At 64.3% G+C, this 57,671-nt stretch carries 43 protein-coding genes (1 of these 43 only partly in view); 23 read left to right on the top strand and 20 right to left on the bottom strand.

The window, feature by feature from the left end:
• On the bottom strand, positions 1–180 hold the 5' end (the start) of the coding sequence (locus V7P99_RS04625; protein WP_333793611.1) for a MaoC family dehydratase. 255 nt of this gene lie to the left of the window's left edge; the window shows 180 of its 435 coding nt (coding positions 1–180); the start codon lies at positions 178–180; its stop codon lies beyond the left edge, outside the window.
• A gap of 355 nt (positions 181–535) precedes the next feature.
• Here V7P99_RS04625 and V7P99_RS04630 point away from each other — a divergent pair, with 355 nt between their 5' ends.
• Positions 536–1,360, top strand: a complete 825-nt coding sequence (locus V7P99_RS04630; protein WP_333793612.1) for a DUF1013 domain-containing protein — start codon at positions 536–538, stop codon at positions 1,358–1,360.
• A gap of 159 nt (positions 1,361–1,519) precedes the next feature.
• Here the strand turns inward: V7P99_RS04630 and ubiA are convergent, their stop codons facing one another.
• Positions 1,520–2,518: a 4-hydroxybenzoate octaprenyltransferase gene (gene ubiA / locus V7P99_RS04635; protein ID WP_442909868.1), complete on the bottom strand. Its 999-nt coding sequence runs from the start codon at positions 2,516–2,518 to the stop codon at positions 1,520–1,522.
• A 109-nt stretch (positions 2,519–2,627) separates the two neighbouring features.
• On the opposite strand from ubiA, the gene V7P99_RS04640 reads away from it, so the two are divergent.
• The 8 genes from V7P99_RS04640 (at position 2,628) to V7P99_RS04675 (ending at position 12,716) form a co-directional block, all read left to right on the top strand.
• A complete protein-coding gene (locus V7P99_RS04640) occupies positions 2,628–3,368 on the top strand; it encodes a 16S rRNA (uracil(1498)-N(3))-methyltransferase (protein WP_333793613.1) in 741 nt (246 codons plus the stop codon).
• A gap of 35 nt (positions 3,369–3,403) precedes the next feature.
• A complete protein-coding gene (locus V7P99_RS04645; RefSeq protein ID WP_333793614.1) occupies positions 3,404–4,009 on the top strand; it encodes a glutathione S-transferase family protein in 606 nt (201 codons plus the stop codon).
• 134 nt (positions 4,010–4,143) lie between these two features.
• Positions 4,144–7,152 carry an isoleucine--tRNA ligase gene (gene ileS / locus V7P99_RS04650; protein ID WP_333793615.1) on the top strand — a complete coding sequence of 1,003 codons (3,009 nt, stop codon included), beginning with the start codon at positions 4,144–4,146 and terminating at the stop codon, positions 7,150–7,152.
• Entirely contained in the window at positions 7,149–7,679 is a 531-nt protein-coding gene (gene lspA / locus V7P99_RS04655; protein ID WP_333793616.1) for a signal peptidase II, read from the top strand. Before ileS ends, lspA begins: the two co-directional genes overlap by 4 nt.
• 51 nt (positions 7,680–7,730) lie before the next feature.
• Positions 7,731–8,207: a hypothetical protein gene (locus V7P99_RS04660; RefSeq protein WP_333793617.1), complete on the top strand. Its 477-nt coding sequence runs from the start codon at positions 7,731–7,733 to the stop codon at positions 8,205–8,207.
• A gap of 202 nt (positions 8,208–8,409) precedes the next feature.
• Positions 8,410–9,807, top strand: a complete 1,398-nt coding sequence (locus tag V7P99_RS04665) for a M16 family metallopeptidase (RefSeq protein ID WP_333793618.1) — start codon at positions 8,410–8,412, stop codon at positions 9,805–9,807.
• A gap of 79 nt (positions 9,808–9,886) precedes the next feature.
• Complete coding sequence (locus tag V7P99_RS04670) at positions 9,887–11,254, top strand: M16 family metallopeptidase (RefSeq protein WP_333793619.1); 1,368 nt, start codon at positions 9,887–9,889, stop codon at positions 11,252–11,254.
• Between the two features lie 91 nt (positions 11,255–11,345).
• Positions 11,346–12,716: a glucose-6-phosphate isomerase gene (locus V7P99_RS04675; protein ID WP_333793620.1), complete on the top strand. Its 1,371-nt coding sequence runs from the start codon at positions 11,346–11,348 to the stop codon at positions 12,714–12,716.
• Positions 12,717–12,893: 177 nt separating this feature from the next.
• Here the strand turns inward: V7P99_RS04675 and V7P99_RS04680 are convergent, their stop codons facing one another.
• The 3 genes from V7P99_RS04680 to V7P99_RS04690 all read right to left on the bottom strand — a co-directional run bounded on the left by V7P99_RS04680 (position 12,894) and on the right by V7P99_RS04690 (position 15,893).
• Positions 12,894–13,511 (bottom strand): response regulator transcription factor, encoded by a 618-nt coding sequence (locus tag V7P99_RS04680; protein ID WP_333793621.1) that lies wholly within the window; start codon positions 13,509–13,511, stop codon positions 12,894–12,896.
• Positions 13,512–13,706: 195 nt separating this feature from the next.
• A complete protein-coding gene (locus tag V7P99_RS04685) occupies positions 13,707–14,324 on the bottom strand; it encodes a response regulator transcription factor (RefSeq protein WP_333793622.1) in 618 nt (205 codons plus the stop codon).
• 162 nt (positions 14,325–14,486) lie between these two features.
• Positions 14,487–15,893 carry a HAMP domain-containing sensor histidine kinase gene (locus tag V7P99_RS04690; RefSeq protein ID WP_333793623.1) on the bottom strand — a complete coding sequence of 469 codons (1,407 nt, stop codon included), beginning with the start codon at positions 15,891–15,893 and terminating at the stop codon, positions 14,487–14,489.
• 907 nt (positions 15,894–16,800) lie between these two features.
• Between V7P99_RS04690 and proS the strand changes: the two genes are divergently transcribed.
• From proS to V7P99_RS04710, 4 genes are all read left to right on the top strand, one after another.
• Positions 16,801–18,147 (top strand): proline--tRNA ligase, encoded by a 1,347-nt coding sequence (gene proS / locus V7P99_RS04695; RefSeq protein ID WP_333793624.1) that lies wholly within the window; start codon positions 16,801–16,803, stop codon positions 18,145–18,147.
• A 26-nt stretch (positions 18,148–18,173) separates the two neighbouring features.
• Entirely contained in the window at positions 18,174–19,445 is a 1,272-nt protein-coding gene (locus V7P99_RS04700; protein WP_333793625.1) for a lipoprotein-releasing ABC transporter permease subunit, read from the top strand.
• 211 nt (positions 19,446–19,656) lie between these two features.
• The gene (locus V7P99_RS04705) at positions 19,657–20,361 is read left to right on the top strand and encodes an ABC transporter ATP-binding protein (RefSeq protein WP_333793662.1); all 705 of its coding nucleotides are present in this window, start codon (positions 19,657–19,659) and stop codon (positions 20,359–20,361) included.
• A gap of 163 nt (positions 20,362–20,524) precedes the next feature.
• The gene (locus V7P99_RS04710; protein WP_333793626.1) at positions 20,525–21,217 is read left to right on the top strand and encodes a DUF2147 domain-containing protein; all 693 of its coding nucleotides are present in this window, start codon (positions 20,525–20,527) and stop codon (positions 21,215–21,217) included.
• 171 nt (positions 21,218–21,388) lie between these two features.
• On the opposite strand, the gene ubiB is transcribed toward V7P99_RS04710, so the two are convergent.
• Positions 21,389–22,987 (bottom strand): 2-polyprenylphenol 6-hydroxylase, encoded by a 1,599-nt coding sequence (ubiB, locus tag V7P99_RS04715; protein WP_333793627.1) that lies wholly within the window; start codon positions 22,985–22,987, stop codon positions 21,389–21,391.
• Positions 22,988–23,296: 309 nt separating this feature from the next.
• On the opposite strand from ubiB, the gene dnaE reads away from it, so the two are divergent.
• The 4 genes from dnaE (at position 23,297) to V7P99_RS04735 (ending at position 28,966) form a co-directional block, all read left to right on the top strand.
• Positions 23,297–26,875 (top strand): DNA polymerase III subunit alpha, encoded by a 3,579-nt coding sequence (dnaE, locus tag V7P99_RS04720; protein WP_333793628.1) that lies wholly within the window; start codon positions 23,297–23,299, stop codon positions 26,873–26,875.
• A gap of 38 nt (positions 26,876–26,913) precedes the next feature.
• Entirely contained in the window at positions 26,914–27,810 is an 897-nt protein-coding gene (locus V7P99_RS04725) for a hypothetical protein (protein WP_333793629.1), read from the top strand.
• Positions 27,747–28,403 carry a rhomboid family intramembrane serine protease gene (locus V7P99_RS04730; RefSeq protein ID WP_333793630.1) on the top strand — a complete coding sequence of 219 codons (657 nt, stop codon included), beginning with the start codon at positions 27,747–27,749 and terminating at the stop codon, positions 28,401–28,403. Before V7P99_RS04725 ends, V7P99_RS04730 begins: the two co-directional genes overlap by 64 nt.
• A 149-nt stretch (positions 28,404–28,552) precedes the next feature.
• Entirely contained in the window at positions 28,553–28,966 is a 414-nt protein-coding gene (locus V7P99_RS04735; RefSeq protein ID WP_333793631.1) for a hypothetical protein, read from the top strand.
• Between the two features lie 92 nt (positions 28,967–29,058).
• On the opposite strand, the gene V7P99_RS04740 is transcribed toward V7P99_RS04735, so the two are convergent.
• From V7P99_RS04740 to V7P99_RS04785, 10 genes are all read right to left on the bottom strand, one after another.
• Entirely contained in the window at positions 29,059–30,894 is a 1,836-nt protein-coding gene (locus V7P99_RS04740; protein ID WP_333793632.1) for a L,D-transpeptidase family protein, read from the bottom strand.
• Positions 30,895–31,442: 548 nt separating this feature from the next.
• Positions 31,443–34,295 carry a phosphoenolpyruvate carboxylase gene (locus tag V7P99_RS04745; protein ID WP_333793633.1) on the bottom strand — a complete coding sequence of 951 codons (2,853 nt, stop codon included), beginning with the start codon at positions 34,293–34,295 and terminating at the stop codon, positions 31,443–31,445.
• A 184-nt stretch (positions 34,296–34,479) separates the two neighbouring features.
• On the bottom strand, positions 34,480–35,376 hold the full coding sequence (sucD, locus tag V7P99_RS04750; protein WP_333793634.1) for a succinate--CoA ligase subunit alpha: 897 nt from the start codon (positions 35,374–35,376) through the stop codon (positions 34,480–34,482).
• An 11-nt stretch (positions 35,377–35,387) separates the two neighbouring features.
• Positions 35,388–36,557: a malate--CoA ligase subunit beta gene (locus V7P99_RS04755; RefSeq protein ID WP_333793635.1), complete on the bottom strand. Its 1,170-nt coding sequence runs from the start codon at positions 36,555–36,557 to the stop codon at positions 35,388–35,390.
• Between the two features lie 136 nt (positions 36,558–36,693).
• Positions 36,694–37,653 (bottom strand): HpcH/HpaI aldolase/citrate lyase family protein, encoded by a 960-nt coding sequence (locus tag V7P99_RS04760; protein WP_333793636.1) that lies wholly within the window; start codon positions 37,651–37,653, stop codon positions 36,694–36,696.
• A 125-nt stretch (positions 37,654–37,778) separates the two neighbouring features.
• Positions 37,779–38,975 carry an aminotransferase class V-fold PLP-dependent enzyme gene (locus tag V7P99_RS04765; RefSeq protein ID WP_442909869.1) on the bottom strand — a complete coding sequence of 399 codons (1,197 nt, stop codon included), beginning with the start codon at positions 38,973–38,975 and terminating at the stop codon, positions 37,779–37,781.
• Positions 38,976–39,352: 377 nt separating this feature from the next.
• On the bottom strand, positions 39,353–39,988 hold the full coding sequence (locus tag V7P99_RS04770; protein WP_333793638.1) for a response regulator transcription factor: 636 nt from the start codon (positions 39,986–39,988) through the stop codon (positions 39,353–39,355).
• A 339-nt stretch (positions 39,989–40,327) separates the two neighbouring features.
• Positions 40,328–41,308: a prolyl aminopeptidase gene (gene pip / locus V7P99_RS04775; RefSeq protein WP_333793639.1), complete on the bottom strand. Its 981-nt coding sequence runs from the start codon at positions 41,306–41,308 to the stop codon at positions 40,328–40,330.
• A gap of 142 nt (positions 41,309–41,450) precedes the next feature.
• On the bottom strand, positions 41,451–43,277 hold the full coding sequence (locus V7P99_RS04780) for a solute symporter family protein (RefSeq protein WP_333793640.1): 1,827 nt from the start codon (positions 43,275–43,277) through the stop codon (positions 41,451–41,453).
• Positions 43,278–43,325: 48 nt separating this feature from the next.
• Entirely contained in the window at positions 43,326–43,586 is a 261-nt protein-coding gene (locus V7P99_RS04785) for a DUF4212 domain-containing protein (protein WP_333793641.1), read from the bottom strand.
• 285 nt (positions 43,587–43,871) lie between these two features.
• On the opposite strand from V7P99_RS04785, the gene mscL reads away from it, so the two are divergent.
• Complete coding sequence (gene mscL, locus V7P99_RS04790; protein ID WP_333793663.1) at positions 43,872–44,261, top strand: large-conductance mechanosensitive channel protein MscL; 390 nt, start codon at positions 43,872–43,874, stop codon at positions 44,259–44,261.
• A gap of 121 nt (positions 44,262–44,382) precedes the next feature.
• Here the strand turns inward: mscL and V7P99_RS04795 are convergent, their stop codons facing one another.
• The gene (locus tag V7P99_RS04795) at positions 44,383–45,468 is read right to left on the bottom strand and encodes a hypothetical protein (protein WP_333793642.1); all 1,086 of its coding nucleotides are present in this window, start codon (positions 45,466–45,468) and stop codon (positions 44,383–44,385) included.
• A gap of 157 nt (positions 45,469–45,625) precedes the next feature.
• Positions 45,626–47,011: a S41 family peptidase gene (locus V7P99_RS04800; protein ID WP_333793643.1), complete on the bottom strand. Its 1,386-nt coding sequence runs from the start codon at positions 47,009–47,011 to the stop codon at positions 45,626–45,628.
• 468 nt (positions 47,012–47,479) lie between these two features.
• Here V7P99_RS04800 and mprF point away from each other — a divergent pair, with 468 nt between their 5' ends.
• From mprF to V7P99_RS04825, 5 genes are all read left to right on the top strand, one after another.
• Positions 47,480–50,158, top strand: coding sequence for a bifunctional lysylphosphatidylglycerol flippase/synthetase MprF (gene mprF, locus V7P99_RS04805; protein ID WP_333793644.1), 2,679 nt, complete (start codon positions 47,480–47,482; stop codon positions 50,156–50,158).
• Positions 50,155–51,555 carry an AcvB/VirJ family lysyl-phosphatidylglycerol hydrolase gene (locus V7P99_RS04810; protein WP_333793645.1) on the top strand — a complete coding sequence of 467 codons (1,401 nt, stop codon included), beginning with the start codon at positions 50,155–50,157 and terminating at the stop codon, positions 51,553–51,555. The genes mprF and V7P99_RS04810 overlap by 4 nt, the downstream gene beginning before the upstream one ends.
• 213 nt (positions 51,556–51,768) lie before the next feature.
• Positions 51,769–52,608 (top strand): sensor histidine kinase, encoded by an 840-nt coding sequence (locus V7P99_RS04815; RefSeq protein WP_333793646.1) that lies wholly within the window; start codon positions 51,769–51,771, stop codon positions 52,606–52,608.
• 15 nt (positions 52,609–52,623) lie between these two features.
• Positions 52,624–54,591: an ATP-binding protein gene (locus tag V7P99_RS04820; RefSeq protein ID WP_333793647.1), complete on the top strand. Its 1,968-nt coding sequence runs from the start codon at positions 52,624–52,626 to the stop codon at positions 54,589–54,591.
• Between the two features lie 99 nt (positions 54,592–54,690).
• Positions 54,691–55,125 (top strand): response regulator, encoded by a 435-nt coding sequence (locus tag V7P99_RS04825; protein ID WP_333793648.1) that lies wholly within the window; start codon positions 54,691–54,693, stop codon positions 55,123–55,125.
• A 27-nt stretch (positions 55,126–55,152) separates the two neighbouring features.
• Here the strand turns inward: V7P99_RS04825 and V7P99_RS04830 are convergent, their stop codons facing one another.
• Both V7P99_RS04830 and proB read right to left on the bottom strand, forming a co-directional pair.
• The gene (locus V7P99_RS04830) at positions 55,153–56,439 is read right to left on the bottom strand and encodes a glutamate-5-semialdehyde dehydrogenase (protein WP_333793649.1); all 1,287 of its coding nucleotides are present in this window, start codon (positions 56,437–56,439) and stop codon (positions 55,153–55,155) included.
• Positions 56,440–56,493: 54 nt separating this feature from the next.
• Positions 56,494–57,654, bottom strand: coding sequence for a glutamate 5-kinase (gene proB / locus V7P99_RS04835; RefSeq protein ID WP_333793650.1), 1,161 nt, complete (start codon positions 57,652–57,654; stop codon positions 56,494–56,496).
• Positions 57,655–57,671: the final 17 nt, after the last annotated feature.

The raw sequence follows: 57,671 nt of genomic DNA on the forward strand, positions 1-57,671 counted from the left end.
ATGGGCGATCCGCTCCTTGAACATTGTGCCGGCCGCATAGGCGGCATCGACATGCACCGGATTGCGGTCTCCTGAGATCTCGGCAAAAGCCATGATGTCACCCTCGCTGACCGCCTTGGAAAGCGAGGCCTCCTGGCCCACCGCGAGATCTTCGAAGTAGGTGATTTTGCTGTTGGTCATGCGGGTCATCCTGACGGTGTTCTGGATCTGGTCCATGGCGGAGCCATGCAACGAAAGATCAGGCGGAGCCATGCAACGAAAGATCGGGCGAAGCTATGCAAGTTAAAGTGCCCGATAAGAAATACGGTCAAACAAAACCTGAAGCCGTCGCGCGACTCCACTTAAGCTGAGGCGAGCCGAGTGACCCGCGCTGCTTAGTTGCTGACATGCAACTCGTGGCCGTTGGCCGCCCGTCTGTCGGCTGCACGCAACTGTTGCAGCCGGGCATCGGATGGCGTTATAAGGCGTAATCCCAAAATTTCTACGACCCACAATGGCTTTTGCGGAGCGCCCGCGGGAGCCCGGAGAAAACCATATGAGCGACCGCAAACCTCTGATGCCGAAGGCCACCGCCGTCTGGCTGGTCGAGAACACGTCGCTGTCCTTCGAGCAGATCGCCGAGTTTTGCGGCTTGCACGTGCTCGAGGTCAAGGGCATCGCCGACGGCGACGTGGCCCAGGGCATCAAGGGGCTCGACCCCGTGACGTCGAGCCAGCTGACGCGCGATGAGATCGAGACGGCAGAGAAGGATGCGAGCCGCAAGCTCCGGCTGGCCGAGCCGAAGGTGGTCATTCCGGAGACCACCACGTCGCGGCGCGGCCCGCGGTATACGCCCGTCTCCCGCCGCCATGACCGCCCGAACGCCGTTCTCTGGCTTCTTCGCAACCATCCCGAGCTCAAGACGAGCCAGATCATGCGCCTCGTCGGCACGACCAAGCCGACGATCACGCAGATCAAGGAGCGGACGCACTGGAATTCGGCGAATCTGGTGCCGCAGGATCCGGTCACACTCGGGCTCTGCTCTCAGACCGAACTCGACAACGAGGTGAAGAAGGCGGCGCGGCGCGTCGAGCGCGAGCAGCGCGAGGCTGAGCGCGAAGCCATCAAAGCCGGCACGCTGCTGCCCACCGAGGAGACGACGGCCCCCGAAGCCGCGACAGCGGACGAGGAAGGCTTCCGGCCGACCGCCGAGATCGTGCATCCTCGCGGTGCCGAGGAGGCGCACGAGGAAACGCCGGCCGAGGAGGAAGCGCGCGTCTTCGCCAAGCTCAAAGAGCTTAAGTCGGATGCTCCCTCAGAGGACGAGGACGACGAGAGAGCGGCCGAGAAGGACGAGGAGACGCCGCGGGGCGACGGCTGACCGTTTCTTCGTGGCAGTTCCGGGCCCGACTTAGAGGCTGTGATCGTTGCGAATGCCCTATAGTGCCGTTCCGGTTTAAGCGGAAACGGAAAACGGCTCTAAGTTTTTGTTTCTTCGTGCTTCTTTCCGGAAAAATGGTTCCATTTTTCCGGAAACATTCTAGCTCAGCCCTGCCCACCAGGAGATGAGCGTATCGGCGACGAGGGCGATGAAAATCGCCGCGCCCACGTCGCGGTTGGCGCGGAAGCGGCGCAAGCAGTTCTGTGCGTCCGATGTGTCGAGCGTCGAGACCTGCCAGGCCATCTGGAGGCCGACCAGCGCCACGCCGAAGAAGAACACGAGATGGGTGCCCGCCAGGAACCCCGCGGCGATCCAGAGCAGGAGCGCGCCCGCATAGAAGCCTCCGATCCAGGTCGCTGTGTTTTCGCCGAAGCTCAGGGCTGTCGATTTGAGGCCCAGCATCAGGTCGTCCTCGGTGTCTTGGTGGGCGTAGATGGTGTCATAGCCGATCGTCCACAGCACGGAGCCGACGTAAAGCAGGAACGCCGGCAGCGCCAGCGAGCCCTTGACGGCGGCCCAGCCCATCAGCGCCCCCCAATTGAAGGCGAGGCCGAGCACGGCCTGGGGCCAATAGGTGAAGCGCTTCATGAAGGGATAGATCGCCACCAGCCCGAGTGACGCCACGCCGAGCAGGATGGTGAACAGGTTGAACCAGATCAGCACCAGGAAGCCGATGCCGGAGAGCACGGCGACGAACAGCAGCGCGGCTTCGGGCGAGACCTGACCCGAGGGGATGGGCCGGCTGGCCGTCCGCTCCACGCGCGCGTCGTACTCGCGGTCCACGTAGTCGTTATAAGCGCAGCCCGCGCCGCGCATGACCACGGCCCCGATGGCGAACAGGGCCAGGAGCTTGAAGTCCGGATGCGGCCGCCCGTTCGATACCTCGGCCAGCGTCACCGCCCACCAGCACGGAAAGAGCAAAAGCCAAGTCCCGATCGGCCGATCCAGGCGTGCGAGCCTGAGATAGGGCCGCCACGGCCTGGGGGCGAAGCGGTCCACCCAGTTCCCGGCCGGCGCGTCCCTGACGGATTCTGATCCGCTTTCGGTCGTTCGGTTCTGATCCGGGTTGGCCGCCTGTGGCATCATCGTGGCTTGCATCCTGCTGTCGTTTTTGGGGCGACGTTATCCGCCGGCGCCTTGCCGGGCAACTCGGCCGAATGCATCTCGCGCACTTCTATGCCGCGCCGGCTTCGGGTATGCACACGCCATGGCCGTTCATGATTTCACGTCCCAGCGTCTCTTCGTCGATCATCCGCTCGCAGCGGGCACGCGTGTGCCGTGCACGCCCGAGCAGGCGAGCTATCTGCGGGGCGTTTTACGCCTTTCGGAAGGCGACGAGATCCTGGTTTTCAACGGCCGCGATGGCGAATGGCGGGCGCGCCTAGCCGAGCAGGGAAAGCGCGGCGCGGCGCTGGAGGCCATGGCTCTCGCGCGCCCCCAGGTAGGCGGGCCGGACCTTCATTATCTCTTCGCACCATTGAAGCGGGCCCGGCTCGACTACATGGTGCAGAAAGCGACCGAAATGGGCGCCTCCCGCCTGGCGCCTGTGCTGACGCGCCATACTGTTGCCGAGCGCGTCAATCTCGGCCGCATGCGGGCCAACGCCATCGAGGCCGCCGAGCAGTGCGGCATTCTGCGCCTGCCGGATGTAGCGGAGCCAGTGGCGCTCCCGGCATTGCTCGAGACGTGGGATGCGTCCCGCGCGTTAATCTTTTGCGACGAGGGGGCCGAGCAGGCAAACCCGCTCGTCGCTCTCGGTGCGCTGCGTCCGGGGCCGCTTGCGGTACTGATCGGGCCCGAGGGCGGATTTTCGCCCGATGAGCGGGAGATGATCCGCGCCCTGCCGCAAGCGACGGCGATCTCGCTGGGGCCACGCATCATGCGTGCCGACACGGCGGCCGTCGCCGCGCTTGCGCTCGTCAATGCCGTCCTTGGCGACTGGCGCTAGACACGAGAAAAACGTAACGCAACGGAGGCTTCCCCGTGCTGACGCTCTATCACAATCCGCATTCGCGCTCCGCCGTGGTCCACTACATGCTGCACGAACTTGGCGAGCCGTTCGAGATCGTGCCGGTCGATTTGCAGAAGGGTGAGCACAAATCGCCCGAGTTTCTCGAGCTCAACCCGATGGGCAAGATCCCCGTGCTCCGCGATGGCAACGTCGTCGTGACGGAGGTTCCGGCCATCCTCACGTATGTCGCCGATAAATATCCGAATGCCGGTTTGGCCCCCGCCATCGATGCACCCGACCGCGGCGCTTATCTTCGCTGGATGTTCTTCTATGGAAGCTGCATCGAGCCGGCGGCGACGGACCACTATCTGAAGCGGGAGTCGCCGTCATCGACAGTGGGCTGGGGAAAGCTGGACGATGTGCTGGGCACGCTCTCGGCGGGCCTCACGCCCGGGCCCTGGCTGCTCGGTGAGCGCTTCTCGGCGGCCGATGTGCTAATCGGATCCGGGCTCGGCTACATGCTTCCGTTCAATCTCCTTCCCGAGCGCCCGGAATACCTTGCTTATGTGGAGCGGCTGGAGGCTCGGCCGGCGCATAAAGCGGCCCGGGCGGCGGATGCCGCGCGCTTGGCGGATTGAGGTGGCTCTCGGTTGCCAAGCGTGCGGTTCTGCATCACGACGCGCGATGATTAATGCCGGGAGGCTTCAATCGAGGGCGGAAAACGTCTAGAACCGCCATCAAATCAGGCCGATACGGAAAGACAGGCAAGGAAATGACGAAGGGCAGCGGCGGGGCGGAGGCAACTATGGCGAGCGGCGCAGGCACGCCCGCCCGCGACTGGAGCGAGACGCTGTTCCTGCCCAAGACCGACTTTCCGATGAAGGCCGGCCTCCCGCAACTCGAACCGAAGATCCTCGAGCGCTGGCAGCAGCGTGGGCTTTATCGCGAGCTGCGCGAAGCGTCCCGCGGCCGTCCGAAGTTCGTACTGCACGACGGCCCGCCCTATGCCAACGGCCACATCCACATCGGGCACGCGCTGAACAAGATCCTGAAGGACCTTGTTGTGAAGAGCCAGCAGATGCTGGGCTTCGATTCCAACTATGTGCCCGGCTGGGATTGCCACGGCCTGCCGATCGAGTGGAAGATCGAGGAACAATACCGCGCCAAGGGCCGCGAGAAGCCGGATTTTACTGATCCCGACGCCATCAACGCGTTCCGCGACGAGTGCCGCAAGTTCGCCGAGACCTGGGTCGACGTGCAGCGCGAGGAATTCAAGCGGCTCGGCGTCGTCGGTGACTGGGAGCACCCGTATCTCACCATGAGCTACGCGGCGGAGGCCACCATCGCGCGCGAGCTGATGAAGTTCGCCGCCAACGGATTGCTCTATCGCGGCTCGAAGCCCGTCATGTGGAGCGTCGTCGAGAAGACGGCGCTGGCCGAAGCGGAGGTCGAGTATCAGGACTATCAGTCCGACATGGTGTGGGTGAAGTTTCCGGTGAAGTCCGGCGGCCTGCCGCACGATGCCAGCGTCGTCATCTGGACGACCACGCCGTGGACGCTCCCCGGCAACCGGGCCATCAGCTTCTCGTCGAAGATCGACTACGGTCTTTACGAGGTGACGGCCGCGCCCGAAGGCAACTGGGCGAAGGTCGGCGACAAATACGTTCTGGCCGACAAGCTGGCGGCAGACGTCATGAAGGCCGCGAAGGTAGAGGCTTTCGAGCGCCGCGCCGCCGTTACAGGCGACGAGCTAAAGGGTGCGCTGGCCGAGCATCCGCTCGCGTCCCTCGGCTACGGCTTCGACGTGCCGCTCCTCGACGGCGATCACGTGACCGACGATGCCGGCACCGGCTTCGTGCATACCGCGCCTGGCCACGGCGCCGACGACTACAACATCTGGATCGCGAGCCAGAAGGCGCTCCGCGACCGCGGCATTGACACCACCATCCCCTTCACCGTCGACGCCGATGGCGTGCTGACCAAGGAAGCGCCGGGCTTCACCGGCAAGCGCGTGCTGAAAGAGAACGGCGACAAGGGCGATGCCAACGACGCCGTCATCAAGGCGCTGGCGGAAGCGGGCAACATCATCGCGCGCGGCCGGCTCAAGCATCAGTATCCCCACTCGTGGCGCTCGAAGAAGCCGGTCATCTTCCGCAACACGCCGCAGTGGTTCATTGCCATGGATAAGGGCTTCGGCACAGACAGCCGCACGCTCCGCGAGGTGGCGCTCGCCGAGATCAAGGCGACGGAATGGGTGCCGGAAGCCGGCGAGAACCGCATCACGGGCATGATCGCCAATCGCCCGGATTGGGTCGTCTCTCGCCAGCGCGCGTGGGGCGTGCCGATTACCGTGTTCGTTGCGAAGCGCGACCACGACGGCGTTAAGGAAGGCGAGATCCTGCGCGATGAGGCGGTGAACGCCGCCATCGCCGAGGCGTTCGCCAAGGAGGGGGCGGACGCATGGTTTGCGGCCGGCGCCGCCGAGCGCTTCCTCGCGCCGAAGTACGATCCTGAGATGTGGGAGCAAGTGCGCGACGTGCTCGACGTGTGGTTCGATTCGGGCTCCACCCACGCTTTCACGCTCGAGGACCCCGCTGAGTTTCCCGGCCTCGCCGGCATTCGCAGCGTGCGGGATGGCGGCCCCGACCGTGTCATGTATCTCGAGGGTTCCGACCAGCATCGCGGCTGGTTTCATTCCTCCTTGCTCGAGAGCTGCGGCACGCGCGGACACGCACCTTATGACGTGGTGCTGACGCACGGCTTCATCCTCGACGAGAAGGGGGATGAGAAGATGTCCAAGTCGAAGGGCAACGTGCTCTCGCCGCAAGACGTGATGAAGACCTCCGGCGCCGATATCCTTCGCCTCTGGGTCGCTTCCGCCGACACCACGAACGACATCCGTTTCGGGCCTGCCATCGTGCAATCGGCGGCTGAGGCTTACCGCAAGCTCAGGAACACGCTGCGCTGGATGCTCGGCGCGCTCCACTATTTCTCGCCGGATCTGCGTGTGCCGCGCGCCGAGCTGCCCGAGCTCGAGCGGCTGATGCTGCATCGCTTGGCCGAGCTCGACGCCGAGATCCGCGAAGCCTATGCCGCCTACGATTATCGGGGCGTGGTGGCGGCGCTGTTGCCGTTCATGAACACCGATCTTTCGGCGTTCTATTTCGACATCCGCAAGGACGCGCTCTACTGCGAGCCCTATTCCAGTCTGAAGCGGCGGGCGTGCCTGACCGTCATCGACCAGATCTTCGGCTGCGTCACCACGTGGCTGGCGCCGATCCTCGCTTTCACCGCCGAGGAAGCGTGGACTCACCGTTACGGCGCCGAACGCAGCGTGCATCTCGAGATGTTCCCCGCGGTTCCGGAAGCCTGGCGCGATGACGAGCTGGCCGAGAAGTGGGAGCGGGTGCGCTCCGTTCGCCGCGTCGTAACCGGCGCGATTGAAATCGAGCGTGCTGCGAAGCGTCTCGGCTCGAGCCTCGAAGCGGCCCCCGAGGTGTTCGTCACCGACGCTGCGCTTCATGAAGCGGTGCAGGCCATAGACCTTGCCGAGATCACGATTACGAGCGCCGCGACGCTCACCTGCAAGGTGCCGCCGGACGCCGCCTTCACGTTGCCGGACGTTCCGGGCGTCGGCGTCGTCGTGCATCGCGCCGAGGGGCGCAAGTGCGCCCGTTCATGGCGCATCACGGCGGACGTCGGCTGTGATCCTGCTTATCCGGACCTCTCGGCCCGCGATGCCGCCGCCGTTCGCGAGCTCGAAGGCAGGGCGCGCGCATGATGCCGGCAGAGGGTCGCCTCTCGCGCTGGCTCTGGGGCCCGCATTCGCAGCTTGTCCTGGGCGTCGCCGCCGTCACGTTCACGCTGGATCAGGCGCACAAGTGGTGGATGCTGCTTGGTTACCGCATCGCGGAGAAAGGGCGCGTGACGGTCACGCCCTTCCTCGATCTCGTGTTCGTCAAGAACACCGGGATCAGCTATTCGCTTCTAGACCAGTCGAGCTATAGCTGGCAGCTCATTCTCGCTTTGTTCTCCGTGGTCGTCTCTGTGGCCCTGTGGGCGTGGCAATCCGCTGCCGGCACGGGCCGGCTGATGGCCTGGGCGCTTGGGCTGATCATTGGTGGCGCGCTCGGCAACGGCGTGGATCGGGTGCTGATCGGCGGCGTTGCGGATTTCTTCTCGTTCCATGCCTTCGGCTTCTACTGGTACGTCTTCAACATCGCCGATGTGGCGATTGTTGCTGGCGTGGCGGCGCTCTTGTATGACTCGCTTGCGGGGAGTCGCAATGGCGCCGCAAAACCGATGTAACCCGTGCCCCTGGGGTGCAGAGCGTTCATCGGCAAGAAGGGGGCGGGCGATTTGACTTTAGCGATCAGATCCAGGAGCCGTCGGCTGGGCGTACGGCTCGCGCCGGCCGCCATGGTCGTGGGCGCGCTCATGCTGTCCGGGTGCTCGGCTGACGATGTCGAGCTCAACGGCAAGATCTTCGATGTCGTGGGGCTCAACTCGGGCTCGACACGCGCCGCTGAGCCGAAGATGGCGGCTCGCGCGCCGCTCGTCATGCCGCCTAACCCGGAACGCGTGCCGGAACCGGGCCTGCCGCCTGAAGGGCAGGCGGCCGATGTCGCAGCTCTTGCCGATCCCGATGTCAGGGTCAAGACCTCGCGCGCGGAACTCGAGCGCCAGCAGGCTGAGTATTGCAAGGTCCACTATGAGCAGGCCAAGGCCCTGGGCGACAACGACGCCGACAGCGCATCAGGCCCGCTCGGCCCCTGCCGCGGCTCGATTTTGTCCGCGGTCAAGAAGTGGACCGCCGGCGAAGAAACTGAAGAATAGCGGCTTTGTCCGCCCGCGCTGCAGGGGGCATCGCTATGGTGTCTGGCAACAAGCTGTCAGCACGGAAACGTATTTTGCGCTCTTCGCCGCTCTCAAAATGACATGAACGCCTTGTCATTTGACAACGGCTGCCCGAATGCCGAGATCTCGTGCAGCGTTTTGCTATCCGCTCCCGATCGATCTCTCGCCACCGAGGATCACGATGATACAGTTGCCGGGCGTTTTCCGCCTCTTCGTTTGGACCGCCACGCTCATGCTCGCAATCGCACCGCTAGAAGCCAAGGCTCAACCCCGCACGAGCGAGTTCATGCTCGCCAACGGGCTTCAGGTCGTGGTCATCCCCGATCACCGCGCCCCGGTCGTCACCCATATGATCTGGTACAAGGTCGGCGCTGCGGACGAGCCTCGGGGCGTCTCCGGCATTGCCCACTTCCTTGAGCACCTGATGTTCAAGTCGACGGACAAGATCCCCCTCGGCGAGTTCTCGAAGATCGTCGCCCGCCTTGGCGGCAACGACAACGCCTTCACGGGGCATGACGTCACGAGCTACTTCCAGCGCATCGCCAAGGAGCGCCTCGCCACCGTGATGGGGATGGAGGCGGACCGGATGGTCAACCTCCGCCTGACCGACACCGAGGTTGCGACCGAGCGCGACGTCATCCTCGAGGAGCGACGCAGCCGCATCGAGAACAATCCTGCCGCCATCATGGACGAGCAGATGAATGCGACGCTTTACTACTCCCATCCTTACGGCATCCCCGTCATCGGCTGGGAGCACGAGATGGAGAAGCTCTCGCGCGAGGACGCGCTGAGCTTCTACAAGCACTTCTATGCGCCGAACAATGCCGTGCTCGTCGTCGCCGGAGATGTCACCGCAGACGAAGTGAAGAAGCTCGCGGAAGAAACCTACGGCAAGATCCCGGCCAACCCCGCCGTCGCCTCGGCGCGCGATCGGCCTGAGGAGCCGCCACAGCGCGCGGCGCGCCGCGTCAGCTACTCCGATCCGCGAGCCGGCAATGCCTCGTTCCACCGCGACTATGTCGTGCCGAGCTACAGCACCGCTCAGCCGGGCGAGGCCGAAGCGCTCGACCTTATGATGAAGATCGTCGGCGAGGGCGCGACAAGCCGCCTCTACAAGCGGCTCGTGGTCGAGGAGAAGCTCGCGTCGTCTGCTGGCGGCACCTATTCAGGCTCCGGCCTCGACAGCGGCTCGATCGCCATCTACGCCGTCGCAGCCGACGGGGCGGAGCTCTTGCCGAAGATCGAAGCGGCGGTCGACAGCGTCCTTGCCGAGGTGCGCGACAACGGCGTCACCGAGGCGGAGCTCAACCGCGCCCGCTCGAGCTACATCGCCGACTACATCTACGAGAACGACGACCAGTCCTCGCTTGCGCGGCGTTACGGCTGGGGCCTGGCCCTCGGCCGCACCGTAAGCCAGATCGAGGGCTGGCCGGATGCGCTCGCCAAGGTGTCGGTCGACGACATCAAGCGTGCCGCTGGAACCTACCTCGATCTGCGCCGCTCGGTGACGGGCTATCTCACGCCATCTCCGCAGGAGGACGCGCACGCCCAGCGGCCATTGCCGAAGAGCCGCTCGTAGCGCGCCCGTCGGCGTGGCCCGTCGCCTCGAACCTGGACATGCGTTTTATCTTGCCGGATGCGCCCAAGGACCGCTCACAATGGATAAGCTCAGCCGTTCTCTCGGCCGCCTCGGCCGTATCGATGGCGCGATCTTTCTCTCTCTCCTCGTGCTCGCCCTCAGTCTCACCCTTGCCAGGCCCGCTCACGCCATGAAAATCCAGGAAATCACCAGCCCAGGCGGCATCAAGGCCTGGCTTGTCGAAGCGCGCGAAAATCCGCTCCTGGCGCTGAGGTTCTCCTTCGAGGGCGGTAGCTCGCAGGACCCGGAAGGGAAGGCTGGCCTGGCCAACTTCCTCTCCGCCATGCTCGACGAGGGCGCAGGCGACATCACCTCCGGCGATTTCCAGGAGCAGATGGAAACGCTCGCCATGCGCATGCGCTACGAGGACGGTAAGGACGCGTTCTACGGCAACTTTCAAACTCTGACTCAGAACCGCGCTGCCTCCGTGAAGCTCCTGAAGCTCGCTCTGACGAAGCCACGCTTTGATCCCGACGCCGTCGAGCGCATCCGCGGGCAGCTTCTCGCCAATCTCGTCTACTCCGACCGTAATCCGGAACGCGTGGCCGCCAAGGAATGGTACGCCGCGGCCTTCGCCGGCCATGTCTACGCTCGGCCGGCGCAAGGCACGGCGGAGACGGTGAAGTCCATCACGCGCGACGATCTCGAGGCCTACCGCAAGCGGAACTTCGCGCGCAGCAATTTGCGCGTCGTGGCGGTGGGCGACATCGGGGCCGCCGAGCTTGGCGCGCTCCTCGATGAGGTGTTTGGCGATCTTCCGGAGACGGCGGATCTGACGCCGGTTCCGATGGCGACGTTTGCCAAGGGGACGGAGAAGTGGACGGCGATGGATGTGCCGCAGTCCGTAGCAGTGTTCGGGCTGCCTGCAATGCCGCGCAAGGATCCGGATTTCATGGCGGCATTCGTCCTGAACCAGCTCATCGGCGGCGGCGGATTTGCGTCGCGCCTGATGGAGGAGGTGCGCGAAAAGCGTGGCCTTGCCTATTCTGTTTACAGCTATCTCCAGCCCTACCGGCACGCATCGATCCTGTTCGGTGGCGTCGCGACGCGGGCGGATGCCATCCAGCAGTCGCTCGATGTCATCCGTACGGAATTGAAGCAGATCGCGGAGGACGGCCCCACGCCGGCGGAATGGGAGAACGCGAAGAAATACCTGATCGGGTCCTACCCGCTGCGCTTCGATACCAACGCCAAAATCGCCAACCAGCTCCTCGGCCTCATGGAGGACGACTTCGGCCCCGATTATATCGAGAACCGCAACAAGATGATCGAGGCGCTGACGCTCGAAGACGCTCGGCGTGTCGCCAAGCGCCTGCTTGTAACCGACGGCCTAGTCATCACCGTCGTCGGCCAGCCTGCGACGGCGTCGGCCGACAGCAAGGGCTGACGCCGGACCCCCGAGGCTCCGCCGGCGAGCGGGTACGAACCGGCAGGCCCTCTCGCGGAACCTACGTCCTTCGCGCCGGTTATGGGGAAGCATGAACAAGCCTGAACCTGCCGTCTCGTCGTCCTCTCCCGCTTACAGACAATCCATCGCGGGGTGTCTTTCCGGCGCCATCGGCGAACATGGCTTGTCGGAGGCGGAGCTTGGCCGCTGGCTCGAGAGACTTGCGCCGGCGCTTCACGATCTCAAGGCCGATTACGCGAGCGGCCGGCTGCCTCTGCTCAGGATTGCCGAAGAGACGGCTGACCTCGACCAAGCCGAAGTGGCCCTCGGCCGGCTTGCCCAAGGCGCTGAGACCATCGTCTTCTTCGGAACCGGCGGCTCGGGGCTCGGCGGCCAAACGCTGGCGCAGGTCGGCGGCTGGGGGCTTCCTGGCGTCTCCCTCCGCGGGGCATCGCCGCGCCGCGCCGTTCTGCGCACGCGTTTTTACGACAATCTGGATCCCGTTACGCTTTCGGCCGGGCTCGATGCGCTCGATCTCGCAAAGGCGCGCTTTGTCGTGACCTCGAAGTCGGGCGGTACGACCGAGACCTTGGCGCAACTCCTGGTCGCCTTGGCCAAAGTCCGTGACGCAGGTCTCGCGGATCGTATCCCCGAACTATTCCTCGGTATCACCGAGCCGGAAAAACCCGGCAAGACAAACGGCTTGCGCGCGCTTCTCGCGAGCCTCGGCGTCCCCATGCTCGATCATCACACGGGGATCGGAGGCCGATTTTCCTGCCTCACCAACGTGGGCCTATTGCCGGCGATGGCTCGAGGGCTCGATGCGCGCAAGATCCGCGCCGGCGCCCGCGAGGTGGTGGATGCTCTCGTCAATGCGTCGTTCCCCGCAGCTTACGCGCCCGCCATCGGCGCCGCGACGGCCGTCGGCCTCTCCAAGGAGCGTGGCATCCGCACGCTGGTGATGATGCCCTACAACGATCGCCTCGGCCGCTTCTCGGATTGGTTCGTGCAGCTCTGGGCGGAGAGCCTCGGCAAGGGCGGTGAGGGCACAACGCCTGTGCCCGCGCTCGGTCCCGTAGACCAGCACAGCCAGCTTCAACTTTTCATGGATGGCCCGCGCGAGATCGCGGTGACGGTCATGCGCGTGGCGAGCGCGGGCGATGGCCCGGTGCTCGATGCGGGACTGGCAGAAATCGCCGGGCAGGGCTTCCTCGGCGGCAAGACGATCGGAGATGTCGTTGCCGCGCAGGCGCACGCCGTTGCCGAGGCTTTGACACAGGCCGGCCGTCCCGTACGCACGTTCGATCTCGCAGCCCTCGATGAGCGCTCCATGGGTGCGCTCCTCATGCATTTCATGATCGAGACCATTCTCGCCGGTCGCCTGCTCGGCCTCGATCCCTTCGATCAGCCCGCCGTCGAGCTTGCCAAGACGCTGACCCGCGAACGCTTGGCGGCGCGTTAAAGTGCTTCCGGAAAAGTGGGAACCGGTTTTTCGATAAGAAGCACGGCAGAAAGAGTGCTTCCGGAAAAGTGGGAACCGGTTTTAGATAAGAAGCACGACAGAAAGAGCGCTTCCGGAAAGTGGGGAGCCGCTCTTCCAACGCCAACCAGCTCCTGTCTCGTCACCTCCCTAGGCGCTCTATCCGATGCGACGTTCGACCGAGAGCCGGATCAGATCGGCGGTGCGCTCCACGCCGAGCTTCTCCTTGAGGCGGCTGCACGAGTTGGCCACCGTCTTGTAGGCGATGCCGAATATAGCGGCGATCTCGGCAAGGCTCTTTCCCTCGCCAAGGAGGCGCAAAATCTCGACCTCGCGGTTCGAAAGCTTATGCAGCGGGTCCTCGGCAAATGTTTGGCTGAACACGAGCTCGCTCGCCGTCGAGCGATCGAGATAGCGATCTCCCGAGGCGATCTTTTGAACAGCCGTCACCAGCTCTGCGGCGTCGGCGCTCTTGCTGACATAGCCCGCCGCCCCGGCTTTGAGCGCGCGCATGGCGTAGCTCGGCTCGGAGTGCATCGTGAACATCACGATGCGGTGCGCGCCGTTATCCGCCTTGAGGCGACGCAGAAGCTCGAGGCCGCTCGAGCCGTCGAGGTTGATATCGAGAACGATCACGGTAGGCGCGATCGTGCGCGAAAGCTCCATGGCGTCCTGCGCGGTCGCCGCCTCATGAATCTCCGCACCGGGAATCGTCGAGAGAAGGCGGCGGATACCCTCCCGCACCACGGCGTGATCGTCGACGACCAGGATTTTCATGCTCTCGAGCCTCCTCGCGGGGCCATGAGGCTAGCACGCAATTTCGGCCTCATACAGTTGCGAACGTTGGAATTTATGCTTCTGCCCCAGAGGAGCCGCAATGCGCCATGATCTGCTCACCCAGTGTGCAAGAAGCTCGGGAAAAGATGGCGATAGCCTCGCCCCGCAGCCGGCGGGCCAAGCGGAGGTCAGATCTCAGTTGCGGCGGTTCTCGATAGAAAAGCGGATGAGATCCGATGTTCGCGGAAGATCCAGTTTCTCCTTGATGCGCCCGCACGAGTTGGCGACGGTCTTGTACGCGATGCCGATCGCCTCTGCGATTCCTTGCAGGCTTTTCCCTTCTCCCAGCATGCGCAGAATCTCGATCTCCCGGTTGGTGAGCTTGCGCAGCGGATCCTCCGCGCGCACGCTGCTCATCACGAGCTCGCCGGCCATGCTGCTATCCAGGTATCGCTGGCCTTCCGCAATCCGCTGCACGGCCGTCAGCAGCTCCTCGCTCGGTGCGCTTTTGCACACATAGCCGTAAGCGCCCGCCTTGAGCGCGCGGCTGGCGTAGATGGTCTCCGAGTGCATGCTGAACATCAGGATGCGCGCCGATGGGGTCTCGATGCGGAGGCGACGGAGAAGCTCGAGCCCGCTTGCCCCTTCGAGATTGATGTCGAGGATGACGACGTCGGGATTTTCCTTGCGCGCAAGCGCCAGGGCCTCGTGGCCCGTCGCCGCCTCGAGCACAGTGGCATTCGGTATCGACGACAGGAGCCGCTGCACGCCCTGGCGTACGACGGGATGATCGTCGACGACGAGAACCTTCATGGCCTCACTCCTGCATTCTGGAGTGCGCGCACTCTCTTTGGCAGTGTGCGTTTGAGCGCGCACCCTGCATCGTTCGATTGAGAGACACGCTTCGATGCGAGCCGGCCGCGCGCATGCGGCATGACCGGGCCGCCCACCGGAGCGAATGTCCCGATCATCGCGCTACGATCCATCGAATGCGGCATAGCTTTCCCGTATTGGCAGCCAGACGTCCACCGAAACACCTGCCTTATCGTCCCGTTCGTTAATTTCGACCGTTCCGCCGAGCGCTGCAACCCGCTCGCGCATGGCGATGAGCCCGAACCCGCTCGCGAGGCTGGCCGGCTTGAGCCCGCCACCGTCGTCGCGCACGAGCACACGCACGTCGTCGTCCTTGTCACGCGTCACGGATACGTCGATTTCGGTCGGAGAGCCGTGCTTGAAGGCGTTGCTGAGCGCTTCGCGGACGATGCCGTGGATGACGGTGTCGAGCTTCTGGCCGCAGCTCCGGTCGGTCACATCGACATCGAACGTCACGTCCGGATTGCGCAGCTGCCATGACGCCACCAGCGCCTCGATCGCGTTCGCCAGTCCGAGCTCCAGATGCGCCGCCGGCCGCAGACGCCCGAGGATCGATCTGACGTGCTTCTTCATATGCACGACCGCCTCGCGTATGGCGTCGGCCCGCACGGAGAGCGCATCCATGTCGACGGTGCCTTTTTCCGTCATGTGCCGGATGCTCGAGACGTCGACGTCCACCGCGAAGAGAAACGGGCTCACCTCGTCGTGCAGATCGCGGGCGAGATCGGCACGCTCTTCTTCCTGCGCCGTTGCAAGCTGCTCGTTGAGCTCGCGGTTGCGTCGCTCCATCTGGCCAAGCCGCGCCGCCATCTCGTTGAAGCCGGTGCAGAGGCTCGCGAGCTCTGTGGGTCCGCTCTCGGGGACGCGGGCCGTGTAATCGCCCCCGCCGAGCCGTTCGAATGCGGTCGATAGCGTAGGCAGTGGCTCGAGCGCGCGCCGCACGGTGATGTAGATGAGCGTCGACACGAGGCCGAAGAAGAGGGAGAGCATCGTCATGCTGCGGACGAAGTCGTCCCATACCTCCTCCACCTCGCCGCGTTGCTCGGCTTCAAGCTCAATGAGGCCGTAGGCTGCAATCGAGTCCGGAAGCGGAATACGGATCACAGCAGGCGGCCGCGCAATGAGCTTATAGAACCACTCGGGCAGTTCCTCGGCCGGTGCCGGCACACTCGATATACGGGCCCCGCTCGGCTCCGGCTCGATGAGCGTAGCTTTGACATGCCGATTGCCATCGAAAACGCGCACGAGCCGCACGAGCTGCAAGCGCGGCTCATCGTCGTTGGCCGCCTCCTGGGCCACCTTGCGCACGGTTTTTTCGGCAAGCGTCAGCGCGGATCCCACCTCCGTCTCGACCTTCGTGGCGGCATGCCAATAGATCAGCAGCGCGCTCAGGACGAGGCTCAGCAGCAGCACCATGGCGATGGCGCGAATGATCGTGGCGCTGAGAGATTCCGATTTGCGGGGCCCGAACGGGCTGGCGAGGCCTTTGGCTTGTGTGGGGTGCGGCATATCCAATCGGCTCACATCTCGACACTATGGCGCGCGGGGATCCCGCGGCCGAGCCAAGGGGGTGCCGAATGATAACGGCGGGGCACGGGGAATGAGCGCACCGTGCATGAACGGCGGGGGGTGCTCCGTCCCGAAACTTCTCTGAACATTTGCCCGTCCCGCGTGTGATCTTCTCGGAAAGTTTCAGTGTAACAGGGTAACACTTCCTATGTTATAAAATGTCATATCGTGCAAGGGCGAGACGCTGCACAAAGGAGAAACCACACAAGGACGTGTGCGTCCTTTTTGGTCTTGAAGGACACTGCGCGTCGCCTGTCACGAAAGCTCGTGTGGGGGGAGTGTGGCGTGGAACACATCATCACCCGAGCGTTCTGGCGCGCTGAACTCGGGGCGGCATTCGAGGCCGATATGCGAGAATGACATCCTGATGACGGATTTTGTCAGTCCTCAAAACGCAAAGAGCAAGGCCGGGGCCTTGCTCTTTGCACTTGGCTCGTGTGGACGACGTTATCGCCGTCATTATCGGCTCGAAGATTTCAGAGCAGAGCCCCGTTCTACGGCCATTTTCTCCCTAGACTTGGGCCCCGAGCCACCTGGATTTCATTGGCTTCGTCCCTATCGCCTCAACGAGCGGACCATACTCGAACGGCGGCGCTATGTCACGGGGGCCTGAGAGAAAAAATCGCAGGTGGCTAACACCCGTGCTTAACGCCCGACTCCAGGCAATCCGCGACCCTTGGCTGGCGGATTTTGCAGGCCGCTGCAGCGTCCTTGCGGATGCTTCGTTGCCCTGGAGAGCAATCCTGGCTATTGACGCCTGCGGAGCTTTTTCAGGCCCCCGGCGCAACCGGTGCGGGCATCCTGCCAGCCCGCGGAAACCTCGCCGCAACACAAGAATATGATCCCCATGCATCTTTCCCGCTTCTTCCTGCCTGTCCTGCGCGAGACACCCAAGGAAGCCGAGATCGTCTCCCACCAGCTGATGCTTCGCGCGGGCATGATTCGACAGTCGTCGGCCGGCATCTACTCCTGGTTGCCGCTCGGGCTGCGCGTCCTGAAGAAGATCGAGGGGATCGTGCGCGAGGAGCAGAACCGCGCCGGCGCCGTCGAGCTTCTCATGCCGACCATCCAGTCGGCCGATCTCTGGCGCGAGAGCGGGCGCTATGAGGCCTACGGCAAGGAGATGCTGCGTATCCAGGATCGGCATGAGCGCGACATGCTGTTCGGCCCGACGGCCGAGGAGGTGGTCACCACCATCGTCCGCGACGGCATCAAGAGCTACAAGGACCTGCCGACGAACCTCTACAACATCCAGTGGAAGTTCCGCGACGAAATCCGGCCCCGATTCGGCGTCATGCGCGGACGCGAGTTCCTGATGAAGGACGCCTATTCCTTCGATCTCAGCAAGGAGGCCGCCCGTGCCGCCTATCGGCGCATGTTCGTCGCCTACCTGCGCACGTTCGCCCGCATGGGCCTTCGCTCGGTGCCGATGCAGGCGGACACAGGCCCCATCGGCGGCGACCTCAGCCACGAGTTCATCATTCTTGCCGAGACGGGCGAGAGCCAAGTCTTCTGCCATAAGGACCTGATCGAAGGCGAGATCCCGGCGGCGCACACCGATTTCTGGGGCGATCTCACGCCGATCTTCGACACCTGGACCTCGCTTTATGCCGCGACCGAGGAGAAGCACGATGCGGCTCGCTTCGAGCGCGAGGTGCCCGCTGAGAAGCGCATCTCCGCCCGCGGCATCGAAGTCGGCCACATTTTCTACTTCGGCACCAAATATTCGGAACCCATGGGATGCAGGGTGCAGGGGCCGGACGGACAGCAGGTGACGCTCGAGATGGGCTCCTATGGCATCGGCGTCTCCCGTCTCGTCGGCGCCATCATCGAAGCGAGCCACGATAAGGCCGGTATCGTCTGGCCTGTTCCCGTGGCGCCTTTCGAGGTTGCCGTGGTCAATCTGAAGGCCGGTGATACGGCGACGGACAAGGCGGCCCTCGAGGTCAAGACCCGGCTCGAGAGCGCCGGCCTCGACGTGCTCCTCGACGATACCGAAGAGCGCGCCGGCGCCAAGTTCGCGACCATGGATCTGATCGGCATTCCCTATCAGGTCATCGTCGGGCCGAAAGGCGTGGCGGCAGACGAAATCGAGATCAAGGATCGCAAGACCGGCGAGCGCGAAACCTTGCCGACCGAGGCGGCGCTCAAACGCATAATTCACCGGGTCATGGATCAGCGCGTGCTGGTCTGAAGCCGGACACAAAGGGGGAAGCGCCGATGGCGGCGACGACGATCGACACCAAGCCGTTTTCGCCCTTCGAGTGGCTGCTCGCCTCCCGGTATCTGCGCGCCCGCCGCAAGGAAGGCTTCGTCTCGGTGATCGCGGCGGTGTCGTTCCTCGGCATCATGCTAGGCGTTGCGACGCTGATCATCGTCATGGCGGTGATGAACGGCTTCCGCAAGGATCTCTTCTCCAAGATCCTGGGGCTCAACGGGCATGTCGTCGTCTACAAGGTCGGCGCTCCGTTCGACGACTATGACAACATCGCCAAGGCCGTCATGCGCGCCGACGGCGTCGTGCGCGCCATTCCGCTGATCGAGGGCCAGGTGATGGTCTCCTCGGCCGTGCAGGCGCTCGGAGCCGCTGTGCGCGGCATCCGCGAGAACGACCTCAAGGGGCTGCCGCTCGTAGCCGACAACATCCGCTATGGCGCCCTCGACGGCTTCGACGAGGGGGGAGGGCTCGCCATCGGCATGCGCCTCGCCAACATGCTGCGCATCAATGTCGGCGACACGCTCACCATCATCTCGCCACGCGGCGCCGCGACCCCGTTCGGCACCGCGCCCCGCTCCAAGACCTATCCCGTCACGACCATCTTCGAGCTCGGCATGGCCGAGTACGACAAGACAATGATCTTCATGCCGCTGGCGGAGGCGCAGCGGTACTTCTCGAAGAATGACGAGGTGGACATTCTGGAGGTCATCGTCACCGATCCGGAGGCGGTGGAGGCTGCGTCTCAGCGCATTCGCGGCGAGGCGGGCCCGACCATCAACGTGACGGACTGGCGCCAGCGCAACGAGACGTTCTTCACCGTGCTCGAAGTGGAACGCAATGTGATGTTCATCATCCTGTCGCTGATCGTGCTGGTGGCCGCGCTGAACATCATCTCGGGCCTCATGATGCTGGTGAAGGACAAGGGACGCGACATCGCCATCCTGCGCACGATGGGGGCAACGAAGGGTTCCGTCATGCGCGTGTTCCTGATCACCGGCGCTTCGATCGGCGTCGTCGGTACCTTGGCGGGGCTCGCCATCGGCATCGTCTTCTGCGCCTATATCGAGGAGATCCGCCAGTTCGTGGCGTGGATGGCGGGCACGACGGTCTTCGATCCGAACGTCTATTATCTCACCCGGCTCCCCGCCGACATCAATCCCGTGGAGACGGGTTCGATCGTGCTGATGGCGCTCGTCCTCTCGGTGCTGGCGACGCTCTATCCGTCCTGGCGCGCTTCGCGGCTCGATCCCGTCGAAGCGCTGCGTTACGAGTGATGACAATGCTCGAAGTCAGCGCCGACGCGCGTCCGAACACAGGGCATTGCGGTTTCCGCAACGTCGCTCCACCCCCCTTGTGGGGGAGGTTAGGTGGGGGGGAACCCCGAACGCCAGCATTGGAAGCCGCCCCGCTCCTGTCCACTCCCCACAAGGGTGAGGAGAATACGGGCGTTGTTTGCTTGGCAGGAGGGATGCGCCCGTGCACGAGATGACCGCACAGCACATTCCGGTCCTGAGCCTTGTCGGTCTGCAGCGCGTATTTCGCCAGGGCACGCGCGAGATCCACGTGCTCGCCGGCGCGTCAGTTGACGTGTGGGCAGGCCAGTGCGTGGCGCTCGTCGGCCCCTCGGGCGCCGGAAAGTCGACGCTCCTTCACATCGCCGGCCTGCTCGAAACGCCGGATTCCGGCCACGTCATCGTTGCCGGGCGCGACTGTTCGGCGCTCGACGACCATGAGCGCACGCGCATCCGCCGCGCCGAGATGGGCTTCATCTACCAGTTCCACCAGCTTCTGCCCGAGTTCTCGGCGCTCGAGAACGTTGCCATCCCGCAGATGATCCTCGGCCGCTCCCGGCGCGAGGGCGAAGAGCGGGCCCGAAAACTGCTTGGCTCGCTCGGGCTTGCCGAGCGTGTCGATCACCGCCCGGCGGAGCTTTCCGGCGGCGAGCAGCAGCGCACGGCGATCTGCCGCGCGCTCGCCAACCGGCCGCGCCTCATTCTCGCCGACGAGCCGACCGGCAACCTCGATCCCCGAACCTCGGAGATGGTTTTCCAGGAGCTGCTTGCCCTCTTCCGCAGCGAGGGCGTGGCCGCGCTGATCGCCACGCACAACCTCGATCTGGCGCGGCGCATGGACCGCGTCGTCGTGCTCGACAGCGGCCTTTTGGTGGAAATATCGCCTCAGGCCGTGTGAACATTGCGTCGCAGCCCGTTGAACCATGTTTCGCGGATAGCATCGCTTTTTGGGCGCAAACATAAAGTCTATCTCCGGCGCCGGCTGGCCGGCCGCGCCCTGTGTCGAATGGGAACGTGGATTGCGTTTCGCCGTTCACATCTGGCCAATCGAGGAGAGAGTCATGCCGTTCGAGAGACATAGTCTTCGCATCGCCGCACTAGCGGCTATGATGCTTGGATGCAGCCCCGCGCTCGCTGGCGACGATCCGACGGGCGTGTGGATGAGCGATACCGGCCGAGGGGCCGTCGAGATCAAGGATTGTGGCGGCAAGCTCTGCGGTGTTGTCGTCTGGGTAAAGGATGCGACGGACGCCGAAGGCTGCGGGCGCCAGATCATCGGCGACCTAGTGAAGGGCGGCGGCAACGCCTGGGGCGGCGACTCCGCCTGGATCTACAGTCCCGAGAAGAAGAAGACCTTTAACGTCGAGGTCACGCCGCTCGCCGATGGCACGCTGAAGGTCAAGGGTTACGCCGGGTTGAGCTTCCTGTCGAAGACCATGATCTGGACCAAGGCGCCGGACGATCTCGTCCGCTGCTCGACGCAGGAGGCAGCCGGCCCATCTGCAGCCCCCGCAGCGCCGGGCGCTAGCGCTGCCAAGGCGTCTCCGGCCACTGCTGCTCCCGGCGCAAAGCAGGCCGCTCCCTCGGCGCCGAGCAGGAATAGCCACGAGACGAACGTGGCAGAGAATGGCGGGAAGCCTGTCGATATCGAAGGCATTCCCGGCGACGTGTTCTCCCGGAAGGACGGCAAGTGCAAGGTCGATACGCCGTGGGTGAAGCTCGACTTCGACTGCAAGGGCAGTGAGCGCGAGTAGCGTGCTTCCGGAAAAGTGGGAACCGGTCATGGCGGAGCCATGCGGGTAAAGAGTCCGATAAGAAGCACGAGATAGAGAGTGCTTCCGGAAAAGTGGGAACCGGTTTTCCGATAAGAAGCACGAGATAAGAGAGTGCTTCCGGGAAAGTGGGAGCCAGGCTCCGGGATGGCCTCAGATCCAGCCGATGTACTTCGCCGCCAGTGCGACGAGGCTGAGGGCGCCGACCCATGTCGCGATGCGCGCAAGCCGGTCGCGTCGTCCCGTTGCCCGCCCGATGCCTTCGATGGTCGCCGGATCGAGCCGCAAGCCGTCGCGCGCCATGTCCGCGAGCCCGACCGATGCCCGCTCGGCCTCGGCGAGCATGGTCGGCACCTCGGCGAGGATGCGAGCCAGCGTTGACGCGCTCTCGCCGGCCTTGCGCACGGCGCCGCGCGCACCGTAGTTCGCTTCGACCCACTCCTTGGCAACAGGCTCGGCCGCCGCCCACATATTGAGCGACGGATCGAGCCCACGCGCCACGCCCTCGACGATGACCATGCTCTTCTGCAGCAGGATCAGCTCCGGCCGCGTCTGCATGTCGAACACTTCGGTATAGGCAAAGAGCTGGCCCAGGAGATCGGCCATCGAGATCTCATCGGCCGTGCGCCCGTGGATCGGCTCGCCGATGGCGCGCAGCGCCTGCGCGAACACCTCGACCGGGTGATGCGGCGGCACGTAGCCGGCCCAGAAGTGCACTTCCGCCGCACGCTGATAGTCACGCGTGATGAGCCCGTGGAGGATCTCGGCGAGAAAGCGGCGCTCCTTGTGGCCGAGCCGGCCCATGATGCCGAAGTCCACGGCCGTCACCCGGCCTTCCCGATCCACGAACAGGTTTCCCTGATGCATGTCGGCATGGAAGAAGCCGTCGCGCATCGCATGCGTGAGGAAGCTTCTAAGCACCGTGAGACCGAGCGCGTTGAGATCGTAGCCCTGCTCTCTCACGCGCGCGTGGTCGGAGAGCGGGATGCCGTCGATCCAGTCGGTCGTCAGCACGCGCTTCGCGGTGCGCCGCCAGTCGACCACGGGAACGCGGAATTTGGGATCGCCGGCGGTATTCTCGGCCATCTCCGAGATGGCGGCACCCTCGAGCCGGAGGTCCATCTCGAGCTCGGTCGTGCGCGCTAGGTTCTCGACGACGGCCACGGGCTTTAAGCGCCGCGACGGCGCATGCACGCGCTCGATCAGGCGTGCTGCAAAAAAGTAGCTGTCGAGATCGCGTTTGAAGCGCTTCTCCACGTCGGGCCGCAGGATCTTGACGGCCACCTCGCGGCGCTGCCCGTCTTTAGCGAGTGTGACGGCCTTGTGAACCTGGGCGATGGAGGCTGCTGCGACCGGCGGGCCGAACTCGGCGAAGTGATCCTCGAGCTTGCCGCCGAGCGCCTCTTCCACGGCACGGCGCGCTTCCGCCATGCTGAAGGGGGGCATCTTGTCCTGCAGGTGGCGGAGATCGCCCGCGAGCTCAGGTCCAATCACGTCGGCGCGCGTCGCCAGGAACTGTCCGAGCTTAATGTACGATGGGCCGAGCGCGGCCAGCGCCGACGAGATGCGCCGCTCTTTCGGCTTGCCGGCATTGAACGGCGCGGCGACGAGGGCGATCGGCAGCGTCGCCAGCCGCGCCAGGCGAAGCGCCGGCGGCACGGGCTGTCCCTTGGGCACGAAGTGCACGCCATGCTGGGCGAGCACGATCCCCGCCCTTGCCAGGCGCCAGATGTTGGTGAATGCGTTTGCCATGCCGGGCAAGCGGTACTTGGCCTCGGCCGATGTTGCAAGCCACGTCCATCGCTAGAGTTGCCGAGTTATCGACTGTGGATCGCGGGGATCATACAACTCTGTGCATCGCATCCGTGCCTTGCTGGCCAAGCACCCTCCAGAATCGGGCTAAATCGATAGCGCGGACCGTAAACTTCTTTGCCGGCATGCGCAGGCCCCAGGCGCCGCCGACCTCTCCTCAAAGGCGAGGCGAAGGTGCGCGCAAGGGTAGAAAGCCCCGGTTCTCTCTCCCCTTTGAGTGAGAGTTCAGAGACGAAGCGAAGGACACGAATGACAGCGACGCCGACACTTCCCAGATATGTCCACCTCAAGGTGCACTCGGCCTACTCGCTGCTCGAGGGGGCGCTGCCGATCGGCAAGCTCGCCAAGCTGGCCGAGGCGGCGGGCATGCCCGCTATCGGCCTCACCGACACCAACAACCTGTTTGGCGCGCTCGAGTTCTCGGAAAAGCTCGCAGGCGCCGGCATCCAGCCCATCGTCGGCGGGGCCTACGACACTGATTTCGCGGACAATGTCGCGTCAGATCTTCCTGGCGTTCCACGTCCCGGCCAGAATACGTCTCAGGCCCGCCCCGCTGGCGCGCTGGCGCTGATTGCCTCGAATGCCGCGGGCTATGCCAATCTGATCAAGCTCGCGAGCCAAGCGTTCCTGCTGCCCGATCCCACCGAGCCGACGCATATCCGCCTCGACGCCCTCGAAGAGCATCGTGACGGCCTGATCGTGTTGACCGGTGGTCCCGACGGGCCCATCTCCCGCGCCCTCGCCGCCGGCCAGGCAGACCTCGCCCGCGAGCGCCTCCAGCGCCTCAACCGCATCTTCGCCGGCAGCCTCTACGTCGAGCTGCAGCGTCACGGCCTCAGGATGGAGGAAGAGATCGAGCCGCAGCTTATCGGCCTCGCCTATGAGCTCGGTATCCCGCTCGTCGCCACCAACGAAGTCTACTTCGCGACCCCCGACGATTACGAAGCCCACGATGCGCTGCTCTGCATCGCCGAGGGCCGCATGGTGACGGAGGACAACCGCCGCCGTGTCTCGCGCGAGCACTACTTCAAATCCGCAGACGACATGGCGGCGCTCTTTTCCGATCTGCCGGAAGCGCTCGAAAGCACCATCGAGATCGCGCAGCGCTGCGCCTACCGGCCGCTGCGACGCAAACCGATCCTGCCCCGCTTCGTGCAAACGACGGGGGCCGCCGAGGAGGAGCAGCTTGCCGCGGAAGCCGCTGAGCTCAACCGCCAGGCGGAGGAAGGCTTGCGCGCGCGCCTCGCTGTGAATGAGCTGGCGCCGGGGTTTACAGAGGAGGACTATCGCAAGCGTCTGGCTTACGAGCTGGACATCATCGCGCGCATGAAGTTCCCGGGCTACTTCCTGATCGTTGCCGACTTCATCAAGTGGTCAAAAGCCAACGGCGTGCCGGTTGGCCCTGGCCGCGGCTCGGGCGCAGGCTCGCTCGTTGCCTGGGTTCTCACCATCACAGACCTCGATCCGCTCCGCTTCGGCCTCCTGTTCGAGCGCTTCCTGAACCCCGAGCGCGTCTCGATGCCGGACTTCGACATCGACTTCTGCCAGGACCGGCGCGATGAGGTGATCCGCTACGTCCAGGAAAAATACGGCCATGACCGCGTGGCCCAGATCATCACCCACGGAAAGCTGCAGGCGCGCGCCGTGCTGCGCGACGTGGGCCGTGTGCTGCAGATGCCCTATGGCCAGGTCGATCGGCTCTGCAAGCTGGTGCCCAACAATCCGGCCAATCCCGTCACGCTTCCCGAAGCCATCGACGGCGAGCCCAAGCTGCAGGAGGAGCGCGACGCCGATCCGCTCGTCGCGCGATTGCTCGAGATCGGCCAGAAGCTCGAGGGGCTTTACCGCCACGCCTCCACGCACGCCGCCGGCATGGTGATCGGCGACCGCTCGCTCGATGAGCTGGTGCCGCTCTATCGCGATCCCAAGTCGAACATGCCCGTCACCCAGTTCAACTGGAAGATGGTCGAGGCGGCGGGTCTCGTGAAGTTCGACTTTCTCGGCCTGAAGACACTGACCGTGCTGACCAAGGCTGTCGAGTTCGTGAAGCGCGGGCGCGGCGTCGACATCGATCTCCTCGCGCTGCCTCTCGACGACAAGCCGTCCTACGAGTTGCTCGCGAAGGCCGACACGGCGGGCGTGTTCCAGCTCGAAAGCACGGGCATGCGCGAGAGCCTGAAGCGTCTCAAGCCCGACCGCTTCGAGGATATCATCGCCATGGTGGCACTCTACCGCCCAGGCCCCATGGACAACATCCCGACCTACATCAACCGCAAGCACGGCGAGGAGCCGGTCGACTGCCTGCACCCGCTTCTCGAAGGCATTCTGAAGGAGACCTACGGCGTCATCATCTACCAGGAGCAGGTGATGCAGATTGCCCAGGTGATGGCCGGCTACTCGCTCGGCGAAGCCGACCTTCTGCGCCGTGCCATGGGCAAGAAGGACAAGGATGAGATGGCGAAGCAGCAGGCGCGCTTCGTCGAGGGAGCCCTGAAGAACGGCGTCAAGAAGGACCAAGCCGTTGAGATTTTCCATCTCGTCGACAAGTTCGCGGGCTACGGGTTCAACAAGTCTCACGCCGCTGCCTATGCGCTGGTGAGCTATCACACGGCTTATATGAAAGCGAACTTCCGCGAGGAGTTCCTGGCCGCGTCGATGACGCTCGATGCTGCCAACACCGACAAGCTCGCCATGTTCGCCGCGGAGGCCCGCAAGAGCGGCATCCAGGTGCTGCCGCCGTGTGTGAACGAGTCGGCCGTAGAATTCCTGGCCGTGCCGCCTGCTAAATTCCCCCGCGTTCCTCGTGAGGGAGAAAAAGCGGACGCCAAAGAAGAACCCCACGGCGCCATCCGCTACGCCCTGGCGGCGCTGAAAAACATAGGCGCGTCAGCTGTCGAGACGATCGTCGAGAGCCGGAACGCACAGGGCCCGTACACGTCGCTCGCCGACTTCGCCGCACGCATCAACACCAAGGCCGTGAACAAGCGCGCCCTCGAGACGCTGGCCGCTGCCGGTGCCTTCGATACGCTCGAGCCGAACCGCGCGCTCGTTCATGCGAACGTCGAAGTCATGATGACCGAGGCCGGCAGGAAGGCCGACGACGAGCAGACCGGCCAGATCAGTCTGCTCGGCGGCATGGAGACCGGCACGGCGGCCGTGGTGCTCAAGCTCAAGCCGGCAGACGCCTGGACGCCGATGGAAAAGCTGCAGGAGGAATTCGACGCCGTCGGCTTCTTCCTCTCCGGCCACCCGCTCGATCAATACGAGCGCGCCCTCGCGAAGCTGAATGTCTATCGCTACGTCGATTTCGAGGCCGCGAGCGCCCGCGGCGTTTCGGCTGGCCGCCTTGCGGGCATCGTCATCTCCGCCCGCGAGCGGCGGTCGCAGAGGGGCAACAAGTTCGCCTTCGCGCTCTTTTCCGATACCAGCGGGCAGTACGAGGCGGTCATTTTTTCCGAGACGCTCGCCAATGCACGCCAGCTTCTGGAAGCCGGCGCCGCCGTTCTTCTCGACATCGAGGCCGAGCGCGATGGAGAGGCCCTCAAGATGCGCGTTCAGAACGTGAAGTCGCTTGACGAGGCGGTCGAGCAGATCCCGCGCACGGTACGGATCGTCGTCGATGGGCACGCGCTCGAGAGCAACCCCAACGGCATTGAAAGATTGAAGGCGCTGCTTCAGCCCGGCAAGGGCGAGGCCGTAATCGAAGTGCGCCTCCGTGATTATGAGCGTGCGATTCCGATCGCACCGCGGAGCCGCTACGATCTTTCTGCGAGAGTTCTGGGTCGCATCACAACCCTGCCCGGCGTGCTCGAGGTGAACGAAACCTGAGGCTTCCGGCCTCAGGCGCGTCCCCGGAACCTTCGCTTATGTACAGCGTTCTGGGGACCATGCTCATTGTTCCGGGTCCGAAAATCCTCAGGTCGCTTTCCGTCGGTGACGACACGTCGATCGATTTCTTGCGCGTCGACGGCGATCCCGACGGGCACATCGTCTGCTTCTTGCCTTGGCGCATGCCGTATCGGCTCGCCCAGGCCTCGCGTCTCGTGCCGCGGAACTTCCTGGCCTGCTACGAGATGCCCCGCGCTATCGTCAGCTCCGAGCCGGAGCTTTGCGTGCGCGCCGTGCATGCGGTGGTGGAGGATGCGCTGGACCTCGTTGCCCGGGCGCGTCTCGATCCAGCGCGCTTGCTCGTCGTCGGCCTCAGCATCGGCAATGCGGTGGCGACGCTGATGGCGAACCGTATGGGCGTACGGCTCTACTCGATCGCCTCGGCCGATCGCGGCGACCTCACCCTATGGGAGAGTCCGGCGTCTCTCCGGGTGAAGGAGCTGGCCGAGACCAAGGGCTATAAGCTCGCCGATTTCACGCAAGCGATGCACGGACTGCACACGGTCGAAAACCTCGGCAATCTCGCGCCCGGCAGCCGCTTCGTGATCAGCGCCATGGACGAGCTGGTGCCACGCGCCCGGCGCGATGGCCTAGTTGCAGCCGTGCGCCGCGACCGTCCGGAAGCCGAGATCACATATGTTGAGCAGGGTCATTTTGGGACCATGATCGAAACGGTGCGTGCGATGTATCCGGCCGACGCCGGCACCGTGGCGATGCGCGAGCCGCTCTTCAATGCGGCGGCGAAACGTGATGCAGTGATTGCGTCACGCATGCCACCGTGCGGCGGAGCTGCCCATAGCGAGGATCGCGCATGTTCCCCATCGGAGACGATAACAGCGCCCGGCGCTCGACCCCCGTCGCCACCTACGCGCTGATTGCCATCAACGTTGCGGTCTTCCTCATCGAGCTTCAGCAGGGCGACCGGTTCATAACGGAATGGGCCTTCATTCCGGCCCGCTTTGCCGACAGCCCCTCCGCCGAAGCCATCACCATTCTCTCCGCCATGTTCATGCATGGCGGCGGGCTGCACCTGGGCGGTAACATGCTTTATCTTTGGATTTTCGGCGACAACGTCGAAGATCGCTTTGGTCTCGTCCGCTATCTTCTGCTGTATCTCGCCGCTGGCCTCGCCGCGACGATGGCGCAATATGCGGTGAACCCAGCATCTGCAATTCCAAACGTGGGCGCATCGGGCGCCATCGCTGGCGTGCTCGGCGCTTATCTCCTGATGTTTCCGCGCGCCCGCGTCGACGTCTTGTTCGGGCGCGCCATCGTCGCCATGCCAGCGTTCATCGTGCTGGGTTTCTGGCTGGTGCTTCAGCTCGTCAGCGGAGTGGGATCAATAGCGGACACCGCGCAGACCGAGACGGGCGGCATCGCCTACATGGCCCATGTCGGCGGCTTCGGCGCCGGACTCGTGCTCGGCGCCCTGTTCGGAGGTCTGCGCGGGCCCGGCCGGACGACGTGAGGGCGCCGGGTTAGAAATTTTCCTTGTTGAGGTCGGGAACTCGTCATAGCGTATCGGGAATTGTAGGAAGGAAGATCTGCGCAGAGATGGAAGCGGCGAGGAAAGACGGTCCACCCGCGCCGTGATCCTGTCCAATTCTGGAGATCGCCATGCCCGACGGCCCAGTCTCCGCTGCTTCCATCTTGAGGAAGCCCGCCTGTCTCCTTGCCGCTCTTGGCGCCGCCCTGGTGGCCCAGGCTGCCCTCGCTGAAGGCGAGGTGCCGGCGGAGGAAGTTCGCGGCTACTTCTGCGACGCCAAGGCCGACCAGATTGCATTCCTGAATTTCAAGGCTCGCGGCGAAACGGAGATCATGGCGGCGAACGCCGTCAACAAGCGTCTCGCCAAAGCATCCTGCGCGCCCTACCTGCCGGCGATTGCCATCCCAGGGAAAGAGCAGACCGTCATGGAGAATGGTCTGGTCTATAAGGTGCAGAGCTTCCTGTTCCTGCCGGAGAAGGTGGAGCGCTGGAGCGGCACGGTATTCGGCTCGCTGCAGTCCGCTAAGCACGATCAGGATATCTGAGACCGCCCGTCTGCCCCTGTCGTATGATCCATAAAGAAACCCGGCCGCTCTTGGAGCGGCCGGGTTTTATCGTGTCAATTGTCTGGCCGGCTCTACCAGAAGAAGGACTTGCTGCTGCCCATGCGCCGCTTTCTTCTGTCCCGATCGCGGTCGCGGCCATAGGAGGACGAGTAGTTGGACGGACCGAAGAAGAAGAAGCCGTCACCCGGATCCTCGACCACGTCCACCGGTGCCGGCCGCGGCGTCGGCTTGGTGATCTTGGCCACCACCTCTGGCATCTGCACGATGAAGTCGGTGCCGGGATACTTCATTTCACTGCGCGATACATCATAGCTCGAGACGATGAGCGAGGAGCCCGGCTTGACCACCTCCGCAATGCGTTTGGCGACATGCTTCGGAATCCGGATGCGGTCGAGCGTGCGTGCGGCCTTGTCAGCGTCCGTCGGCGGCGGCAGCCGGACCGATTTCGCGGACTTCTTCTTTGAGGAGGACCCCACCTCGTCATCGCGGCCGATCGAATTCTCGTTCACTTCGGTCGCTGACCAGAGAAGCTCGGTCTTGCCTTCGTCCTTCCAGTCGAGAGCCGTGAACAGGAAGGTGTCGAGTGGCACTTCGGGGGAGTCGATAACCGCTTGTGCTTCGACGACGAGCTCGAAGCCCTGGCGCACCGAAACCGTTCCCGTATGCGAGCTGACGAAGACGGAGACCGGGAGCGCGCGGTTCTGCTCCTGACGATCGAAAGCTGCGACGGCCTTCTTGGCGGCAGCCTCGGCTGTGGCGGCTTCCTTGCTCTCGGCTTTGGCGGCGGTGAGGGCCGCCTGAGCGTCTGCCACAGCCTTTTCTGCGGCCTTAGCCTCGTCCGCGGCGCGCTTGGCGTCTGCTTCCGCCTGCTCGGCGTCGCGTGTTGCCGCCGCGAGGCGCTCGCGGGCTGCGGCTTCCTGGCTGCGCAGGTCATCCAGCCGATCGGCGCGGACCTTCGACGAATCCTTGGGGATACGGGATTGCGCCCGCTTCAGCGCCCGCTCATGCGGCTGCAGCGCTGCCTTGGCTTTGCTGTAAGCCCGTGCTGCGCGGGTCGAAGCCGTAGCGGCGGCCTTGGCGGCCGTCCGGGCTTCCGCAAGCGCGCCCTGCGCGGTCTTTTCCTGTTCGCCAGCGGTGGTCCGGCGTTCCTCTGCAGCCGAGATCGCCTCGGCGAGGCGCTGGCGTTCCGCTGCCCGCTCCTTCTCAGCGCGTTCCTGCGTGCGCACCCCGTCCGCCTGCGCTTCAAGCTCAGTTGCCGCATGCGCGGTGCTGACGCCCAGCAGCATGTCGGTGACGTCGCCGCTTTCGCTTGTGGGCTTTCCATCTCCCGTCTCGGCGTGCCGAAGGGCGGGCGTGAGTGCGGCCGCAGAAGGCAGCGCGGAGAAGAGGAGGGGATGCTCGAACGCCACAGGCGCCTGAACGTCCGGTGCGATGACGACGCGCTGGTTGATGTCGGTCATGCTGAAGAAACGGCGCGCGAAATCGAAGGGCATGCGCACGCAACCGCCAGAGGCCGCATAGCCGGGTACCACGCCGCCGTGCAGCGCGATCCCGGTCATGGTCAGGCGCTGCATATGGGGCATCTTGGCGTCGAGGTAGATGTTCGACGTGTGATCGACCTTTTTCTCGAGGATGCTGTAAATGCCCTTCGGCGTCTCGTAGCCCGGCCGTCCGGATGAGATGCGCGTCTGCACGACGAAGCCGTTGGCGTCATACACGTACATGCGCTGCTGATTGAGGGAGACGAGCGAGATCAGAGGACCTTGCGCTGTCGCGAGCTGTGCCTGCTCTGTGGAGCGCGCAGCCGGTTTGACGCGGCGCTGCTCGGACTGGGCTTCTGCGGGAACGGAGGCCACTTGTGCAAGCCCGAGTGCCAGCGCGACGCAACCGAGACGCAATGACTTCACCTTCGCCTCTACGCGACTGGACGACGAATTACGCACCGTGCACCCCCTAAATTTTTCCTTGGAAAATTAACGCCAGGAGCATCGGCAGGCCCTCAGCAACGATCGATTCTGGCTCATGGCAAGATGGACTTCAACAGGCTAGCAGGTAGGAGTTATCGAATTGTCTCCCATTCTTCCGATGGTTGCGGGGCTCCTCAGCTCGTTCAAGAGATCAACCGGGACTCCAGCGTGAAGTTCCCAGCCTCGATCCAGAACGGCTTTACGGAAAAAATGGGAAGCTCTCAAGGCCGCTGCAACCCGGAGCCAGACTTAAGGGCAGGCCCGTAGCGTGAGGTAGCGTAAGGGGCGCGCACCACGCCGAAATAGGGCGAGGACGGAGTATTCGCATTGAGCGCAGGTAATCGGGCTCTCATGCGCGTGCTGAGAGTGCATTCATGGATGCGAGGAGGGCGTGCGACGATGAGGCGAACGCGCTGTGAAAGGCGGAAGCGGGCTGCCTCGGGGCATGGATCCAGCCGAGGCAGCGCTCCCGTCCTATCTTCCCGTCCTCAGCCGAACGCGCCCCAATGGTGCGAGATGCCGGTACCAATCTCGCGTACGAGTTCGTAGGCCTGCTCCATCGGCTCCAGGATCTCGGTCTCGATGCGCCCGTAGTCGTCGATGCCCTTGGGCAGATAGGTGGCGGTCTCCTGGAACGCGTCGTCGTCGCTCGGCGCGTCGACCCGGCGCGGGAAGGCTTGGCGGATCACCTGCAGCACCTCGGGAATTTCGAGGCCGAGCGCCTTCCGCACAATTTCCGCATGCGTCACCTCGTTGGTGGGGGTGAAGCGGGGCAACTGTGCGGTGAGGATGAACAGGCGCATGATGAGCGCGGTCCGGATCGCCTGCAGGAGGTCGAGCTCCAGACGGCGGTCATCCGGAATCTTGCCGCCCTCGAGGCCGATTTCCTCGAGAATGCCATGCAACTCTATAGCGTCGAGCCTGAGGTAGTGGGCGAGGCCGTTGATCTTTTGTGCCCGATCGTCGTCGAGCAGATGCTCGGCCAGGAACTTGAATGCGCCGTCGAGATGGGACTCCCTGGCCCATGCCGCGCGCTGCGCCCAGAAGCCCGGATCGAACACGATGGCGTTCGCGCCGACCGCGTTGAGGCTCGAAAGACGCTTGGCCCGTGCGATCATCTCGATCAGCGGCCTGAGACGCTGTGACTGCTTCGCCATCTCGATGAAGCGCTCGCGCTCGCTGCCGACCGCTGCGCCGAGCCCGGCCACCACGTTCGCCATGTAGCCGAACTCCTGCAGGATGGCGTTGTTCGGGATGGCGCGCATGCGGGCTGGATCGCCGCGATCCGAATGGTGGTCGCCCTGGCGCTTCACGGGACGCGAGCCGGTCTTGAACAGCAGGTTGGCGCCGAACGCACCGAGCAGCGCACGATAGCCAGGGTGGGCGAAAAGCTGCTGCTGATAGTCGCGCAGCCGGATCTGGAAATCGAGCGCTAGGTTCGTGTCCAAATAGAACGGATCTTCGCCGTTTCCGGGATCCTTGCCGCTCATGATGATGGTGGCGAGGGAGCGCTGGGCGAAGGCGCGATTGGCAAAGAACAGATAGCCGTCGCCGCCCTGGAAGCTGGTCTCGTGCTTGACCGGCAGCCCGGCGCGGAAAAAGCGCCAGCGCGATTCACCAGGCAGCACATAGCGAAGCCGCCGCTTCAGCGGTCCCGGATGCGCGCCACGGCCCATGCTCTCGCCGTGCGTGGAGAAGATAAGCGTCTCCACGTTCTTGAGGCCGGCGCGCCGCACCACCTCGGCGAGCCCGTGATGCAGGCGCTCGTGTGCAAGCCCTGCCGCGATCTGACCGATGAAGCGGCCGGCGTCCGAATAGCCGGTCTGCACCGCGATGCGCCCGCGCTTCTCGACATAGTCGCGATAGTCCCTCTCCGCGAGCAGGCGCTCGACGAGGCGCGGACCGGTCTCGAGTGCCTCGGGCGTCTCGAACAGCGGCGAGATGTCGACGATCTCGGAGACGCCGAACAGCTTGGCGAAGTAGAGCGCGATCAGGATCGTCGCCGGGCTTTCGCATTCGGCGATGAGGTAGCGGATCGGCGTATCGCCGTCGATGTGCTTGGCGATCTGGGCGGCGAGCGCGAATTGCCGGATGGCCGTCGCGTTCTCGAGATCGAGCGTCTCGAAGTTGACCGTCTCGGGCTCCACCGAGTGGATCATGTCGACGATGCGGGCGAGAGCCTGGCGTTCCGTGAGGTCCCGCGTCCAGCTCTCGTGCACGAAGGCGCGAAACGCGTTGTTGATCTGCACCGCGTTGACGCGCACGTGGATGTGGCTCATGCCGAGCCCGGTGGCGCGCAGCAGCCCCGCGAGAGCGGCGACGGCGATCTTCGCCTTCGTATCGCCGGCGGCTTCGATAACCTGGTCGAGCAGCGTCAGGATGGGCTCGGCGCTGGTGAGGTTGTGTCCGTCCGCCTGCGTGATGACGTTCGCGGCATGTGCGAGCGTGAAGCCGTCCTTGCCGACATTTTCGAGCGCTGCGATATGCGAATCCACGGCCGCGATGGCAAGGTCGAGCTTGCCCGTGAGCTGCCGTACGAGGCGAACCATCTCCGCGTCTTCGCCGAGATCGTCCTTGAGCGCCAGGAATCTTTCCCGGATGTCCGAGAGCGCCGCCTGCTTCTCCTTGAGGCGGACGAGGAACGAGAACGTCCACTTGATGTCCGTCCTGCCGTCGAGATCGTAGCCGACCCAGGATGCAAACGTGGCGAGCTGCGGATCGGCCTTGAAGGCCCGCTCGCCGAAAGCGTTGTGGGCCGTTTCGAAGAAGACCGAAAGAAGATCGGTATAAGCGTCGCGCAGGTTCCTGATCGCGTTCTGCACGCGCCGGTGCTCGTACTCCAGCGTGATGTTCGCGTCCGGCCGATGCGGGAGGCCGATGCGCTCCGCAGGAGCCTTGCCCGCCAGGGCGATGTCCGCGATGCGGCCCGAAAGGGCCTCCGACAGGCCGAACGTGGGGTGCGCCGTAAACACGATGCCGTTGCGCGCCCGCCGGAACCGCGCCGCGAAGGCTTCGAAGGCGGCTTCGTCGCTACCCTTGGCGAGATCGGCGAGAAACTCGGAAAACTCGGCCCGCGTCTGCGCCTCGCTCTCGAGGCCGATTTGCTCTTTGAGCCGCAGGGCGCGATGGACGCACGCGCTATCCATCAGCCGCGTCGCCAGCGCACGCAGCTCCTCGAAGCTGACCTCGCCGGATTCAAGGCGGCGCGACAGATTGAACGCGACGTTGACGATCGGGTTGAGGCCCGGCCGATCCGGTATTTGCGCGCGCAGCGCCTTGAGCTCGGCGCGCAGCGCCGTTTCGTCCAGCTTGACGCTGTCGGGGGGCCGCATTTTTGACATCTTCGTCTCCTCGATCGTCCCCCGTCACAGGGGCGAGCCATCGGCGCGCCTGAGGGCGAGGGAGGGGCCCGGCGGCCGCGAGACCGCCGGGACATCGGACTGGCCCCGTCATCGGGCACGGGGCCCGTCCGAACTGATGACGCCTCCATAGCCGAAGACCGGCCGGAAGCGAATGACGGATTTGCTATGCGGCCTTGCGCGCGGCCAGCACCTTCTGCACCGTGGCGCCCATCTCCGATGGGGTGGGCGCGATGGTCACTCCACAATCCTGTAGAATATCCACCTTCTCCGACGCCGACTCGCCGAAGGCCGACACGATGGCGCCGGCATGGCCCATGCGCCGTCCCTTGGGCGCCGAGAGGCCGGCGACGTAGGCAATGACCGGCTTCTTGAAATGGTCGCGGATGTAATAGCCCGCTTCCGCTTCTTGCGGGCCGCCGATTTCGCCGATCATCATCACGGCGTCCGTCTCCGGATCCTCCGCGAAATGCTCGAGCACGTCTTTGAACGAAGAGCCGTTGATGGGATCGCCGCCGATGCCGACCGAGGTCGAGACGCCGATGCCGAGCTCCTTGAGCTGCGAGGCGGCCTCGTAGCCGAGCGTTCCCGAGCGGCCGACGATGCCGACGCGGCCCGGCGCGTAGATATGGCCTGGCATGATGCCGAGCATGGCCTTGCCGGGCGAAATCGTGCCGGCGCAGTTCGGCCCCGTGAGGATCATGCGGTTCTGCCGCTTGTAACGGCGCATGTAGCGCTTCACCCGGATCATATCCTGCGTGGGAATTCCATCGGTGATGCAGACGCAGTATTTGATGCCCGCATCCGCCGCCTCCATGATCGCGTCGGCCGCGAACGGGGGAGGTACGAACACGATGGACGCCTCGGCTTTGGTCTCGTCGACGGCCCCTTTCACCGTGTTGAACACAGGCCGGCCGAGATGCTTTGTGCCGCCCTTGCCCGGGGTCACGCCGCCGATGACGTTCGTGCCGTAATCGATCATCTCCTGAGCATGGAAGGTGCCGATGCGGCCAGTGAAGCCCTGGACGAGGATTGGCGTGTTCTCGTTGATGAAAATGGCCATGGGTTTCCTCCTTACGCCGCAGTCTTGGCCGCTGCCACGGCCTTGTTCGCCGCGTCTGCCAGCGTCTCGGCGCTTATCATGGTGAGCCCGCTCTGGTCGATGATCCTGCGTCCTTCCTCGACGTTCGTGCCGGCGAGGCGCACCACGATTGGGATCTTAATGTCGAGCTCCTTGATGGCGTCGACGACGCCCTTCGCCACCCAGTCGCAGCGGTTGATCCCTGCGAACACGTTGACGAGGATCGCCTTCACGTTCTTATCGCGGAGCACCGCCTTGAATGACTTGGTGACCCTCTCAGGGCTCGCGCCGCCGCCGATGTCGAGGAAGTTTGCCGGCTCCCCACCCGCCAGTTTGATCATGTCGAGCGTCGCCATGGCGAGGCCGGCGCCGTTCACGATGCAGCCGATGTCCCCGTCGAGGCCGACGTAGGAGAGGCCGCGGTCGCTGGCATAGGTTTCGCGCGGATCTTCCTGGCTCTTGTCGCGCAGCTCCGCGATCTGCGGGCGGCGGAACAGCGCGTTCTCGTCGAAGCTCATCTTGGCGTCGAGCGCCAGCACGGATTTCTGCGCCGTGATAACGAGCGGATTGATCTCGAGCATGGAGGCGTCGAGATCCCGGAAGGCGCGATAGCAGCCGAGAATGGCGCGCTCGAGCTTGCTGACGAGATCCGGATCGACACCGAGTCCGAACGCGACTTCCCGCGCCTGGAACGCCTGCATGCCGACCGCCGGATCGACCTCCACCTTGATGAGGGTGTCCGGCTGGCTATGCGAGATCTCCTCGATGTCCATGCCGCCCGCGGCGGACGAGACGACGACGATGCGCTCCGCCGCGCGGTCCATCACGAAGGAGAGATAGATCTCCCGGTCGATATCGGTTGCTTCCTCGATATAGAGCCGCGAAACGAGCTTGCCCGAGGGACCGGTCTGCACCGTCACCAGCTTCTTGCCGAGCAGCCCCTCGGCTGCTGTCTGGACATCGCTCTCGGAGCTGCACACCTTGATGCCGCCGGCCTTGCCGCGCGCGCCCGAATGAATCTGGGCCTTCACCACCCACTTTTGTCCGCCGAGCTCGTGAGCCCGATAGACGGCTTGCTCGGGGCTGTAGGCCAGACCGCCGCGGGGAACGGGCACGCCGAACTTCGCGAGAAGCTCCTTCGCCTGATACTCGTGAATGTCCATGTCGCTCTCCTTGGGTCTGCTCGCCGGCGCTCGCGTGCTTCCGTAAAAGTGGGCCCCTGTTTTCGACGAGAAGCACGTCGGGGCAAAAGCCTGGAGCCGCTCCTCAATCCCACTTGGACCGGAACGGCTCTAAATCTTATGCCTTGGCGCGCGCAGCCTCGGCGGCCTTGATCGCGGCGGCGGTGGCGATGAGATTCTTGGCCATCTTTTCGGAGGCCGCGTCAATCATCTTGCCGTCGAGCGAAGCGGCGCCCTTGCCCTGCGCCTCGGCCTCCTTGAGGGCCGCCAGGATGCGCTCGGCGCGCTCCACTTCCTGGCCGGTCGGCGAGAAGATCTCGTTGGCGAGCTCGATCTGGGACGGATGGATTGCCCACTTGCCTTCCATGCCGAGTGCGGCCCCGCGGCGGGCAGCCGCCTTGTAGCCTTCGGGATCGTCGATGCCGCCGAACGGGCCGTCAATCGGGCGCAGGCCGAACGCGCGGCATGCAACCGTCATGCGCGACAGCGGGAAGTGCCACTGGTCGCCCGGATAGTCGGGGTTGAGGCCGCCGATGACGACGGTGCGGGCCTTATTGAAGGCGGAGTAGTCGGCGACGCCGAAGTGCATGGATTCGAGGCGGCTGTTGGCCGATGCGATAGCTTCCACATTGGCCATGCCGAGGGGCGTCTCGATCAGCGCCTCCGTGCCGACGCGGTTCGTATAACCCATCGCGACTTCGATCTGGCTCACGATGCATTCGACCGTGTAGACGTCAGCCGGGACGCCCACCTTCGGGATGAGGATCGTGTCGAGCTTCGCGCCGGCCTGCTCCATGATGTCGACGACGTCGCGATACATGTAGTGCGTGTCGAGGCCGTTGATGCGCACCGAAACGCTTTTGCCGACGCCCCTCCAGTCGAGATCTTTCAGCGCTTGAATGATATTCTTTCTCGCCTGCTCTTTCTCGGGCGGCGCCACGGCGTCCTCGCAGTCCAGGAATACGTAGTCTGCGGCGCTCTTGAAGGCGCGATCGATCATCGAGGTGTTGGAGCCGGGAACGGCGAGATAGGAGCGCTGCAGGCGCTGCGTCCGCGACGGGTACAGAGTGAAGCTCATCCGACGGTTTCCTTGTGCTGAAAGGCCTTTCGCGACGCTTCTGCAGGTTCGCGGCGCGGCCGTCGCGAGCCTGTGGGCGTTTTGAGAAATAAAAAGGGGCGGCGCTCCCTGCGCCGCCCGGAAAATCATGCAGCCTTCGAGAGCGCCGGCTTGGTAGCCGTCTTGCTGAAGTATTCGGCGGCAGCGCCCGTGCCCGAGCCGAGCTTGATATCGACGCCGCAATCCTTAAGCGTCATCTCGATGGCGAACAGAGCGCCGCCGATCATGTACTCGTCGAGCGCACCGAGGTGGCCGATGCGGAACACGCGGCCGGCAACCTTGTTGAGGCCCACGCCGAGCGAGGTGTTGTAGCGATAGTAGGCCGTCTTGACGATCGTGTTGCTATCGATGCCCTCTGGGACGAGGACCGCCGAGACCGTGTCGGAATACCACTTGGGCTCCTTGGCGCAGAGCTTGAGGCCCCACGCGTCGACCGCTGCGCGCACGCCGTTGGCTAGCCGCGTGTGCCGCGCAATGACGTTGTCGAGGCCTTCCTCGAAGATCAGGTCGAGAGAGGTGCGCAGGCCGCGCAGCAGCGTCGTCGCCGGCGTGTAGGGGAAGAAGCCCTGATCGTTGTTCTTGATCATGTCTTCCCAGGAAAAGAAGCAGCGGTTCATGCGCCCGTTGAGGCTCTTGTTGGCGTCGAGCGCCTTCTGCGAAACCGCGAGGATGCCGAGGCCCGTCGGCAGCATGAAGCCCTTCTGAGAGCCCGAGACGCAGGCGTCGACGCCCCACTCGGCCATGCGCATGTCGAGGGAGCCGACAGAGGAGACGCCGTCCACGAAGAGCATCGCCGGATGCTTCGCGTCGTCGAGAGCACGACGCACGCCAGCAACGTCCGAGGCGACGCCCGTCGCCGTCTCGTTGTGCGTGACGAACACGGCCTTGATCTCATGGTTCTTGTCGGCGGCAAGAATTTCCGCGTACTTCTCGAGCGGAACGCCGGTGCCCCACTCCTCGTCGCACACCTCGACTGCAAGCCCGAGGCGCTCGGCCATATCCACCCACAGCAACGAGAACTGGCCGAAGCGGCTCATCAGCACCTTGTCGCCGACGGCGAGCGTGTTCTGGATGGCCGACTCCCAGGCGCCGGTGCCCGACGACGGATAGATAAAGACCCGGCCGTCCTTCATCTTGAAGGCCTTCTTGAGGTCTTCGAAGAGCGGCAGGGTAAACTTCGGGAACTCGGGGCTGCGCATGTCCTCCATGGGCAGGTTCATGGCAATGCGGACGGCGTCCGGCACGTTCGTTGGGCCCGGTATGAACAGATGCGGCGTCACCATAGCGGTCATGTGCGTGTCCTCCAGAGAGTGGAACTTCGAGCTTTCTTGCCCCGAACTTACATAAGTGCGCACTGCGCGGCGTCAGCCAAAAGCGGGCGCAGGAAGGCATACCTCCCTGCGTGGCTCAGAGCTCCCTGTCGTCTTGGCTGTTCCCCTGGGGGCACGAGTGGAGGATGCGGATTGAACGTCCTCGACGGTCAACTCCTAACACGTCCGTATGCGTGCGCAACACCCGATGGGGCAACGGCAGAAAATCTCTTGAGTAGGCTTATGGGCGTTGCTGGCAGTGCTGGGAATTGCCCAAGTGGGTAGTTTATGGCCTACCCACCTGCGGCATATTCGGGTCTGCAGAGAAATGCAACTCTGCGTTTGCCGCTTTACCGGTCGCCACGGTTCGATTGCTGGCTGATGAACAAAGCCACGGCCATCGCCCGGTTATTGACATTGAGCTTATCGTAAAGATTTTTAAGGTGATACTTAACCGTGTTGCGCGAAATGCCGATGCGGGCTGCGATTTGAAGGTTCGACCAGCCGTCGGCAAGGGCGGAGAGCAGCTCCCTCTCGCGGACGGTGAGCACGGAGAGCGGATCCGTATTCGCTGTGTCCATATCCACATAGGGAAACGAGACGCGGCCGTGTGAGACCGTCGAAATCGTTTCCATCAGCACCTCGGGCTCGTCGCTCTTCGATATGAAGCCCCATGCGCCGCCCTTGATCGCGCGTCGCACGACGTCGAGCCCTGGCTCGCCCGTGTAGATGACGGTGCGGGTTCTGCTGCGCCGCTTTTTAAGCTCGGCGAGAATATCGCCTCCTGTCAGGTCCGGAAACGACCAGCCGATCACAGCGATGTCGATGTCGTTGTCTTCGGTGAGTGCGAGAAATGCGGTGCCTGTCGCCACGGCAGCCGCCACCTGAAAGCGTCCGTCCCGCGCCACAATGTCGGTGAGCCCCGTGCGGACCATGGGGTTCTTGTCTGCAATGGCGATCTTGCGACGGATCTTCTCGGTTGACATGGGGAGATCAAGCTACCTGGGAAGGTGATGCGTGCGGACGGTTGTCCGCCGGAATATGGAGTTTAGGCATCCCAGGCCCGATCAAGCTAGTCCATAGGCGGCAAGGCAGTGCATCACCACGTGATCGAGGGTATGAAACAGCCTTCTAAAGAAGGGCTTAGAGCTGCGCCTACGCAATGCAGTCCAATTCAGCATACGCGAATGCGGCCTCGTCTAGAGCACGTTCACGCATGATGGCTCGCGTCTTTGCGGCGCGAACGTGATCTAGGTCATTGTTTGAGAGACTGAGTCATGTTCTCGGCTGGGTGCGTGCCCGCGCGCCCCTCAAGCAATCAGGCTCTAGCTCGCCGGCGCGCCGTCTGCGTGCTGGAAATGCGCCGTCGCGCGGACGAGTTCGTGAACGATACCGGGCTCCGTCATGGCATGGCCGGCGTCTGGGACGATGCGCAACTCGGCGGATGGCCATGCTCGCTTGAGATCCCAGGCGCTGCGCAGCGGTGTCACGACATCATAGCGCCCGTGCACGAGGATGCCCGGAATGCCGCTGAGCTTGCCGGCATTGCGGAGCAGCCATCCGTCGGCATCGAAAAAGCCGTGGTTGGCAAAATAGTGGCATTCGATCCTGGCGAAGGCCACGGCATAGGCCGGATTGGCGAACGAGCGCGCCCGCACCGGATCTTCCATCAGCGATAGCGTCGTCCCCTCCCACATGCTCCACGCCTCCGCGGCTGGCGTATGAACCTTTGGGTTCGGATCCGTGAGGCGCTTGTAGTAGGCGGCGATCATATCGCCCCGCTCTTCGACCGGAATGGGGCGCTCGAACGCTTCCCAGGCTTCAGGGAACAGCGCGCTTGCGCCCTGCTGGTAGAACCACTGGAGCTCGCTGCGCCGCAGGAGGAAGATGCCGCGCAGGATCATGGCAGTGACGCGCTCGGGATGCGTGATGGCGTAGGCGAGTGATAGCGTGGAGCCCCACGATCCGCCGAACAGCTGCCAGCGCTCGATGCCGAGGTGCTGCCTCAGGCGCTCCATGTCGGCCACCAGGTGCCAGGTGGTGTTGTTCTCGATCGAGGCATTGGGCATCGAGCGGCCACATCCGCGCTGATCGAGCAGGATGATGCGATAGTGCCTCGGATCGTGGAAGCGCCGCATGGCGGGATTGCAGCCGCCGCCTGGGCCGCCGTGCACGATCAATGCGGGTGCTCCCGCCGGATTGCCGCATTCCGCGAAATGGAGCGAATGATCCTCGCCGGTGTCGAGGAAATCCTCGTGATAGGGCTCGCACGCGGGATAGGCTGTAAGGCGGTCTCGTGACGACATGAAGCTCTCTGGTCCGGAACGGCACGGCCCTCGGCCGTAGCCTTAAAGTGCTTCCGGAAAGTGGAAACCGGTTTTCCGGAAAGAAGCACGAAGAAACAAAAACTTAGGACCGTTCCCCGTTTCCACTTAAACCGGAACGGCTCTAGATCTTTTGCCGCCGCTGATGGCGCATCTCGCGATCGTAGAGGATTTCCCCGCCGGGCACGCGGATGTCCCGCACGAGCTCGAGCAGGCTGCGTGACGGCGCTGGCGTGGCGAGCGCGACGGCAATGGCGGCGACGAACCCGGCCGGAAGCCCGATGGCCGCCGCGAGCGCCCCATCCGTTCCCGTGAGCCCCGCTTCTCCTGCGATGATGGCGAGAACGGTGACGCCGAACCCGGTGGCCAAGCCGGCCGTCGCGCCGAACTCGTTAAGACGTTTCCACCAAATGGAGAGGACGAGCACCGGGAACGTCGATGCCCCCGTGAGCGCGATGGCCCAGAGCATGAGGTGGAGAGGGTCCGTTGGCGCGATGATGGCGATGAGGGCCGCAAGCGCCGCCGCCACGCCGAGCGCCAGCCGGGCAATGATAAGGCGCAAGCTGATCTTTGCCGGCTGCAGCGTAAGGCCATAGACGACATCCTCCGCGAGGACATTCCCGAGCGCGAGCACCACCGCGCCAGCTGTCGCCAGCGCCGCGGCGATCACGCCGCCGGCCGCCAGGTAGCCGATGGCCGCGGGCAGCTCGCCCACCACAGGCAAGCTCAGCAGAACATCGTCGCGGCTCATGCTGAAGCTTGCGAGCGTCGGCCGGCCGCCGTCGGAGGCTACGGCGAGGATGCCTCGCGCCTGCAGCGCTTCGAACCATTCGGGGAAGCGCACCGCTCCGGCCGCCGTTACGATGTCGGTGAGGTAGTCGCGCATGAAGATGGCAATGGAGCCGATGGTGAGCATGGCGATGCCGAACAGGAGCGTTGCCCATCCGAGCGACTTCCGCGCCTCGTAGACCCCGGGGGTTCCGGCGACGCGCGGCAGAAGCCAGGGCGCGCTGGCGATTCCGGCAAGCAGAGACAGCGTGACGATGACGAAGGCCAGCGGCCCCACGCTGCCGAAGGCGTCGGAGTAGCGCTTGGCAAGCTGAGACAGCCCTTCGCCCGGCATGTCGAATGCCAGCGCCGGCGGCAGGATGATAGGCAGTCCCTGCGCCGCTTCCGCGCGCCCTACGGTACGCAGCACCGGCCCCGCCGAGAGCTGAGGCAGCGGCAGGTTGGTTACGATCACCGCGATGATGGCCACCGGCACGATCAATGCGGCGAGCGCGGCGATACTCTGCGCCGCCGACGACCAGGCGAGGGAGCGCATGCCGCCGGCTGCGAGCGTGGCCACCAGAACGGACACCAGCATGACGACGGCGAGCGGCTGCGCCATGGGATAGAACCAGGTGAGCGCGTGCGCGCCGATCCTAAGCTCGGCTGCGAGCATGAGCAGCATCGGCACTGCGAGGACTGCGCCGGCCGTCAGCCTGAGGGGCCGGCTGTTGAAGCGCCGGCCGAGATAGCTCGGCACGGTGAAGGCGCCGAACTTGCGGAAGAACGGCGCCAGCAGAACCGCCATGACGACGAAGCCCGCAAGACCGCCGATGACGAGGCAGAGCGCGTCGAATCCGATCAGGAAGAAAGCCCCGGTGAGCGCGACGAGGCCTGTTGCGCCGAGGGCAGTCTGGGCCAGCACGAGCCCGGTGTAGAAGGCGGGCACCCGCCGCCCCGCCGCGAAATAGTCGATCGGATCGTTCGTGTGCGACACGATACCGATGCCCATGTAGAGCCCGATCGGCCCCGCGAGCATGATGAAGCGCAGCGCGCTGTCGCTGACCCCTAATCCTTCGAGGATCAGCGTCATGAGCGCAATCGCGGCGAACGTGCTCATGAAGATGCCGAAGTAGGTGCCGAGGCGCGGGTTCACGTAACCTGTCCGGCGGGAGAACGACATGCTCAGCGCTCCGTGCGGGCTAGGGCGGCGAGCCGGGGCCGGGCACCCTCAGCTGTCCTCATGCGCACCGTGCCAATGGTCGATGGCGTCTTGCCGGTTGACGAAGCTGGCCACCGTAATGACCGCAATGAGCACCAGCCCGTGCAGGCAGAGGAAATAGCCGAGCGGGAAGCCCATAAAGCGGCTTCGGTTGAGGTCGTCTGCATAGAGCGGCAAGATAAGGATGACGGCCAGGAACGGTACCAAGCTTGCCAGCATCTGCCATTTTGTGTGCCGCCAATAGGGCTTGCGCTCGCGCCGTTCGATCATGCGTGTCGGCCTCCCTGTTGAGCCGGCCTTGAGGTGCGTCCGAGTTGTGGTGCCTTTGAGGCGAGACGAAGGGCCGGCCCGCATTGCGGGTTTGCGAGCGGGCGAGCCTCCCCTAGAGCATTTTCCGTTCGCTTGGGCTCACTGCAAATTCTCTCGTTATCTGTTTGAGCCAGCATCTTCACCCATTCGGGCGATTCCGCCCGAATGGGATCTGCTCTAGCATCCCACCCACGGCTCCAAGCGAGTCGCAATTTAAAGCATGACCGAAAGGGACCTGCGATGTCGATAGTGTCCGAATTCAAAGAATTTGCAATGCGGGGCAACGTGGTTGACCTCGCCGTCGGCGTGATCATCGGTGCCGCTTTTGCGCCTATCGTCTCGACGCTGGTCGAGAACATCATCATGCCGCCGATCGGATATGTGCTGGCTGGGATCGATTTCAGCAGTCTCGCCATCGTTCTTCCCACACCGACTGGAGACGGCGTGGAGATCAAGTACGGGCTTTTCCTCAATGCGGTCTTCAAGTTTCTGGTGACGGCCCTCGCCATCTTCCTTCTGGTTCGGGTCCTCAACAAGCTCCAGAAGCCGGCCCCGGCGGAAGCGCCGGCACCGCCGCCGCCCTCCGAGATCTATCTGCGCGAGATCCGCGACGCTCTCGTCAACAGGCAGGCCTAGAGTGCTTCCGAAAACGTGGGGAATGGCTGCCACATGACGGGATGGGATCGCGAACGTTCCGACGCGCGATCCCATCGCATGTCGAAAAACAAAGTTGTGCTGAAATCTGTTGCAGCCTGCGTCAGGCCACGGGTGGCCATTGCCGCCCTGCCTTGGGTTCCGTGAACATGCTGCGGAAGGCTGTGTAGCTCTGGTCGATACGCCGGGCACGGGCATCGTGCCCGGCGGCATACGCGATCGTCGCTTCCGCAACCCGCTCGATCGCTCCCGCCATATCGGCTGGCCAGGGAGCAAAGCGGATGCCGAAGCGTTCCTCGAGCACCTGCCGCGCGACGCGGGCGTGAGCGCGCGCTTCCGCGAGCGAAAGATGGAATTCCTCCGAGGTAGCCGCCGCCAGGATCACTTGGTCGGCGTCCGGCAGGGACTCCCAGACGGAGCGGCGCACATGGAGGGCGAACGCCGTCCCGTGTGCGTTGAAACCGTTCCCCGTCGCGTGGCGCGCCACAGCCGGAAGACCGAGGGCGAGACTGGTTGCAAGATCTCCAGCCTCGACAGCATCCACCGTGCCGTCGGCCAGCGCCGCCGCAGCGCCGCGGAATGCCATCCCGTCCTGGAGAAAGGAACTCGGCTGCGTCTCCGCCCCGAGGGCCCGCGCCACCTCGGCTCCGAACCCTGGTGCCGACACCTTTCGCCCAGACAGGGAGCCGAGACCTGTGATGGGCTCGCGGCTCCAGAGCGGGGGAGCTTCGCCCCCATGGCCGGCAAGGAGTGGTTTCCAGCCAAGCTCGCCGGCAAGATCGTCCCATAGCGATTGCCCGCCGCCGACAGCGATCCAGCGCGCGAGATCCGGTGCGCTGAGGCCGGCGGAGCCCGGCAACCCCGCGAAATAGGCATATCCCGGATGAAGCGGCGTAAAATCATGGATCGGGCCGTGAAGCAGGTCTGCGTCCCCGTCCGAACCGTCCTCGCCGGTGATCTCGACGCGGTAGCGGCCGCTCGTCATGGCCTCGAACCGGCGGGCGAGCCGCAGTGCGCTGTCGCCGGGCCCTTGGACGGTATCGCCCCAAGGCAGGGAGAGCCGCAAAACCATCGCGCCGGAGCGGGTGGCGGTTGGTTCAGCACTAGCCTCCGGCGGCTCCGCGGCTGCCGGCGATGCCGCTGCAACCGCAGCGCCTCCGGTGGTGAACAGGAACTCGCGGCGATCCATCGCCAGCCTCCACGCCGTAATTACGGTATCGGTGGCGCATCAAACTCCATCGCCGGCGTGAAAACAACGGCTCTCCGGTTTTGGACCGCCTTGCCCGAGAGGAGACGCTTGCAGGTGTCGGTCCCGAGCACTGGATGACGGCGGTCGGTCATCACGATTAGGGCAGCGGTGAAGGCGCGCCCTTCGCGGCGACATCCGTCGAGGGAGAGGGCACGTCGGCCTGAACGGCTCCATCTGGAAGCTTGTTGAGGAAGTCCAGCGCGTATTGGAGCTGCGCGTCCTTTTGGGGGTCATCCGGCACGTAAAGGATAGACGGATCCCCGCCCGTGTCGTCGCTCGTCTGGTCCGGGTTGTGCAAATGGTTCGGGAGGGCGCGCTCCCCGCCGCTGGCGAAGGTCCCCGCCGTGCTTTCCTTCACGCTGTCAGGGACCTGCTCCTGGACGATAATGTCGGGATTAATGCCCTTGGCCTGAATGGATCTGCCTGAAGGCGTGAAGTAACGGGCCGTCGTGAGATTGAGCGCGCCTCTCTTGCCGCCGAGGGGCAGGAGCGTCTGCACGGTGCCTTTGCCGAACGATCGCGTGCCGACGACGATGGCGCGCTTGTCATCCTGCAGCGCGCCCGCAACGATCTCTGCCGCACTTGCCGTTCCGCCGTTGATCAGCACCACGATGGGCTTGGCATTTGTCATGTCGCTGCTGTCGGAGCTGAAGTCTTCCATGTCCGACAAGCTGCGGCCTTTGATGCTCACGATGTCGCCCTTGGTCAGGACCTCGCTGGAGACGGCGATCGCCTGGTCCAGCAAGCCTCCAGGGTTGTTTCTCAGATCCAGAATGTAGCCTTTGAGGTCCGCGCCGATGGTCTTTTTTGTCGTCGCGATCGCATCGGCGAGTTCCTTTGCGGTCAGCTCGTTGAAGGTCGTCACCTTGATGTAGCTGACCTTTCCTTCGGCGTGCTGCTCGACGGGGTTTAAATGGATGGTGTCGCGCTTCAGCGTTACGGAGATTGGCGTGTTCACATCCTTACGAACCACGGTAAGCGTCACCTTCGAGCCCGGTGTCCCTTGCAGCAGATCGACCGCTTTCCCAAGGGGCATGCCTTTGGACGGTTCCGCGTTTATTTTCACGATGACGTCGTTGGATTTCAGCTGAGACTTCGATGCCGGCGTCCCGTCGATAACGGTGACGATGCGAATTCCATCCCGGTCCGCCTCGACGATCAGTCCGACACCTCCGAACTCGCCGGCAATATCCTGGCTCATCTTCTCGTAATCTGCCGCGGTCATGTAGAACGAATGCGGGTCGAGCGCGGCAAGCATCCCATCGATCGCCCCCCGGATGAGCTTCTTGTCGTTCGGGACATCGACGTAGCGGGCGTGCACCTGGTCGAGAACCTTCCCGAAAAGATCGAGCTCGCTGGCGAGCTCAGATTTTCGTGCTTTGGTGGCGGAGACGGAGTCGACGCTTAAAGGTGCGCTCATAAAGGCCGCCAGAACGGCGACCGCAACGAAGCGGCGCGCAATGCGGAACCTGGTTTCCGTCATGACGGCCTGCGCCTCCTTTCAAGGCGGACTGAGGACGTTCGGTTTCCCTTTCCGATACGGCGAGAAGACAGCACGAGGCCCATCAAAGGCCCGCGACAGCCGTGAAAGTCCGAACGAAAATCCTGCAAACCAGTTCGTCACGGGGTTGCGTCCCGGGCCGGAATTGCCTGGCACGCGCCGGCGCTCAAGCGTGATTGATCGGTTCCATCAACGGCCTAGGGCGCCATTGCATTTCAATTGAAAAACCATCCTGCTCGGGTGCATTGTTCAACACATAGGTCGCATTCTATGAAGCGCTAGATCGGATCGGTTGAAATTTGTGCGATCCGAGATTCCAAAAAGGCCGGCCTTTGTGGCCGGCCGTTTATGGAGTGCGGTCTCACCGGGAATTGAAGGCGAGTGACCGCGCTTAGGGGCCCTCCTTGCGAGACAGACGTCCGGGTCGCGGAGCAGCCGCAGCGAGCTGTGATGACGAAGCAGCTTTCCAAAGCTACGCCTCGAGAAGAAGGGCGCCCAGGCGTCGGAACCGAGCCGCGTATAGCAGGCAGCGGAGCTCCGCCGCACAAGGCAAGCTGGTTTCCCGCCCGCATCATCGGCAATACCCGTCTCCGGGCCGCGCTCGTTCTGATGCTGTTCGGCCTCGTTCTGTATGCGCTCTATCACGAGCTCGAAGTCACCGCATGGCATGAGGTGCGTGCAGCTCTCGCCGCAACCCGCCCGGAGCAGATCGGGCTCGCGGTTCTCGGCACAGCGGTCTCCTATTTCGCTCTCACGGGTTACGATGTCCTCGCGCTGCGGCACCTCGGCGCCGCCCGCATCCCGTTCACCACGGTCGCGCTGACATCGTTCGTGAGTCAGGCCTTCACATTCAATTTCGGCTTCGGACTTCTCACCGGCGGCGCTGTGCGCATGCGCCTTTACGGCGCCGCAGGCGTCAAAACAGACCAGATCCTCGCAACGAGCGTATTTTCCTCGCTTGCGATCTGGACCGGCATTGCGGCAGTTGCCGGCCTCTTCCTTATCGTCGCCCCCGACGTGGCCGAGATGGTGTTGTCGCTCCCGGAAATCGCCGCGCGCGGTTTGGGAATGGCACTCCTGGGCCTCGTCCTGTGGGGCTTATGGTATTCCGCTACCAGACGCCCGAAGCTTCCCGGGCTGGACATCCCGGCGCCGGACGGCGCGGTCACCGGCCTCGTCTTGCTTGTCGGCGTGACGGACGTCCTTGCGTCCGGATTTGCCCTCTGGGCGCTGCTGCCCGCGGACGTGTCTCTGAGCTTTCCCGCCTTCATCGTCGTCTTCGTCTTCGCGATCGCACTCGGTGTGATCAGTCACGTCCCCGGCGGCCTTGGCGTGTTCGAGGGCATTATTCTGATGGCGATCCAGACAGCGTCTCACAGTGCCCTCTTGGCGTCGCTCCTACTGTTCCGGTTCGTGTATTACGTTTTCCCGATGGGGCTTGCCGCTGCTGCCCTGGCCGCCATGGAGCTCCGGGAGCGGCGCGAAACCTTCACCGCGCACGCGTCGAAGCTTGGCGCGGTGCTCGGTGATTCCATTCCATTCGTCTCCTCAATTCTCGTGTTCCTGAGCGGCTTCATTCTCATTGTGTCTGGCGCCCTGCCGGCCGTGCAGCCGCGCATGGCCATCCTTCGCTATGCGGTGCCGCTTCCCTTCGTCGAGGCGTCGCATTTCGTGGCCAGCGTCATCGGCACCCTCCTGCTGATCATCGCCTACGGCCTTGCGCGCAGGCTCGAGAATGCGTGGCGGATGGCGGCGGTGCTTCTCATTCTCGGCGCTGCATTCTCGCTGCTCAAGGGCATCGACTACGAGGAAGCTATCGTCTGTCTCGCCGTCGCCGGACTGCTTTTTGCCGGGCGGCGCCGGTTCTACCGGCAGGGAAGTGCACTCACCGGCGCCTTGCAGCCGAGCGAAATCCTCGCCATCGGCCTCGCCTCTATAACTTCGATCTCGATTGGCCTTCTCGCCTTCCGGAGCGTCGCCTACCAGGATTCGATGTGGTGGGACTTCGCCTACCGCGGTGACGCGTCCCGCTTTCTGCGTGCCACCGTCGGCATCGCCGTAACCGTGCTTCTTGCCATGGCGTATCGTCTGATGAACCGGTCGGCGCCGGGCGCTGCGGCCGCTTCTCACGACGACATGCAGGCTGCCTCCGAGATCGTCGGATCGTCTCCGCTCGCGAGTGCGAACTTGGCACTGACCGGCGACAAGCGGTTCCTGTTCAACACGGGAAGGACAGGCTTCGTGATGTATGCCACCCAGGGCTCGAGCTGGATTGCGATGGGCGATCCCATCGTGACCAGGGACGCGGATCCCGCAGCCCTCGTGTGGCAATTCAAGGAGCTTGTCGATCGCCATTCCGGCGTTCCGGCGTTCTATCAGGTGTCGAACGCCAACCTGCCGCTGTATGTGGATGCCGGTTTTTCGATGATAAAGTTGGGCGAGGAAGCGTGGGTCGATCTCCATGCCTTCACGCTGCAAGGCCACGAAGGCCGAAAGCTCAGGCACGCCATGTCGAAAGCCCAACGTGCAGGCGCCACGTTCGAGGTCGTGCCGGCTCGCGACGTCGAGCGGCTGCTGCCCGAGCTCCGGCAGGTTTCGGACTCTTGGCTCGCCGATAGCAAAAAGAAGGAGAAGGGCTTTTCGTTAGGCTTCTGGAGCAGTGCTTACATAACGCGAAACGATGTAGCGATCGTTCGCATCGACGGGAGCATCTCCGCTTTCGCCAACATCTGGCGGAGCGCCAATCGCAACGAAATGTCCATCGACATCATGCGCCTGCGCCGAGGCGCTCCAAACGGGACCATGGATTTTCTTTTTACCGCGCTCATGGACTACGCCAAAGCCGATGGATACCGATGGTTCAATCTTGGCATGGCGCCCTTGGCCGGCTTGTCGCGCCACAGGCTCGCCCCTCTCTGGAGCCGGGTTGGCACATGGCTCTCCCGCCATGGCGACCGGTTCTACAACTTCGAAGGGCTGCGCGCGTTCAAAGGCAAGTTCCGGCCCGAGTGGAGGCCGAAATACCTCGCCTATCCCAACGGCGTTCTGTTGCCGCAAATTCTGATCGACGTCACGACGCTGATTGCAAGTGCGCCAGCCCGGGCCCGGACGGAGAACAGCGCCTTATGATGCTCCTCTTGAAGACCGCACGGCGGCGGCTGCGGATCACGCTTCCGGTGATGGTTGGGTTATGGATCGCGTTCCCCGCAAACGCGGAAACGCGGCACATCACCGTGAACCAGGAAACGCTGGGTGCGATCGAGATCCTGGCGCCCGCATACGAGCCCCGGCATTTCGTGATCTTCATCTCCGGCAGAGATGGCTTGAGCGAGCAGCGCAAGTTCGAGGCCGGCAGACTCGTCGAGCATGGTGCGGCCGTGGCCCTCATGGACCTCGTCTCCCTTGAAGCCGCGCTGGCAAAGCACGATGACGATACCTGCCACTATGTGTTCGGCGACTTTGAGGATCTATCCCGGCTGGCGCAGCGGCAGCTCGGAATGTCGGACTGGCAATGGCCGCTTCTGCTCGGCGCTGGCGAGGGAGGAACGCTGGCCTATCTCGCCCTCGCGCAGGCCCCGGCCAATACCGCGGGCGGCGCCGTCAGCCTGGACTTCTCGCCTGCCTTCCCTACTACGCGTCCCATCTGCAATGGTGCGCCAACGGCCTCCGAGGCGCAGGCCAGCTTCACGTACGCGCCTATGGATGACCTGCCGGCGCCTTGGACGCTCATCGTCGGTGCACCGCCATCCGGAACGGTGAAGGCATTTGCGAACAATCCCGACATGACGTCCATCCAGATCGTCCCCGGCGATGATGCGGCGCGCTTCGATGCCGCGATATCTGCCCTCTTCGCCATGAAGCCGCCGGCGGGTAAGGCCTTGTCCGATCTGCCGATCGAGGAACTGCCTGCGAAGGGTGCGGCGACGACGCTGCTGATCCTGCTCTCTGGCGACGGCGGATGGCGCGATATCGACAAGCAGATCGGTGAGTATCTCGCGGAGCGCGGGGTCGGCGTCATCGGGCTCGATTCCCTCCGCTATTTCTGGAGCCGCAAGGAGCCCAGCCGGATCGCGGCGGACCTGGAGCGCATCGCCGATCACTACCGGGACAAATGGAAGCTTCAATCGCTCGCCCTCGCGGGCTACTCGTTCGGCGCCGGTATCATCCCGATCACGTGGCCCGAGTTGGAGCCGAACACCCGGTCGCGGACGACCTTGATCGCCTTGCTCGGATTGGAGCCGACATTCAATCTGGAGGTTTCCGTTTCCGGATGGCTCGGTATGACGTCTTCGAGCAATATCGACGTGCAGCCCTATCTGCCCACGCTGCCAAAGTCGAAAGTGATGTGTTTTTACGGCGTGGACGAAAAGGAGGACGGCAGCACGGCCTGCATACTGCCGGGCCTTGCCGGAGCGACCCGGATCGAGCGCCCCGGCGGTCATCACTTCGACGGCAACTATCAGGTGATCGCCGACGCGATCCTGAAGCGCCTCCGGGAGGCTGGAGCTCAGCGCAGCATGGACTGATCGGACCGTTTTCACGCATGCCGCGCAGCATGCTGCGTGACCCGTTAATTAACTCGTTGTCAATGCGTTAACACCCTGGCGGCAGCAACCTCCGGCCGCGTGTTCATTAACGGCGTCTTATCCAATGGTGCCTAACTTCGGGACCAGAAAGTACGTAATTGGCGTTGGTTACGCATGCTCAAGGCAAACTGCAAGAGCAGGTCGAACACTCTGATGCAGGAATACGCGGCGTTGGTCGGCGACGCCGTACTCCGGCAGCGTACCCGCTTGGCTGAGCATCAGGCGCGCGTCGAGGCCGATCTCGCCAACCGCGTCAAGTCCGAGTTCATCTCGAACATGAGCCATGAGCTGCGCACGCCGCTCAACACCATCCTGGGCTTCTCGAAGCTGCTGCGCGAGCATGGCGGCCGGCGCCTCGCCGACGAGGAGATCGTCCAATACGCGGGCCTGATCAACGATTCCGCGGAGCATCTCCTAGCCGTCGTCAACGACATTCTCGACATCTCGAAGATCCAAAGCGGCACGTATGCCCTCGATGCCTACGAGGTCGATATCGCGCTCGTGCTGCGTGATTGCCTCGAGGACGCGCGGCCGCTCGCAGCCGAGGCCGGCATCGAGCTGTCGCCACGCATCGCGTTTTCGCTTCCGCCGGTCCGCGGCGACGACACAAAGCTCAGCCAGATCTTCACCAACCTCATTACAAACGCCATCAAGTTCACGCCCGAGGGCGGCACCGTCACGGTCGAGGTGCTGGAGCAGGGCGGCGGCGTAATGGTGTCCGTGCGCGACAACGGCATCGGCATGACGGGCGATGAGGTGAGCGTGGCGCTTGAACCGTTCGGCCAGGTAGACCGGGCGCGCACGCGTTGGCGCGAAGGCGCCGGCTTGGGTCTCACCATCGCCAAGTCCCTGGTCGAGCTCCACGGCGGAGAGCTTCTGATCACCAGCGCCAAGGGCAGGGGAACGGACGTCACGGTCAAGCTGCCGCCTGCCCATCAGGTCTCGCCGATCGAAGCTCGAGACGCCATGTTTGGCAATGGTGCCGCCCTTTAATCCGGATTCGAGAAGATGCAATTGGGCGCCACTCCTAAAGAGCCGCAATACCATGTCCTCCCCCGCTCGATCGGACGCATCGCGTCCGTCACCGGCTCGAAGGCGATCCTTCTGCTCGACATCACGCACGAGAACGATCCGAAGAACAAAGCCGACCGTCCGGAGATGGGCACGCTGCTCGCGATCGATACTGCCCATTCCACCATTCTCGCGACCGTCTCAGCGCTGAGCGTGCCGTTGCCCGCGCACGGCAACGAGCAGGAGATCCGCATCGCGGAGCTGAGCCTCGTGGGCGAGCTCACCAAAGGGAGCGACGGCAAGCCGCTGCGCTTCAACCGCGGCACATCGGTCTATCCCGCGCTCGGCGACCGTGTGCGCTTTGCCACCAAGTACGAGCTTCAGCTCACCTATACGGGCAATGAGCGCGACACCGTACGCATCGGCTCCATCCGCCAGGAACCCTCCATCCCTGCCATGGTCCGGGTCGACGATCTGCTCGGCAAGCATTTCGCCATTCTCGGCACCACGGGCACCGGCAAGTCGTGCACGACGGCGCTCATCTTTCGCGCCATCCTGGAGCGCAATCCGAACGCCCACATCGTGCTGCTCGATCCGCACAACGAGTATGCGACCGCCTTTGGCGCACGTGCCGAGGTGATCTCGCCTCGCACGCTGCAGCTACCTCTATGGCTTCTGAACTTCGAGGAGGCGGTCGAGGTTCTCGTCGGCGATTCCGAGCGCAAGGCAGAGATCGAGATCCTTCAGGATCTGATCCCCCTCGCCAAAGCGCGCTATGGCCTAGGCCGCACGGCTCAGGAGCCACAGAAGCTGCGCAGGTCCAGCAGCGACGCCAATAGGTTCACGGTCGACACGCCGGTTCCCTACCGCATCTCCGATCTCATAAGCCTCATCGACGAGCGTATGGGCAGGCTCGAGAACCGCAAGGATCTGGCGCCCTATCGCCAGCTCAAGACGCGCATCGAGACCTTCACCCAGGATAGCCGCTACGCCTTCATGTTCGGCTCCGTCACCGTCTACGACGGCATGACCCAGGTGCTGTCACGCATTTTCCGTGTGCCCGTGAACGGCAAGCCGATCACTATCCTCGAACTCACCGGACTGCCGCCCGAGGTGGTCAACGTCGTCGTGTCCGTGCTCTGCCGCATGGCGTTCGACTTTGCGCTGTGGGGCGAGGGCAAGGTCCCGATCACGGTCGTCTGCGAGGAGGCGCATCGCTATGTGCCGCTGAATACGCAGCACGGCTTTGAGCCCTGCAAGCGCGCCATCGCGAGGATCGCCAAGGAAGGGCGCAAATACGGCGCCTCGCTCTGCATCGTCACGCAGCGCCCGGCCGAGATCGACCCCACGATCCTCTCTCAGTGCAACACCGTGTTCGCGCTTCGCATGTCGAACGACCGGGATCAGGCCATCGTGGCCTCGGCCGTTTCCGATACGGGCACCGGCCTGGTCGAGTTCCTGCCCGCTTTGGGCGCCCGCGAGGCGATCGCTTTCGGCGATGGCGTGCCGATCCCTGTCCGCATCCGCTTCGACGAACTGCCGGCCGACGCGCTGCCCCGGTCGACGACGGCAAACTTCTCTGAGCGTTGGCAGGAATCGGCGGTGGACGAAGGCTTCCTCGAAGCCGTGGTGGAGCGCTGGCGCGCCGCCGGTGTTTGCGGGCAGATCGATGCCTCCACCCAGGCGCACCTCTTTGCCGAGGCGGTGAATCTGCCGCCCTCCATGGGGTCATCGCCCCCCCCGGCACTGCCACCGAACGAACCGCCCGCTCTCCGTGAGACGCGCACGCCCGCCGCAGCCCCGCCGCCTGTTGCAGACGCGCCGGCGGCGCCACAGCCGCCTGCGCCGGCTCCCCGTAGCGTTGCGTCGCCTCCGCCACGCCCGCAATCCGACACTGCGACCGAGGGCGTCAACCCGCGTCTTGCGCTCCGCGAACGGCTGCTGCGGCCCTACGTCCAGCGCTGAGCGCTTGAGCTGCACACCATTTGGTAATCGCTGTTGGCAATGAATGAACGCGAACGAGACGGCGGCAAGACGCCCCCGCCCGCCGCGCAGGATAAAAGTATGGACGCACGCAAAGATCTGGAGCTGCTGATCGTTGAGGATCGGCAAGTGATGCTCAAGATCCTCCGTCGTCTTCTCTTCCAGCTCGGCTATGTCCGCGTGGACGAGGCGGTCAACGGCCTGGCGGCGCTGGAGCGGATCGCCGGTAAGCGCTATGATCTCATTCTTTCCGACTGGAATATGGACGCCATGAGCGGCATCGAGCTCTTGAAGGCGGTTCGTGCCAAGCCGGAAACACAATCGACGCCGTTTGTCCTGGTCACTGCCGAAGCGAAGCGTGAGAACATTCTCACCGCGCGCGCCGCCGGCGCCTCAGGCTATCTCGTCAAGCCCTTCAAGCTCGATGTTCTCGAACGCACGATCGAAAGCGTCCTCGCAGCCAACGCGGGCTTCGTCAGCCCGGCGATCACAGGGGCCGCGCCAGCGCTTGATTGAGGCTTCGCTACCGGTGCGAGGTCGCCGTCACACGGGCCGAGTCTGGCCGCTGCCGCGCACCACGTACTTGAAGCTCGTAAGCTGTTCCACGCCCACCGGCCCGCGGGCATGCAGCTTGCCGGTCGCGATGCCGATCTCGGCGCCGAAGCCGAACTCTCCGCCATCCGCGAACTGCGTCGAGGCGTTCCAGAGCACGATGGCGCTGTCCACCTCAGAGAGAAACCGCTGCGCCACCGCCTCGTCCGCGGTGATGATGGCGTCGGTGTGCTGCGATCCATGGCGGGCGATATGCGCGATGGCTCCGCTGACACCATCCACCGTCTTGACGGCGATGATCGCATCCAGGAACTCGTGTCCGTAATCGTCCGGCCCCGCTGCCTTGACGCGCGGATCGGCCGCTTGCGCCGCGGCATCGCCTCTGACTTCCGCGCCGGCTTCGATCAACGCGGCGACGAGGGCCGGCAAGTAAGCGTCCGGCGCGTTGCGGTCGACGAGCAGGCATTCGGTGGCCCCGCACACACCCGTGCGCCGCATCTTGGCGTTGACCAGCACGGCGCGTGCCATGTCGAGATCCGCCGCTGCGTCCACGTAGGTGTGGCAGATGCCCTCGAGATGCGCGAACACCGGCACGCGCGCCTCCTCCTGCACGCGCTGGACCAGGCCCTTGCCGCCGCGCGGCACGATGACGTCGATGGCGCCATCGAGACCGGCGAGCATGTGGCCCACCGCATCGCGATCCGTCGTCTCGACGTACTGGATCGCCGCCGCCGGCAGCCCCGCGGCAGTCAATCCCTCGGCGAGGCAGGCGTGGATGGCGAGGCTCGAATGATGGCTGTCGGAGCCGCCGCGTAGAATTGCGGCATTGCCGGACTTGAGGCTCAGCGCTCCTGCATCCGCCGTCACGTTCGGGCGGCTCTCGTAGATGATCCCGATCACGCCAATTGGCACGCGCACACGCTGGATGCGAAGCCCGTTGGGGCGCGTCCAGTCGGCAAGCACCGTCCCGATCGGATCGGCAAGCGCAGCAATGTCCTCGAGGCCTTGCGCAATGGCGCCGACGCGTTTTTCGTCGAGCACCAGCCTGTCGATGTAGGAAGCGATCCGTCCCGTCGCGCGCGCGGCCTCGACGTCGCGGGCGTTGGCCGCCAGGATCGCCGGCGCTTCACGACGGATGGCCTCTGCAGCCGCGTGAAGGGCCTTGTCCTTGACGGTGCGGGGCGCGAGCGCAAGCGCGTGCGAGGCTTCGCGCGCTGCGGCGCCGATGCTGCGCATGAGGCTGGAGGTGGCGTCTGTAGACTCGGTCGATTTCTGCATGGCTCTTGCGTGATGAGGGAGGCCGCGTGTTGCGGCGAATGCGTCGCCTATGACCTACATCGATTTCCGATGAAGTGCCATGTCGTTGCGGTGGATGAGCTCCGGCCCCCTGTCGAATCCCAGGATTTCGGCGATCTCCGCCGATTTGTGCCCGAGGATACGCGCGGCGTCGCCTTCAGGATAGGCGGCGAGGCCCCGTCCGAGTTCGCGCCCATCGGCGGCGCGGATGATGACGGCATCGCCGCGCTCGAAACGCCCTTCGACGCGCGTCACGCCGGCGGCGAGCAGGCTGCGACCCTGCGCCAGCGCCCGCTCCGCGCCGGCATCGACGAAGAGCGTCCCGCGCGGCTCGAGCTGCCCCGAGATCCAGCGCTTCCTGGCCGTCACCGGATCCTGCTTGGCCAGGAACCAGGTGACCTTGCATCCCTCGGCGATGGCCCGGAGCGGATGCAGCACCTTGCCTGAGGTGATGACCATGTTCGTTCCGGCGTCGAGCGCGATGCGCCCGGCCTCGACTTTGGTCTTCATGCCGCCCTTGGAAAGCTCCGTGCCGGCATCGCCCGCCATGGCCTCGATCTCGGCCGTGATTTCGTTGACGAGCGGAATGTGCCGGGCGTCGGGATCATCGCCGGGCGGCGCGGAATAGAGGCCGTCCACATCCGAGAGCAGCACCAGGCAGTCCGCGGACACCATGCCGGCGACGCGGGCCGAAAGACGGTCGTTGTCGCCATAGCGGATTTCCGCCGTGGCCACGGTGTCATTCTCGTTGACGACCGGAATAGCTTTAAGCGCCAGCAGCGTCTCGATGGTGTGGCGGGCGTTGAGGTAGCGCCGCCGCTGCTCCGTATCGCCGAGCGTGAGCAGGATCTGCGCGACCGTAAGCCCTGACTGGGCCGCCAGCTCCTGGTACGCGTGCGCGAGGCTGATCTGTCCAACGGCCGCCGCCGCCTGCGATTGCTCGAGCGCGAGCGGCCCCTTGGGCAGGCCGAGCTTATGCCGCCCGAGCGCGATCGAGCCGGAAGAGACCAGGACGACGTCCTTGCCCTGTTTGGCCAACTCGGCCACGTCCGCCAGGAGAGAGGCGAGCCAGGTCCGCTTGAGCCGGCCAGTCTCCCGCTCGGCAAGCAGCGCCGAGCCGATCTTGACCACGATGCGGCGCGCCCGCGTCCATTCGGGGCGAGCGAGGCTGGCACTGGTGGTGGCGATCTGGGACATCGGTGCGTCGGGAGCAT

This window comes from Hyphomicrobium sp. (genome assembly GCF_036780825.1).
Lineage (GTDB): Bacteria > Pseudomonadota > Alphaproteobacteria > Rhizobiales > Hyphomicrobiaceae > Hyphomicrobium_C.

Excerpts from the sequence above, each read along its gene's own strand:
- V7P99_RS04675 (WP_333793620.1), top strand. The coding sequence starts at position 11,346 with ATGAACAAGCCTGAACCTGCCGTCTCGTCGTCCTCTCCCGCTTACAGA.
- V7P99_RS04670 (WP_333793619.1), top strand. The coding sequence starts at position 9,887 with ATGGATAAGCTCAGCCGTTCTCTCGGCCGCCTCGGCCGTATCGATGGC.
- V7P99_RS04640 (WP_333793613.1), top strand. The coding sequence starts at position 2,628 with ATGGCCGTTCATGATTTCACGTCCCAGCGTCTCTTCGTCGATCATCCG.
- sucD (WP_333793634.1), bottom strand. The coding sequence starts at position 35,376 with ATGGCCATTTTCATCAACGAGAACACGCCAATCCTCGTCCAGGGCTTC.
- V7P99_RS04810 (WP_333793645.1), top strand. The coding sequence starts at position 50,155 with ATGATGCTCCTCTTGAAGACCGCACGGCGGCGGCTGCGGATCACGCTT.
- proS (WP_333793624.1), top strand. The coding sequence starts at position 16,801 with ATGCATCTTTCCCGCTTCTTCCTGCCTGTCCTGCGCGAGACACCCAAG.
- V7P99_RS04755 (WP_333793635.1), bottom strand. The coding sequence starts at position 36,557 with ATGGACATTCACGAGTATCAGGCGAAGGAGCTTCTCGCGAAGTTCGGC.
- V7P99_RS04795 (WP_333793642.1), bottom strand. The coding sequence starts at position 45,468 with ATGGATCGCCGCGAGTTCCTGTTCACCACCGGAGGCGCTGCGGTTGCA.
- V7P99_RS04730 (WP_333793630.1), top strand. The coding sequence starts at position 27,747 with ATGTTCCCCATCGGAGACGATAACAGCGCCCGGCGCTCGACCCCCGTC.
- V7P99_RS04780 (WP_333793640.1), bottom strand. The coding sequence starts at position 43,277 with ATGTCGTTCTCCCGCCGGACAGGTTACGTGAACCCGCGCCTCGGCACC.
- ileS (WP_333793615.1), top strand. The coding sequence starts at position 4,144 with ATGACGAAGGGCAGCGGCGGGGCGGAGGCAACTATGGCGAGCGGCGCA.
- V7P99_RS04815 (WP_333793646.1), top strand. The coding sequence starts at position 51,769 with ATGCAGGAATACGCGGCGTTGGTCGGCGACGCCGTACTCCGGCAGCGT.
- ubiB (WP_333793627.1), bottom strand. The coding sequence starts at position 22,987 with ATGGCAAACGCATTCACCAACATCTGGCGCCTGGCAAGGGCGGGGATC.
- pip (WP_333793639.1), bottom strand. The coding sequence starts at position 41,308 with ATGTCGTCACGAGACCGCCTTACAGCCTATCCCGCGTGCGAGCCCTAT.
- V7P99_RS04630 (WP_333793612.1), top strand. The coding sequence starts at position 536 with ATGAGCGACCGCAAACCTCTGATGCCGAAGGCCACCGCCGTCTGGCTG.
- V7P99_RS04770 (WP_333793638.1), bottom strand. The coding sequence starts at position 39,988 with ATGTCAACCGAGAAGATCCGTCGCAAGATCGCCATTGCAGACAAGAAC.
- V7P99_RS04705 (WP_333793662.1), top strand. The coding sequence starts at position 19,657 with ATGACCGCACAGCACATTCCGGTCCTGAGCCTTGTCGGTCTGCAGCGC.
- ubiA (WP_442909868.1), bottom strand. The coding sequence starts at position 2,518 with ATGCAAGCCACGATGATGCCACAGGCGGCCAACCCGGATCAGAACCGA.
- lspA (WP_333793616.1), top strand. The coding sequence starts at position 7,149 with ATGATGCCGGCAGAGGGTCGCCTCTCGCGCTGGCTCTGGGGCCCGCAT.
- V7P99_RS04680 (WP_333793621.1), bottom strand. The coding sequence starts at position 13,511 with ATGAAAATCCTGGTCGTCGACGATCACGCCGTGGTGCGGGAGGGTATC.
- V7P99_RS04690 (WP_333793623.1), bottom strand. The coding sequence starts at position 15,893 with ATGCCGCACCCCACACAAGCCAAAGGCCTCGCCAGCCCGTTCGGGCCC.
- V7P99_RS04735 (WP_333793631.1), top strand. The coding sequence starts at position 28,553 with ATGCCCGACGGCCCAGTCTCCGCTGCTTCCATCTTGAGGAAGCCCGCC.
- V7P99_RS04665 (WP_333793618.1), top strand. The coding sequence starts at position 8,410 with ATGATACAGTTGCCGGGCGTTTTCCGCCTCTTCGTTTGGACCGCCACG.
- V7P99_RS04785 (WP_333793641.1), bottom strand. The coding sequence starts at position 43,586 with ATGATCGAACGGCGCGAGCGCAAGCCCTATTGGCGGCACACAAAATGG.
- V7P99_RS04745 (WP_333793633.1), bottom strand. The coding sequence starts at position 34,295 with ATGTCAAAAATGCGGCCCCCCGACAGCGTCAAGCTGGACGAAACGGCG.
- V7P99_RS04830 (WP_333793649.1), bottom strand. The coding sequence starts at position 56,439 with ATGCAGAAATCGACCGAGTCTACAGACGCCACCTCCAGCCTCATGCGC.
- V7P99_RS04800 (WP_333793643.1), bottom strand. The coding sequence starts at position 47,011 with ATGACGGAAACCAGGTTCCGCATTGCGCGCCGCTTCGTTGCGGTCGCC.
- V7P99_RS04765 (WP_442909869.1), bottom strand. The coding sequence starts at position 38,975 with ATGGTGACGCCGCATCTGTTCATACCGGGCCCAACGAACGTGCCGGAC.
- V7P99_RS04760 (WP_333793636.1), bottom strand. The coding sequence starts at position 37,653 with ATGAGCTTCACTCTGTACCCGTCGCGGACGCAGCGCCTGCAGCGCTCC.
- V7P99_RS04820 (WP_333793647.1), top strand. The coding sequence starts at position 52,624 with ATGCAATTGGGCGCCACTCCTAAAGAGCCGCAATACCATGTCCTCCCC.
- V7P99_RS04825 (WP_333793648.1), top strand. The coding sequence starts at position 54,691 with ATGGACGCACGCAAAGATCTGGAGCTGCTGATCGTTGAGGATCGGCAA.
- V7P99_RS04710 (WP_333793626.1), top strand. The coding sequence starts at position 20,525 with ATGCCGTTCGAGAGACATAGTCTTCGCATCGCCGCACTAGCGGCTATG.
- V7P99_RS04725 (WP_333793629.1), top strand. The coding sequence starts at position 26,914 with ATGTACAGCGTTCTGGGGACCATGCTCATTGTTCCGGGTCCGAAAATC.
- V7P99_RS04685 (WP_333793622.1), bottom strand. The coding sequence starts at position 14,324 with ATGAAGGTTCTCGTCGTCGACGATCATCCCGTCGTACGCCAGGGCGTG.
- mprF (WP_333793644.1), top strand. The coding sequence starts at position 47,480 with ATGACGAAGCAGCTTTCCAAAGCTACGCCTCGAGAAGAAGGGCGCCCA.
- dnaE (WP_333793628.1), top strand. The coding sequence starts at position 23,297 with ATGACAGCGACGCCGACACTTCCCAGATATGTCCACCTCAAGGTGCAC.
- proB (WP_333793650.1), bottom strand. The coding sequence starts at position 57,654 with ATGTCCCAGATCGCCACCACCAGTGCCAGCCTCGCTCGCCCCGAATGG.
- V7P99_RS04700 (WP_333793625.1), top strand. The coding sequence starts at position 18,174 with ATGGCGGCGACGACGATCGACACCAAGCCGTTTTCGCCCTTCGAGTGG.